General features: G+C 73.8%; 53 protein-coding genes (2 of these 53 cut by a window edge). 32 read left to right on the top strand and 21 right to left on the bottom strand.

The window, feature by feature from the left end:
- Window positions 1-725, top strand: the 3' portion of a protein-coding gene (locus tag AQJ11_RS52245; RefSeq protein ID WP_059266175.1) for a phage baseplate protein. Its footprint begins 343 nt before the window's first position; only the last 725 of its 1068 coding nucleotides appear in the window; its start codon lies beyond the left edge, outside the window; it ends in the stop codon at window positions 723-725.
- Window positions 726-744: 19 nt separating this feature from the next.
- Here AQJ11_RS52245 and AQJ11_RS36650 read toward each other — a convergent pair whose 3' ends face one another.
- Entirely contained in the window at window positions 745-1665 is a 921-nt protein-coding gene (locus AQJ11_RS36650) for an ABC transporter substrate-binding protein (protein ID WP_059266227.1), read from the bottom strand.
- A 463-nt stretch (window positions 1666-2128) separates the two neighbouring features.
- On the opposite strand from AQJ11_RS36650, the gene AQJ11_RS36655 reads away from it, so the two are divergent.
- From AQJ11_RS36655 to AQJ11_RS36695, 9 genes are all read left to right on the top strand, one after another.
- The gene (locus tag AQJ11_RS36655; RefSeq protein ID WP_014671801.1) at window positions 2129-2986 is read left to right on the top strand and encodes an amino acid ABC transporter permease; all 858 of its coding nucleotides are present in this window, start codon (window positions 2129-2131) and stop codon (window positions 2984-2986) included.
- On the top strand, window positions 2983-4743 hold the full coding sequence (locus AQJ11_RS36660; protein WP_059266176.1) for an FAD/NAD(P)-binding protein: 1761 nt from the start codon (window positions 2983-2985) through the stop codon (window positions 4741-4743). The genes AQJ11_RS36655 and AQJ11_RS36660 overlap by 4 nt, the downstream gene beginning before the upstream one ends.
- Window positions 4740-5501: an amino acid ABC transporter ATP-binding protein gene (locus AQJ11_RS36665; RefSeq protein ID WP_059266177.1), complete on the top strand. Its 762-nt coding sequence runs from the start codon at window positions 4740-4742 to the stop codon at window positions 5499-5501. The genes AQJ11_RS36660 and AQJ11_RS36665 overlap by 4 nt, the downstream gene beginning before the upstream one ends.
- Window positions 5502-5607: 106 nt before the next feature.
- Window positions 5608-6690 carry an LLM class flavin-dependent oxidoreductase gene (locus AQJ11_RS36670; protein WP_059266178.1) on the top strand — a complete coding sequence of 361 codons (1083 nt, stop codon included), beginning with the start codon at window positions 5608-5610 and terminating at the stop codon, window positions 6688-6690.
- A 547-nt stretch (window positions 6691-7237) separates the two neighbouring features.
- The gene (locus tag AQJ11_RS36675) at window positions 7238-8035 is read left to right on the top strand and encodes a DUF1684 domain-containing protein (RefSeq protein ID WP_014671797.1); all 798 of its coding nucleotides are present in this window, start codon (window positions 7238-7240) and stop codon (window positions 8033-8035) included.
- Window positions 8036-8226: 191 nt separating this feature from the next.
- On the top strand, window positions 8227-9129 hold the full coding sequence (locus AQJ11_RS36680) for a S1 family peptidase (protein ID WP_014671796.1): 903 nt from the start codon (window positions 8227-8229) through the stop codon (window positions 9127-9129).
- A 200-nt stretch (window positions 9130-9329) separates the two neighbouring features.
- On the top strand, window positions 9330-12854 hold the full coding sequence (locus AQJ11_RS36685; RefSeq protein WP_059266228.1) for a DNA polymerase III subunit alpha: 3525 nt from the start codon (window positions 9330-9332) through the stop codon (window positions 12852-12854).
- Window positions 12851-13870 (top strand): DNA polymerase Y family protein, encoded by a 1020-nt coding sequence (locus AQJ11_RS36690; protein ID WP_059266179.1) that lies wholly within the window; start codon window positions 12851-12853, stop codon window positions 13868-13870. Before AQJ11_RS36685 ends, AQJ11_RS36690 begins: the two co-directional genes overlap by 4 nt.
- Before the next feature lie 146 nt (window positions 13871-14016).
- A complete protein-coding gene (locus tag AQJ11_RS36695) occupies window positions 14017-14877 on the top strand; it encodes an esterase/lipase family protein (RefSeq protein ID WP_059266180.1) in 861 nt (286 codons plus the stop codon).
- Window positions 14878-15144: 267 nt separating this feature from the next.
- Here the strand turns inward: AQJ11_RS36695 and AQJ11_RS52250 are convergent, their stop codons facing one another.
- Window positions 15145-15279: a hypothetical protein gene (locus tag AQJ11_RS52250; RefSeq protein WP_014671792.1), complete on the bottom strand. Its 135-nt coding sequence runs from the start codon at window positions 15277-15279 to the stop codon at window positions 15145-15147.
- A gap of 138 nt (window positions 15280-15417) precedes the next feature.
- Here AQJ11_RS52250 and AQJ11_RS36700 point away from each other — a divergent pair, with 138 nt between their 5' ends.
- Window positions 15418-16038, top strand: coding sequence for a class I SAM-dependent methyltransferase (locus tag AQJ11_RS36700; RefSeq protein WP_059266181.1), 621 nt, complete (start codon window positions 15418-15420; stop codon window positions 16036-16038).
- Between the two features lie 22 nt (window positions 16039-16060).
- On the opposite strand, the gene AQJ11_RS36705 is transcribed toward AQJ11_RS36700, so the two are convergent.
- Window positions 16061-16561: a ribonuclease FAU-1 family protein gene (locus AQJ11_RS36705; RefSeq protein ID WP_014671790.1), complete on the bottom strand. Its 501-nt coding sequence runs from the start codon at window positions 16559-16561 to the stop codon at window positions 16061-16063.
- Window positions 16542-17471 carry a GNAT family N-acetyltransferase gene (locus tag AQJ11_RS36710; RefSeq protein WP_059266182.1) on the bottom strand — a complete coding sequence of 310 codons (930 nt, stop codon included), beginning with the start codon at window positions 17469-17471 and terminating at the stop codon, window positions 16542-16544. The genes AQJ11_RS36705 and AQJ11_RS36710 overlap by 20 nt, the downstream gene beginning before the upstream one ends.
- 71 nt (window positions 17472-17542) lie before the next feature.
- On the opposite strand from AQJ11_RS36710, the gene AQJ11_RS36715 reads away from it, so the two are divergent.
- On the top strand, window positions 17543-17914 hold the full coding sequence (locus tag AQJ11_RS36715) for a GntR family transcriptional regulator (protein ID WP_014671788.1): 372 nt from the start codon (window positions 17543-17545) through the stop codon (window positions 17912-17914).
- Window positions 17915-17936: 22 nt separating this feature from the next.
- Here the strand turns inward: AQJ11_RS36715 and AQJ11_RS36720 are convergent, their stop codons facing one another.
- Window positions 17937-18707: a DUF72 domain-containing protein gene (locus tag AQJ11_RS36720; protein WP_059266183.1), complete on the bottom strand. Its 771-nt coding sequence runs from the start codon at window positions 18705-18707 to the stop codon at window positions 17937-17939.
- A 15-nt stretch (window positions 18708-18722) separates the two neighbouring features.
- Window positions 18723-19817 (bottom strand): DUF5925 domain-containing protein, encoded by a 1095-nt coding sequence (locus AQJ11_RS36725; RefSeq protein WP_014671786.1) that lies wholly within the window; start codon window positions 19815-19817, stop codon window positions 18723-18725.
- A gap of 220 nt (window positions 19818-20037) precedes the next feature.
- On the opposite strand from AQJ11_RS36725, the gene AQJ11_RS36730 reads away from it, so the two are divergent.
- Window positions 20038-20844 (top strand): SGNH/GDSL hydrolase family protein, encoded by an 807-nt coding sequence (locus AQJ11_RS36730; RefSeq protein ID WP_041665068.1) that lies wholly within the window; start codon window positions 20038-20040, stop codon window positions 20842-20844.
- 179 nt (window positions 20845-21023) lie between these two features.
- Here AQJ11_RS36730 and AQJ11_RS36735 read toward each other — a convergent pair whose 3' ends face one another.
- The 3 genes from AQJ11_RS36735 to AQJ11_RS36745 all read right to left on the bottom strand — a co-directional run bounded on the left by AQJ11_RS36735 (window position 21024) and on the right by AQJ11_RS36745 (window position 25841).
- Window positions 21024-22571, bottom strand: coding sequence for a HoxN/HupN/NixA family nickel/cobalt transporter (locus tag AQJ11_RS36735; protein WP_059266184.1), 1548 nt, complete (start codon window positions 22569-22571; stop codon window positions 21024-21026).
- A 38-nt stretch (window positions 22572-22609) separates the two neighbouring features.
- Entirely contained in the window at window positions 22610-24187 is a 1578-nt protein-coding gene (locus AQJ11_RS36740) for a tetratricopeptide repeat protein (RefSeq protein ID WP_244218536.1), read from the bottom strand.
- 85 nt (window positions 24188-24272) lie between these two features.
- Complete coding sequence (locus tag AQJ11_RS36745; protein WP_059266186.1) at window positions 24273-25841, bottom strand: DUF4331 domain-containing protein; 1569 nt, start codon at window positions 25839-25841, stop codon at window positions 24273-24275.
- Between the two features lie 210 nt (window positions 25842-26051).
- Between AQJ11_RS36745 and AQJ11_RS36750 the strand changes: the two genes are divergently transcribed.
- The 3 genes from AQJ11_RS36750 (at window position 26052) to AQJ11_RS36760 (ending at window position 27832) form a co-directional block, all read left to right on the top strand.
- The gene (locus AQJ11_RS36750; protein ID WP_059266187.1) at window positions 26052-26594 is read left to right on the top strand and encodes a sigma-70 family RNA polymerase sigma factor; all 543 of its coding nucleotides are present in this window, start codon (window positions 26052-26054) and stop codon (window positions 26592-26594) included.
- Window positions 26591-27436: an anti-sigma factor gene (locus AQJ11_RS36755; RefSeq protein ID WP_059266188.1), complete on the top strand. Its 846-nt coding sequence runs from the start codon at window positions 26591-26593 to the stop codon at window positions 27434-27436. Before AQJ11_RS36750 ends, AQJ11_RS36755 begins: the two co-directional genes overlap by 4 nt.
- Before the next feature lie 126 nt (window positions 27437-27562).
- The gene (locus AQJ11_RS36760; protein ID WP_041665066.1) at window positions 27563-27832 is read left to right on the top strand and encodes a hypothetical protein; all 270 of its coding nucleotides are present in this window, start codon (window positions 27563-27565) and stop codon (window positions 27830-27832) included.
- A gap of 41 nt (window positions 27833-27873) precedes the next feature.
- On the opposite strand, the gene AQJ11_RS36765 is transcribed toward AQJ11_RS36760, so the two are convergent.
- The 3 genes from AQJ11_RS36765 to AQJ11_RS36775 are packed head-to-tail and all read right to left on the bottom strand — an operon-like array spanning window position 27874 to window position 30850.
- Window positions 27874-29070: a CaiB/BaiF CoA transferase family protein gene (locus tag AQJ11_RS36765; RefSeq protein ID WP_058079967.1), complete on the bottom strand. Its 1197-nt coding sequence runs from the start codon at window positions 29068-29070 to the stop codon at window positions 27874-27876.
- Between the two features lie 47 nt (window positions 29071-29117).
- Window positions 29118-29897 (bottom strand): ABC transporter permease, encoded by a 780-nt coding sequence (locus tag AQJ11_RS36770; protein WP_014671777.1) that lies wholly within the window; start codon window positions 29895-29897, stop codon window positions 29118-29120.
- Window positions 29894-30850, bottom strand: a complete 957-nt coding sequence (locus AQJ11_RS36775; RefSeq protein ID WP_079082573.1) for an ATP-binding cassette domain-containing protein — start codon at window positions 30848-30850, stop codon at window positions 29894-29896. The genes AQJ11_RS36770 and AQJ11_RS36775 overlap by 4 nt, the downstream gene beginning before the upstream one ends.
- A gap of 63 nt (window positions 30851-30913) precedes the next feature.
- Between AQJ11_RS36775 and AQJ11_RS36780 the strand changes: the two genes are divergently transcribed.
- The gene (locus AQJ11_RS36780) at window positions 30914-31624 is read left to right on the top strand and encodes a TetR/AcrR family transcriptional regulator (RefSeq protein ID WP_041665064.1); all 711 of its coding nucleotides are present in this window, start codon (window positions 30914-30916) and stop codon (window positions 31622-31624) included.
- Between the two features lie 58 nt (window positions 31625-31682).
- Here AQJ11_RS36780 and AQJ11_RS36785 read toward each other — a convergent pair whose 3' ends face one another.
- The 3 genes from AQJ11_RS36785 to hmgA all read right to left on the bottom strand — a co-directional run bounded on the left by AQJ11_RS36785 (window position 31683) and on the right by hmgA (window position 35578).
- Complete coding sequence (locus tag AQJ11_RS36785; RefSeq protein ID WP_041665063.1) at window positions 31683-32837, bottom strand: type ISP restriction/modification enzyme; 1155 nt, start codon at window positions 32835-32837, stop codon at window positions 31683-31685.
- 601 nt (window positions 32838-33438) lie between these two features.
- The gene (locus AQJ11_RS36790) at window positions 33439-34185 is read right to left on the bottom strand and encodes a GntR family transcriptional regulator (protein ID WP_014671772.1); all 747 of its coding nucleotides are present in this window, start codon (window positions 34183-34185) and stop codon (window positions 33439-33441) included.
- 46 nt (window positions 34186-34231) lie between these two features.
- The gene (hmgA, locus tag AQJ11_RS36795) at window positions 34232-35578 is read right to left on the bottom strand and encodes a homogentisate 1,2-dioxygenase (protein WP_059266189.1); all 1347 of its coding nucleotides are present in this window, start codon (window positions 35576-35578) and stop codon (window positions 34232-34234) included.
- Window positions 35579-35728: 150 nt separating this feature from the next.
- On the opposite strand from hmgA, the gene AQJ11_RS36800 reads away from it, so the two are divergent.
- The 9 genes from AQJ11_RS36800 to AQJ11_RS36840 all read left to right on the top strand — a co-directional run bounded on the left by AQJ11_RS36800 (window position 35729) and on the right by AQJ11_RS36840 (window position 46422).
- Window positions 35729-36250: a hypothetical protein gene (locus AQJ11_RS36800; protein ID WP_059266190.1), complete on the top strand. Its 522-nt coding sequence runs from the start codon at window positions 35729-35731 to the stop codon at window positions 36248-36250.
- Between the two features lie 99 nt (window positions 36251-36349).
- Complete coding sequence (locus AQJ11_RS36805; RefSeq protein ID WP_059266191.1) at window positions 36350-36967, top strand: TetR/AcrR family transcriptional regulator; 618 nt, start codon at window positions 36350-36352, stop codon at window positions 36965-36967.
- 318 nt (window positions 36968-37285) lie between these two features.
- Window positions 37286-39517 carry a molybdopterin oxidoreductase family protein gene (locus tag AQJ11_RS36810; RefSeq protein WP_059266192.1) on the top strand — a complete coding sequence of 744 codons (2232 nt, stop codon included), beginning with the start codon at window positions 37286-37288 and terminating at the stop codon, window positions 39515-39517.
- A 124-nt stretch (window positions 39518-39641) separates the two neighbouring features.
- Entirely contained in the window at window positions 39642-41060 is a 1419-nt protein-coding gene (locus tag AQJ11_RS36815; protein WP_059266193.1) for a CitMHS family transporter, read from the top strand.
- A gap of 17 nt (window positions 41061-41077) precedes the next feature.
- Window positions 41078-42316, top strand: a complete 1239-nt coding sequence (locus tag AQJ11_RS36820; protein WP_014671766.1) for an MFS transporter — start codon at window positions 41078-41080, stop codon at window positions 42314-42316.
- A 102-nt stretch (window positions 42317-42418) separates the two neighbouring features.
- Entirely contained in the window at window positions 42419-43120 is a 702-nt protein-coding gene (locus AQJ11_RS36825; protein ID WP_014671765.1) for a hypothetical protein, read from the top strand.
- On the top strand, window positions 43107-43778 hold the full coding sequence (locus AQJ11_RS36830; RefSeq protein ID WP_059266194.1) for a class F sortase: 672 nt from the start codon (window positions 43107-43109) through the stop codon (window positions 43776-43778). The genes AQJ11_RS36825 and AQJ11_RS36830 overlap by 14 nt, the downstream gene beginning before the upstream one ends.
- A 157-nt stretch (window positions 43779-43935) precedes the next feature.
- Window positions 43936-45324: an aldehyde dehydrogenase family protein gene (locus tag AQJ11_RS36835; RefSeq protein WP_059266195.1), complete on the top strand. Its 1389-nt coding sequence runs from the start codon at window positions 43936-43938 to the stop codon at window positions 45322-45324.
- Between the two features lie 15 nt (window positions 45325-45339).
- Window positions 45340-46422 carry a Zn-dependent alcohol dehydrogenase gene (locus tag AQJ11_RS36840; RefSeq protein WP_014671762.1) on the top strand — a complete coding sequence of 361 codons (1083 nt, stop codon included), beginning with the start codon at window positions 45340-45342 and terminating at the stop codon, window positions 46420-46422.
- 79 nt (window positions 46423-46501) lie between these two features.
- Here the strand turns inward: AQJ11_RS36840 and AQJ11_RS36845 are convergent, their stop codons facing one another.
- A complete protein-coding gene (locus AQJ11_RS36845; protein ID WP_059266196.1) occupies window positions 46502-47215 on the bottom strand; it encodes an ArsR/SmtB family transcription factor in 714 nt (237 codons plus the stop codon).
- A 61-nt stretch (window positions 47216-47276) separates the two neighbouring features.
- Window positions 47277-47912, bottom strand: coding sequence for a TetR/AcrR family transcriptional regulator (locus AQJ11_RS36850; protein ID WP_014671760.1), 636 nt, complete (start codon window positions 47910-47912; stop codon window positions 47277-47279).
- A gap of 91 nt (window positions 47913-48003) precedes the next feature.
- Between AQJ11_RS36850 and AQJ11_RS36855 the strand changes: the two genes are divergently transcribed.
- The 3 genes from AQJ11_RS36855 (at window position 48004) to AQJ11_RS36865 (ending at window position 50223) form a co-directional block, all read left to right on the top strand.
- Window positions 48004-49155 (top strand): acyl-CoA dehydrogenase family protein, encoded by a 1152-nt coding sequence (locus tag AQJ11_RS36855; RefSeq protein WP_059266197.1) that lies wholly within the window; start codon window positions 48004-48006, stop codon window positions 49153-49155.
- Window positions 49156-49226: 71 nt separating this feature from the next.
- Window positions 49227-49514 carry a YiaA/YiaB family inner membrane protein gene (locus AQJ11_RS36860; RefSeq protein WP_059266229.1) on the top strand — a complete coding sequence of 96 codons (288 nt, stop codon included), beginning with the start codon at window positions 49227-49229 and terminating at the stop codon, window positions 49512-49514.
- A gap of 73 nt (window positions 49515-49587) precedes the next feature.
- Window positions 49588-50223 carry a TetR/AcrR family transcriptional regulator gene (locus AQJ11_RS36865; protein ID WP_014671757.1) on the top strand — a complete coding sequence of 212 codons (636 nt, stop codon included), beginning with the start codon at window positions 49588-49590 and terminating at the stop codon, window positions 50221-50223.
- On the opposite strand, the gene AQJ11_RS36870 is transcribed toward AQJ11_RS36865, so the two are convergent.
- Window positions 50220-50681, bottom strand: coding sequence for a MaoC family dehydratase (locus tag AQJ11_RS36870; protein WP_014671756.1), 462 nt, complete (start codon window positions 50679-50681; stop codon window positions 50220-50222). The genes AQJ11_RS36865 and AQJ11_RS36870 overlap by 4 nt on opposite strands.
- A 104-nt stretch (window positions 50682-50785) precedes the next feature.
- Here AQJ11_RS36870 and soxR point away from each other — a divergent pair, with 104 nt between their 5' ends.
- On the top strand, window positions 50786-51244 hold the full coding sequence (gene soxR / locus AQJ11_RS36875; RefSeq protein ID WP_014671755.1) for a redox-sensitive transcriptional activator SoxR: 459 nt from the start codon (window positions 50786-50788) through the stop codon (window positions 51242-51244).
- A 48-nt stretch (window positions 51245-51292) separates the two neighbouring features.
- On the opposite strand, the gene AQJ11_RS36880 is transcribed toward soxR, so the two are convergent.
- Entirely contained in the window at window positions 51293-51979 is a 687-nt protein-coding gene (locus tag AQJ11_RS36880; RefSeq protein WP_014671754.1) for an alpha/beta fold hydrolase, read from the bottom strand.
- A gap of 116 nt (window positions 51980-52095) precedes the next feature.
- Here AQJ11_RS36880 and AQJ11_RS36885 point away from each other — a divergent pair, with 116 nt between their 5' ends.
- Window positions 52096-53058: a helix-turn-helix transcriptional regulator gene (locus AQJ11_RS36885; RefSeq protein WP_059266198.1), complete on the top strand. Its 963-nt coding sequence runs from the start codon at window positions 52096-52098 to the stop codon at window positions 53056-53058.
- A gap of 30 nt (window positions 53059-53088) precedes the next feature.
- Here AQJ11_RS36885 and AQJ11_RS36890 read toward each other — a convergent pair whose 3' ends face one another.
- Window positions 53089-53847, bottom strand: coding sequence for a 3-keto-5-aminohexanoate cleavage protein (locus tag AQJ11_RS36890; RefSeq protein WP_059266199.1), 759 nt, complete (start codon window positions 53845-53847; stop codon window positions 53089-53091).
- Window positions 53848-53932: 85 nt separating this feature from the next.
- On the bottom strand, window positions 53933-54535 hold the full coding sequence (locus AQJ11_RS36895) for a hypothetical protein (protein ID WP_014671751.1): 603 nt from the start codon (window positions 54533-54535) through the stop codon (window positions 53933-53935).
- 207 nt (window positions 54536-54742) lie between these two features.
- Between AQJ11_RS36895 and AQJ11_RS36900 the strand changes: the two genes are divergently transcribed.
- Window positions 54743-55310 carry the 5' portion of a penicillin acylase family protein gene (locus AQJ11_RS36900; protein WP_059266200.1) on the top strand. The gene runs 2222 nt beyond the window's last position, so 568 of the gene's 2790 nt are visible here — the first part of the coding sequence; it begins with the start codon at window positions 54743-54745; its stop codon lies off the right edge, out of view.

Here is a 55310-nt window from a genome sequence, read left to right on the forward strand (position 1 = left end):
GTCTCGACTGGCAGGGGTACATCATCGGCCGGATGTACCTGAAGGGCTTCGGACACGGCGTGTCGATCGGGGTCGAGCCCTCCGGCAACAGCGCGTACCTGTGGACCGAGTGCGACTCCGTGCCCGACAGCGAGAACAACGGCTACGGCACGAAGATCGCCCGGTTCAAGTTCGCCAACGGCACCGTCCTGCGGCCCGACTCCGCGCAGGTCACCCGCTTCACCCCGGTTCCGGGCTCGGACCACAACACCGTCGCCATCGACCCGGTCACCAACCGCATCGCCCACCGCCACCGCGTCGGCGGCACCTGGAAGTACGGCCTGTACGACCTGGCCACCTTCAAGGCCGGCACGTTCACCCCGCTGGCCACCCTCACCCAGCCCGCCGTGCTCACCGGCCCCACCTTCCAGGGCTACACCAGCATGGGCCAGTACCTGTACACCATCGACGGCACCGCCTACACCTACGACGCCGACGGCAACCGGACCAGCACCAGCAACACCTACGTCACGTCGATCGACTGGAACACCGGCACCGTCTACGAACGCCGGCTCAGCAAGGCGGGCGAGAGCCTGTTCTACCGGGAGCCGGAAGGACTGGCCGTCCAGATCCCCGACATGAGCACCCCGGCCGTCGCCCGCCTGCACCTCGGCTTCGGCTCCGAGGAATCCCTCACCCAGACCGACAAGAAGGCCAGCTTCTACTACAAGGACCTGCTCGTCTGACGCCCGGGAGGGGAACGCCTCAGCCCTTCAGCTCCGGCGGGTTGACGCGGGACTCCTCGATCGCGGAACCCGTCGTGCCCCACTTCTTGAGGATCCGGTCGTAGGTGCCGTCGGACAGCAGTCTGTTCACCGCCGCCTGGAACGCCGGCGCCAGTTTCGTGCCCTTCTTGAAGGCGAAACCGACGTCCAGGCGGTGGTACTCGTTGAGGAACTTCAGGCCCCGCTGGTGCGCCACGGCGTACCGCAGGCCGTTGATCGTGGACATCACGACGTCGCTGCGGCCCTGCTGGAGCGAGGACCAGATCGCGCTCGACTCGGCGTACGTCTGCACCTGGTACGCCTTCTTGCCCGCGTCGGCGCACACGTGCTTGCCGGCCTCCAGCGTGGCCTCGAACGTCGTGCCGGCGCCGGTCGCGACGTTCAGGCCGCACAGCTGCTTCAGGTCGGTGATCTTCGGGAGCTTGCTGTCCTCGCGGGTGGCGAAGCCCTGGCCGTCGTTGACGTAGGTGACGAAGTCGATGGTCTTGCGGCGCTCGTCCGTGACGCCGAAGTTGCTCGCGCCGAAGTCGTACTTGCCGCTGTCCAGGGCGGGCAGGATCGCCTCGAAGCTCGCCTGCTCGATCTTCAGTTTGATGCCGAGCACCCGGGCGACCGCCCGGGTGAAGTCGACGTCCTGGCCGGTCAGGGTCGTGCCGTCGGCGAGGTAGGTGGTGCCGGGCGGGGTGCCGCCGACGCTGACCGCGACGGTGAGGCTCGTGGTGCCGGCGGGCAGCAGCCTCGCCGCGGCGTCGTCCTTGCGCACGGCGGAGACGACGTCCGTGGTGGGCACCTCGTCGGCCTTGGCCGCCACCCCGGAGGCGTCCGTACCGCCCGGGCCACCGGACCCGGAGCCGCAGGCGGTGAGGAGCAGGGCGGCCGAGGTGATGGCGACAAAGGGCATGAAATGGCGATAAGCGGGCGTGCGCATCGGGTAGCGGTCTCCTGAGGCGGGAGGGGGTGCGGAAACGCGAGGGGAGGGGTGCGCGTGTGAAGGCGGAGAACAGGCCGGGAACCGGCGGGAGAACGCGAGCAGGCCCGCCCGGAGGGCAGGCGGGAGCAGGGGGTCAGCTCAACAGGACGAGGACCACACGCGACCGAAGTCGATGTGGGAGCGGGTGACCAGCCACTGCTGTGGATGCATGGGCCAAGTGGAACAGGCATCCGGTTCCGCGTCAACCGACTTGAGACGTACTGCTCACAGTCTGGACAACCTTGACAGCGGACGGAAACGGCACCGTACTCTCGAAGCACGGCCCTGCTGAGGGGCTCGGCCGTGTCCGCGCCGCGCGGCGCGCTCCCGTGTGAAGGCACCACCCGTTCTGACGACTCGGCGCGTCCTCGACGACGCGCGTCACGGAGCCTTCATGTCATCGGACACCCTCGCCGAAATCCCCACCGTCCCGGACACACCCGAGCCCGCGGACGCCCCGCGGATCGTCCCGCGGCGCCGCTACGGCCAGTGGGCGGCGGCCGTCGTCGTCCTCGCGCTGCTCGGGCTCGCCGTCAACTCCGTCCTGCGCAACAAGGCCTTCCAATGGGACGTGGTCGGCGACTACTTCACCTCGGACTCCGTCCTGCGCGGGCTGTGGCTCACGCTCTGGCTGACCGCGGTCGTGATGGTCCTCGGCTTCGCCCTCGGCACCCTGCTCGCCGCGTTCCGGCTCTCCGCCAACCCCGTGCTGCGGGCGGTGAGCTGGGGATACGTGTGGCTGTTCCGGTCCATCCCGATCCTGGTGCAGCTGCTGCTGTGGTTCAACATCGGGGCGCTGTACCCGCGGGTCCTCGGGGTGAAGACCGTCGACCTGCTCACCCCGGTCGCCGTCGCGATCATCGGCCTCACCCTGCACGAGGCCGCCTACGCCGCCGAGGTCGTGCGCGGCGGCATCCTCTCCGTCGACCGCGGGCAGATCGAGGCCGCCCAGGCGCTCGGTCTGAGCCGGTGGCGGCGCTGGCGGCGGATCGTGCTGCCGCAGGCGATGCGCGCCATCGTGCCGCCCGCCGGCAACATGCTGATCGGCACCCTCAAGGGCACCTCGATCGTCAGCGTCATCGCCGTCAACGACCTGCTGTTCTCCGCCCAGTTGATCTACCACCGCACCTATCAGGTGATCCCGCTGCTGATGGTCGCCACCCTCTGGTACGCCATCGTCACCACCCTGCTCGGCATCGCCCAGACGTTCGTCGAGAAGCACTACGCGCGCGGCACGGAGAACGCCCGATGAGGCAGCAACTGGTCATCGTCGGAGCCGGGCCGCGGGGGACCGGCCTCCTCGAACGCCTCGCCGCCAACGCGCCCGAGCTGTACGCCGGTCCGGGCCTCGACATCCATCTGGTCGACCCCCACCCGCCCGGCGGCGGGCGCATATGGCGGCAGGCGCAGTCGCCGCTGCTGTGGATGAACTCGCAGGCCGAGGACGTCACCATGTTCACCGACGACACGGTGGCCATGGCCGGCCCGGTGCGCGAGGGCCCCACGCTGCACGAGTGGGCCAAGCTGGACGGCCGCACCTTCCCCGACCGCCAGCTTCAGGGCCGCTACCTGCGCTGGGTGTACGAACAGGCCGTCGCCGACCTGCCCCCGAACGTCACCGTCCACCACCACCCCCACCGCGCCCTGCGGGTCGACGGCCCCCGCGAGGGCCGCCAGCGGGTGTGGCTGGAGGGCCGTCCGCACCCGCTCCCGGCCGACCTGGTGATCCTCACCCTGGGCCACCTGGACAGCGAACTCGACGCCGAGCAGAGCGAGCTGGCCGCCTACGCCCGCGAGCACGGCCTGGTGCACCTGCCGCCCGACTTCACCGCCGACAGCGACCTGAGCGCACTGGCGCCCGGCGAACCCGTCCTCGTCCGCGGCTTCGGGCTGGCCTTCGTCGACCTGATGGTGCTGCTCACCGAGGGGCGCGGCGGGCGGTACGAGGGGGAGACGTACCGTCCCTCGGGGCGGGAGCCGGTGCTGTACGTCGGCTCGCGGCGCGGAGTGCCGTACCACTCGAAGATCGGCTACGACTGGACCGGCGACCGGCCCCCGCTGCCCCGTTTCCTCGGCCCCGCCGAGGTGGCGGAGCTGCTGGCCCGGCCCGCGGGCTTCGACTTCCGGCGCGATGTGTGGCCCCTGGTCGAGAAGGAGCTGGGCTTCGCCCACTACCACCGGCTGTTCACCGCCCACCCCGGGCGCACGGCGATGGCCTGGGCCGACTTCGAGGAGAAGTACGCGGCGGCCGGCGGCCCCGACGAGACCCGGGCGCTCGTCGCCGCCGCCGTACCGGACCCGGCCGACCGGCTCGACCTCACCGCGCTCGACCACCCCCTGGACGGCGTGCGGTACGCCTCGCACGACGACTTCCAGGAAGGGCTCAGGGACTACATCGAGGACGACCTGCGACGCCGCCACGACCCCGCCCACAGCCCGGACCTCGGGGTGTTCCTCGGGCTGCTCTCCGTCTACGGGCAGCTGGTGCGGCTCGGGGACATCGGGTCCTGGTGGCACGGGTTCTTCAGCTACCTGGCGTCCGGGCCGCCCGGACCCCGGCTGCGGCAGATGCTCGCGCTGTCCCGGGCCGGACTGCTCCGGTTCGTCGGGGCCGGCATGGCCGTCACCGCCGAGGACGGGGTGTTCCGGGCCACCAGCCCCACCGTGCCGGGCTTCTCCGTGGAGGCCCGGGCGCTGGTGGAGGCCCGGCTGCCCGCGCCCACCGTCCGGCGCGCCCGCGACAGCCTGCTGCGCGAACTGCACGCCGAGGGCGCGGCCGAGACCCCCGACGGACTGCTCCGGGTCGACCCCGCCGACGGCCGCGTCCTCGACCGCGCCGGACGCCCGCACCCCCGGCGCTTCGCGCTCGGCCCGTACACCGACACCCGCGCCCCCGGCGCTTTCACCCGCCCCCGCACCGGCGGGCCCGCGTTCCGGCAGAACGACGCGACCGCCCGGGCGGTGCTGGCCTTCCTCAGCGGCTCACTCGTAAAGGAACTCGCGCGATGAGTGTCATGGTCGACATCAGGTCGGTGCACAAGAGCTTCGGCTCGCTCGACGTGCTCCGGGGCATCGACCTCCAGGTGCGCGCCGGTGAGGTCACCGTCGTGCTCGGCCCCTCCGGCTCCGGCAAGTCCACGCTGCTGCGGACCATCAACCACCTGGAGAAGGTGGACCGGGGCGAGATCAGCGTGGACGGCGCGCTGCTGGGGTACCGGCGGGCCGGGGACAGGCTGTACGAGCTGCCCGAGCGCGAGGTGCTCCGCCAGAGGACCCGGATCGGGTTCGTCTTCCAGAACTTCAACCTCTTCCCGCACCTCACCGTCCTGGACAACGTCGTCGAGGCGCCGGTGTCCGCGCTGAAGCGGCCCCGGAAGGCGGCGGTGGAGAGCGCGCACCGGCTGCTGGAGCGGGTCGGGCTCGGGGACAAGGCCGACGCCTATCCGCAGCAGCTGTCCGGCGGGCAGCAGCAGCGGGTGGCCATCGCGCGGGCGCTCGCGCTGGAGCCGAAGCTGCTGCTGTTCGACGAGCCGACGTCGGCGCTCGATCCCGAGCTGGTGGGGGAGGTGCTGGACGTCATCCGGGACCTGGCGGCACGGGGGACGACGATGATCGTCGTCACGCACGAGATCGCGTTCGCCCGGGAGGTCGCCGACACGGTGGTGTTCATGGCCGACGGGCGGATCGTGGAGCGGGGGACGCCGGACGAGGTGCTGGGCGCTCCGCGGGAGGAGCGGACCCGGGCGTTCCTGGCGAAGGTGCTGTGAGGGTGGGGGCCGTGGGCACGGGGTGCGGTGGGTCCGGCACCGCCGGTCCGCACCGCCGCGGTGACGCGCCGGTGCGGCGGGGACGGGGAGTGCGGAGGGGGTCGGCGTGAGCAGTCTGCCGCATCTCGCCGCCTCCCTCGACCTGTCCGGGATCCCCGACGCCGGGGCCTGCGTCGAGCTGGCCCGGCTCGCCGAGCGCGGGGGGCTGGACTTCGTGACGCTGGACGACTCCCTCGCGCGGCCGGGGCCCGACCCGCTCGGCGTCCTGTGCCGGCTGGCGCCCGCGACCCGGCGGATCGGGCTCGTGCCGACGGTCGTCACCACGCACACCGAGCCCTTCCAGGTGCAGGCCGCCGTGGCCACCCTGGACCGGGTCGGCCGGGGACGGGCCGGCTGGCGGATCGACGTGGCCACCACCGAGGGCGAGGCCCGGCTGTTCGGCCGCCGGCACACCGCACCGGCCGAGGCGGTCCGGCAGGAGGCCGGTGACGTCGCCGACGCGGCGGCCAGGTCGGGGGACGGCTGGGAGGCCGGCGCCGGGATCCGGGACGGGGCCGCCGGCCGCTTCCCCGACCGGGACCGGCTGCACCGCGTCGACTTCACCGGCACCGCCTTCCCAGTCCGGGGCCCGTCGACCGTGCCCCGGCCGCCGCAGGGCCACCCCGTCCGCGTGGTCGACGCCATCGACGGCCCCGCCCGCGCGGTCGCCGCCCGGTACGCGGACGTGGCCCTGGTGCGCGTCACCGCCCCCGCGCAGGCCGCCGGTGTCCGGGACGAACTGCGGGAGCGGGCACGGGCGTCGGGGCGGGACCCGGACGCGCTGCGGGTCCTGGTGAGCCTGCTGGTGGATCTCGGCGACGGCGAGCACGCGGCCGAGCCGGGACACGGGGGCGGCGGCCCGCGGCCCACCGGGCGGGGCCCGCTGTACCGGGGCGGCCCGGTCGACCTCGCGGAGCTGGTGGCCGGCTGGCACGCCGACGGGGTCACCGACGGCTTCCACTTCGTCCCGGTCGAACCGCGCCGCGATCTGGAGCGGCTGGTCAACGGCACGGTGACGCTGCTCCAGCACCGCGGTCTGTTCCGCACCTTCTACCCGGGCAGCACCCTGCGCGAGCACCTGGGCCTGACCCGCCCCGCCGACCGGTGCGCCGTGCCCGGGGCGACGGCCGTGACCGGGGGAGCGTCATGACCGTACGACGGCGGCTGTATCGGGCGGTCGCGCGTCCGGGGGCCGGGCACGCGGGGGCCGTGCCCACGGAGGCCGTGTCTGAGGAGGTTCTGCGTCCGGGGGGGGGGCGACGGCGCGTTCGTCACCTCGGGACGGCTCGCCCGCGCCGCCGGGCGCGGCCTGTTCGACTTCCCCCTGCTCGACGAGGAGCCGCCGCTGCCCGAGCACCGGGGACGGCTGGGCGAACCGGACGCGGTGGGCGGCCCGGAGCCGGTCGCCGTGCCGAACGCGCTCACCGGGGTCACCGCGCGGCTCGGACTCGCCGCCACCGTGAACGTGGTCTTCGGCGAGCCGAGCCGGCCGCCGCCTCGGCCGACGTACTGCTCGCCCGGCACTATCGCCGGCGACCTGGCTGGAGGAGTTCGTGGGCCGGATGGTGCCGCTGCTCCGGGAACGCGGCGCGTTCCGCACGGAATACCGGGGCGGCACACTCCGCTCCCCTCTCGGGCTGTCCTCGCCGGTAACCGCGGCAGGGGAACGCTGATCATCGATGAAAGGAACCGACGGCATGACGACGGACGCGTCCGACGCCTGGAAGCAGTGGCACGAGCAGCGCGTGGAGCGGGTCTCGGCGCCCTACGGACCGCTCGCGCTGACCGCGACGCACTGGATCGAGGACTATCCGGATGGTCGAATTCCGGACATTCCCGGGAACTGGGTGGCGGACGAGGGCGGGGTGGTGCTCACCGCCGCCGGGACCGACGGCCTGACCGTGGACGGCCGGCCCTTCGCGGGTGAGGTCAGGCTGGCCGCCGACCTCGGTCCGGAGGCGCGGGCGCGGGTCGCGCTCGGCGGGAAGCGGCTGGTCGTGCTGGTGCGCGAGGGCGTCTGGGGGGTGCGGGTGTACGACCCCGGCTCCGCTGCCCGGCGGGCCTTCCGGGGCATCGAGGCCGGGCCCCACGACCCCCGCTGGTCGGTGCCGGGGCGGTTCACGCCGTACGAGGCCACACGGACCGTCCGGCTCGGCAACGCGGACGGCCGCGAGCGTGGCTTCGACCTCGCCGGGGAGCTCACCTTCACCCTGGCCGGACAGGAACGCACGCTGAAGGTCGCGCGGCAGGGGGACGGGCTGCTGTGGGCGGTGTTCGCCGACGCCACCAGCGGCGACACGAGCTTCCGGTTCCGCTTCCTCTTCGCGCCGGCCCCGGACGCCGAGGGACGCACGACCGTCGACTTCAACCGCGCCCAGCTTCCGCCGTGCGCCTTCGCCGACCACTTCATCTGCCCCTTCCCGCCCCCCGGCAACACGCTGGACGTGGCGATCGAGGCGGGGGAGCGTCACCTGAGCGGCGCGCGGTCGGCGTAGCCGGCCTCAGCCGGACGCGGGGGGAGGGCCGACGGCCGAAAGGCACCCTTGTGCCGACCGGCCGTTCGGCCGAATACTCCCCCTCAGCGCTTGTCAGGGGCATGCATATTCGAATCCGGTCGAGCCCCTGGCTGCGCCTCACGGGCCCCGACCCCACGCGGGCCCCCGACTTCCCTTGGAGGGAACGACAAGTGAGGATCAAGCGCACCACTCCCCGTGGCGGAACGGCGAGACGGGTCCAGCTGACCGCCGTGGCCGCCGGCTTCCTGGCCGCCGCCGCGTTCGCCGCCCCCACCGCGAACGCCAGCGACGTGCACACGTTCAGCGCCACCCAGCTCACCAAGGCGAGCGACTCCGTCCGCCAGGCCGACGTCCCCGGCACCGCCTGGGCGGTGGACAGCAAGACCGGCCGCGTCGTCGTCACCGTCGACAGCACGGTGTCCCAGGCCGAGATCGCCAAGATCAAGAAGCAGGCCGGCGCCAACGCCGACGCCCTGGTCGTCAAGCACACACCGGGCAAGTTCAACAAGCTGATCTCCGGCGGCGACGCCATCTACGCGAGCAGCTGGCGCTGCTCGCTGGGCTTCAACGTCCAGGACTCCAGCGGCAACTACTACTTCCTGACCGCCGGGCACTGCACCGACGGCGCGGGCACCTGGTGGTCGAACTCCTCCCACACGACCACGCTCGGCACCACGGCCGGCTCCAGCTTCCCCGGCAACGACTACGGCATCGTGCGGTACACCAACAGCTCGGTGACCAAGTCCGGTGCCGTGGGCAGCCAGGACATCACCAGCGCCGCCACGCCCTCCGTGGGCACGACCGTCTACCGCCGCGGGTCCACGACCGGTACGCACAGCGGCCGCGTCACCGCGCTGAACGCCACGGTCAACTACGGCGGCGGCGACATCGTCTCCGGCCTGATCCAGACCACCGTCTGCGCCGAGCCCGGCGACTCCGGCGGCCCGCTGTACGGCGGCACCACGGCCTACGGTCTGACCTCGGGCGGCAGCGGTGACTGCACCTCCGGCGGTACGACGTTCTTCCAGCCGGTCACCGAGGCGCTGAGCGCCTACGGGGTGCACGTCTACTGACGGCCGGCTCCGCTGACGGACGACACCGGGAAGCCCCCGCGCGCGCACGGCGCACGGGGGCTTCCTGGCGCGTTTGCGCAGGTGGGGGACGCTCGAACGGGGGTCGTACACATGTTCGGGAATGGGGGTATGGTGGGGGTGGGGAAACTGGGAACTGATGTTCGAGAGCCGTTCGGGGCTCACGAGTGCGGGAGGTGTGCGTGCCGGGCTTCGCGCATCTGCGCACCGTCTCCGGGTTCTCCCTGCGGTACGGGGCGTCCCACCCGGAGCGGCTGGCCGAGCGTGCCTCCGAGCGGGGGATGGACGCCCTCGCCCTGACCGATCGCGACACCCTCGCCGGGGCGGTGCGCTTCGCCAAGGCCTGCGCCGGGGCGGGTGTCCGTCCGCTGTTCGGAGTGGACCTGGCGGTGGCGACGGCGGAGTCCGTACGCCGTGACCGGCGGCGGACGCCGGTGCGCGGAGGCGCCTTCGTGGACGAGTCGGCCCCCCGCGTGACCTTCCTCGCCCGGGACGGCGCCCGTGGGTGGGCCGGTCTGTGCCGGCTCGTCACGGCGGCGCACGCGGGCGGGGGCACTCCGCTGCTCCCCTGGGCCGGCCAGCACGGCGACGGCCTGGTGGTGCTGCTCGGGCCGGGGTCGGACGTGGGGCGCGCGCTCGCCGCCGGGCGGCCCGACCGGGCGGCCGAACTGCTCGTGCCGTGGCGCGAGATCCACGGCGACGCGCTGCGGCTGGAGGCCGTCTGGCACGGCCGTACCGGTACGGGGCCCGGTTCCCTGCGGCTGGCGGCCCGCACCGTCGGGTTCGCCGCCGAGCAGGGGGTGCGGCCGGTGCTCAGCAACGCCGTCCGCTATGCCGATCCCGGGACGGGGCCGGTCGCCGACGTGCTGGACGCCGCGCGCCGGCTGGTGCCGATCGACCCCCGCGGGGAACTGGACTCCGGCGAGGCGTGGCTGAAGGACGCGCAGGACATGCTCGGTGTCGCCGAGCGGGTCGTGGAGGCCGCCGGGTTCCGGCGGGACACCGCCCACCGGCTGCTGGAGCAGACCCTGGCGACGGCCGCCGAGTGCCGCGTCGACCCCGAGGACGACCTCGGCATCGGCACCGTCCACTTCCCCGAGGCGCACCTCGTCGGTGCCGGCCGGCGCACCGCGCAGCGGGCGCTCGCCTCACGGGCGGCGGAGGGGATGCTGCGGCTCGGGTACGGCGGGCGGCGCGCGTACTGGGAGCGGATGCACCAGGAGCTGGACATCATCGCCCACCACGGCTTCGCCTCCTACTTCCTGACGGTGGCCCAGGTGGTCGACGACGTCCGGGAGATGGGGATCCGGGTGGCCGCTCGCGGCTCCGGGGCCGGGTCGCTCGTCAACCACCTGCTCGGCATCGCGCACGCCGACCCGGTCGAGCACGGGCTGCTGATGGAGCGCTTCCTGTCCAAGGAGCGGGTGGTGCTGCCGGACATCGACATCGACGTGGAGTCCGCGCGCCGGCTGGAGGTCTACCGGGCGATCATCGGCCGGTTCGGCACCGAGCGGGTCGCCACCGTCTCCATGCCGGAGACCTACCGGGTCCGGCACGCGATCCGGGACGTGGGCGCCGCGCTGTCCATGGACCCGGCCGAGATCGACCGGATCGCCAAGTCCTTCCCGCACATCCGGGCGCGCGACGCCCGCGCGGCGCTGGAGGAACTGCCCGAGCTGAAGCGGCTGGCGGGGGAGCTCCAGCGGGGAGGGGAGAAGTACGGCAGGCTGTGGGAGCTGGTCGAGGCGCTCGACGCGCTGCCGCGCGGGGTCGCCATGCACCCGTGCGGGGTGCTGCTGTCGGACGCCTCCCTGCTCGCCCGGACGCCCGTGGTGCCGACCAGCGGTGAGGGCCTGCCCATGTCGCAGTTCGACAAGGAGGACGTGGAGGACCTCGGGCTGCTCAAGCTGGACGTGCTGGGCGTGCGGATGCAGTCGGCGATGGCGCACGCGGTCGCCGAGGTGGAGCGGGTGAGCGGGGAGCGGATCGACCTGGACGCGGTGGAGCCGGGGGACCCGGAGACGTACCGGCTGATCCGGTCCGCCGAGACCCTGGGGTGCTTCCAGATCGAGTCGCCGGGACAGCGGGACCTGGTGGGGCGGCTCCAGCCCGCCGGCTTCCACGACCTGGTCGTCGACATCTCGCTGTTCCGGCCCGGCCCGGTCGCCGCCGACATGGTGCGGCCGTTCATCGAGGCGCGGCACGGGCGGGCGCCGGTGCGCTACCCGCACCCGGACCTGGAGGAGCCGCTGAAGGGGACGTACGGGGTCGTCGTCTTCCACGAGCAGATCATCGACATCGTCTCCGTCATGACCGGCTGCGGGCGCGGCGAGGCCGACCGGGTGCGGCGCGGGCTGTCCGACGCGCAGTCGCAGGGGCGGATCAGGGTGTGGTTCGCCCAGCGGGCGGCGGCCAAGGGGTACGACGCGGAGACGATCCGGCGGACCTGGGAGATCGTGGAGGCCTTCGGGTCCTACGGCTTCTGCAAGGCGCACGCCGTCGCCTTCGCCGTACCCACCTACCAGTCGGCGTGGCTGAAGGCCCATCACCCCGCCGCCTTCTACGCCGGGCTGCTCACGCACGACCCCGGGATGTACCCGAAGCGGCTGCTGCTGGCCGACGCGCGGCGGCGGGGGGTGCCGATCCTGCCGCTGGACGTGAATGCCTCCGGGGTCGCACACAGGATCGAACTGGTGTCTGAATCACCGGCGGTGTGGGGGCTGCGGCTCGCGCTCTGCGACGTCCACGGCATCAGCGAGGCCGAGGCGCAGCGGATCGCGGACGGGCAGCCGTACTCCTCGCTGGTGGACTTCTGGGAGCGGGCCCGGCCCAGCCGGCCGCTCGCCGGGCGGCTCGCGCAGGTGGGCGCGCTGGACGCCTTCGGCGCCAACCGGCGCGATCTGCAACTGCACCTGACCGAGCTGCACCGTGGCGCCCGGGGCGGTGGCGGTGGCCAGCTCCCCCTGGCCGGCGGACGGAAGACCGCGCCGGCCGGGCTGCCGGACCTGACCTCGGCGGAGAGGCTCAGCGCCGAGCTGGGCGTGCTGTCCATGGACGCCTCGCGCAATCTGATGGACGACCACCGGGAGTTCCTGAAGGAGCTGGGCGTGGTCTCCGCGCGCCGGCTGCGCGAGGCCCGGCACGGCGAGACCGTGCTGGTCGCGGGCGCCAAGGCGGCCACCCAGACCCCGCCGATCCGCTCCGGCAAGCGGGTCATCTTCTCCACCCTGGACGACGGGACGGGACTGGTGGACCTGGCCTTCTTCGACGACTCGCACGACGCCTGCGCCCACACCGTCTTCCACTCCTGGCTGCTGCTGGTGCGCGGAGTGGTGCAGCGGCGCGGACCGCGCAGCCTGAGCGTGGTGGGCTCCGCCGCCTGGAACCTCGCCGAACTGGTGGAGGTGCGGCACACGGAGGGGCTCGGCGGGGTCGCGGCCCGGCTGGCCGGACCGTCCGGCGCGGACGGCTCCCCGGCCGGGGGCGACGGCGGTCCGCTGCGGGCCCGGCTCGCCGGTTCCGAGGGGCTGCCCGCGCCGGCCGGCTCGGCGGCCCCCGACCCGATGGCGGGCCGGACGATCCGCATGCCCACGGGGTACGAGATGCACCCCTGGGCCGACCTGCGGCCCGCCGGCCAGGACGCCGCCGCACAAGGGCCGGCGTCGATACGGAAGTTGTGGCACCAGAGTCCGGGGAGTGCGGGATGACCATTCTCTGCGTACGTTTCCAGCTGCCGCCGACGCACGAGGCGGCCCTGCCGGAACTGCTCGGGCTGCTGGAGGAGTTCACCCCGGTCGTGGAGGCGCTGCCGCCGGACGGGGTGCTGGCCGATCTGCGCGGCGCCGAGCGGTACTTCGGGCGCGGCGCGGTGGAGCTGGCCTCGGTGATCCGGGTGCGGGCCCTCGCGCGGTACGGCGTCGACTGCGCGATCGGCGCCGGGCCGGGCCCGATGCCGGCCCGCGTGGCGCTGCGTCACGCCCGGCCCGGTGTGACCTGCGCGGTGCCCGAGGACGCGGTCGCCGAGTTCCTCGCCGACAAGCCCGTCGCCGCGTTGCCCGGCGTCGGCGCGGCGACCGCCCGCACCCTCGACGACTACGGCCTGGACACCCTGGGCCGGGTCGCCGTCGCGCCGCTGTCCACGCTCCAGCGGCTGATCGGCGCCCGGGCGGGCCGCGAGCTGCGGGAGAAGGCGCGCGGCATCGACCGCGGCCGGGTCGTCCCGAACACCGTCTCGCGGTCGCTGGTGACGGAACGGGCCTTCGGCACCGATGAGTTGGACCCCGACCGGCACCGCCGGGCGCTGCTGTCGGCCGCCGAGGAGATCGGCTCCCGGCTGCGCGCGGTGGAGAAGGTCTGCCGCACCCTGACCCTCACCGTGCGCTGCGCCGACCTTCGCTCCACTGGGGGGACCCCCGCCTCGACCACCCGCAGCCGCACCCTGCGGGAGCCGACCGCGCACTCCGCGGACCTGACCAGGGCGGCCTACGGCATGTACGAGGCGCTCGGCCTGCAACGCGCCCGGGTCCGTGTGCTCGCCCTGCGCGCCGAGGGTCTGACCCCCGCCGACCAGGCCGCCCACCAGCTCACCTTCGATCCGGTGGACGAGAAGGTGCGCCGTGTCGAGGAGGTCGCGGACCGCGCGCGGGCGAAGTTCGGGCCACGGGCGGTGATGCCGGGGACGCTGGCCCCGGTGCGCGCGCCCGGCCGGCCCACGGCGGCGTGAGACACCGGTTGTCACCGGAAGTTTTTACTGACGCGTAACTTCACACGCGACCTACTCGCTCGTAACTTGACGAGTGAACAGCATCCCGTGATCCGGATCACAGGGCCAGGCCGTGCACCTCCCGTGAGCCGCAAGGAGATCACCCGATGCTGCCCTGGAAACGAGTGCTCAGACCCCTCGCCGCACTGCTCCTCACCGCCGCCGTCGCCGTCGTACCGGCCGCCACCGCCAGGGCCTCCGGCGCTTCCGGCTCCGGCTGGAACGACTACACCTGCAAGCCCTCCGCCGCCCACCCCCGCCCCGTCGTCCTCGTCCACGGCACCCTGGGCAACTCGGTCGACAACTGGCTCGGCCTCGCCCCCTATCTGGAGAGCCGCGGGTACTGCGTCTACTCCCTCGACTACGGCCAACTGCCCGGCGTCCCCCTGTTCCACGGCCTCGGCCCCATCGACAAGTCGGCCGGACAACTGGCCGTCTTCGTCGACAAGGTGCTCGCCGCCACCGGAGCCGCGCAGGCCGACCTGGTCGGCCACTCCCAGGGCGGCATGATGCCCCGCTACTACCTGAAGTTCCTCGGCGGAGCCGCCAAGGTGAACGCCCTCGTCGGCATCGCCCCCGACAACCACGGCACCGACCTGGACGGACTCACCCGCCTGCTGCCGTACTTCCCCGGCGCCGAGGACCTGCTCAAGGCCACCACCCCCGGCCTCGCCGACCAGATCACCGGCTCCGCCTTCCTCACCGCGCTCAACGCGGGCGGCGACACCGTCCCCGGGGTCCGCTACACGGTCATCGCCACCCGGTACGACGAGGTGGTCACCCCCTGGCGCACCCAGTACCTGAGCGGTTCCGGCGTCCGCAACGTCCTGCTCCAGGACCTGTGCCCGCTCGACCTCTCCGAGCACCTCGCGATCGGCCTGTCCGACCGGATCGCCTTCCACGAGGTGGCCAACGCGCTCGACCCGGCTCACGCCACCGCCACCACCTGCGCGTCGGCCCTGAGCTGACATGCCGCCGGGGCCTGTCCGGCCTGAGCCGCCGGCCAGGCCCCGGAACCCTCACCGGCCGCGGCGGGCATGCGGAGCTCCCCCGGACGATCGTGGGGTGGGCCTGGATCCCATGGGGTGATCCGACGCTAACCCCGAAAGACCGTGGAATCGCCTGCCGGGAGCGGACGGAGGAGATCCTTATGGTCCACTTAAGGAAGCGCTAAGACTGCGCTCAGACGAATACGTCGCCGCCGGGGTCGGCGGCCGCGCCGAGATGTCGCCGTGTCAGCCGTCGGGCCACCAGGTGCGGGCGATGTCCTTGCGCACCTCGGGGCGTCCCGCCGGGCGTTCCTCCGCCTCGTCGCGGATCCGGCGGCTGTCCGTCCTCTTCAGGGGCTTCTGCACGGTCGTACGGCGCATAGCTGCCTCCTTCAGTGCCCACCGGGTTCCGTGTTGTCACGGAGGTAGACGCTTTCGGCGAGAGTTCCTCATCGGTGCCGGTTTGTCTGTGGCGGCTGTCACGTCCGCACTGTCAGTGGCGTGTGTCACTCTCTGGGCATGAGGAGCGAGAACACGCACAGGCTTGCGGCTGCCCCGGAAACGGACTGGGATGCGCAGGCCGCCGCCTTCGACGACGAACCGGACCACGGCCTGCGCGACCCCGAAGTGCGCCTGGCCTGGGCGGACCGGCTCCGGACCTGGCTCCCCGGGCACCCCGCGGACGTCCTCGACCTCGGCTGCGGCACCGGCAGCCTGTCACTCCTCGCCGTCGAGCAGGGGCACCGGGTCACGGGCGTCGACCGGTCCCCGGCGATGGCCGAGCGGGCCCGGGCCAAGCTCGCCGGGCGCCCCGCGACGATCCTGTGCGGGGACGCCGTGGCCCCGCCGGTGGGGCAGCGCCGCTTCGACGTCGTCCTCGTACGGCATGTGCTGTGGGCGCTGCCGGACCCGGCCGCGGCTCTGCGGCACTGGCGGCAGCTACTGCGCCCCGGAGGCCGGTTCGTGCTGGTCGAGGGCGTGTGGGGGACGCTCGGCCCGGTCGGCATACCGGCTGCCCGGCTCACCGCCCTGCTGGAGCCGCTGAGCCGGGACGTGCGCGTGGAGCGACTGTCCGACGACTCCCTGCTGTGGGGCAAGGACGTCGACGACGAGCGGTACGCGGTGGTGGCCACCGTGTGACACCGCGGTACCGGGGCGCCGGTCAGGCCAGCAACTCCGCGAACCCGTCGGGGCGGATCGCCAGCGCCTCCAGCGCGTCGAGGGCGGCCACCGCGGCGGACGCGGCCTGCGGGTCCGTCTCCGTGAGGCCGCTCTCGGCGAACTCGTCCTCGTCCAGGCGCCGTACGTCCCGCCCGTCCGCGGAGCGCCACAGGTCCAGGTCGAGATCCTCCACGACCAGCTCGGCGCCGGAGCTGACCGCGGGACGCGTGATGTCGCAGTACCAGCCCTTGACCGAGCCGTCCGCCGCACGGACCTCCTTCACCGAGTACCACCGGTCGCGCCAGTAGTACTCGGTGAACACGTCACCGGGCTCGAACCGCACGAACCCGAAGTCCCGGACCCCCGAGCCCGCCCAGGGCGCGCGCACGGCGATCCGGTCGCCGTCGTCCCCGAGCAGTTCCGCCGGGTAACGGATCTTCGTACGGCCCGCCTTGACCAGGACGACCTCCAGCCGGGCCGGCTCAGCCGAGTTCGCGGACATAGCGCACCTCCGTCGCGCAGACCTCGTACCCGAGCCACGTGTTGATCGCGATCATGGGGGCGTTGCCGGTGTCGTTGCCCGTGAAGGCCTCGGTGACACCGGCCGCGCGGGCCCGGTGCAGAGAGTGGGTCTTGGCGAGCTTGGCCAGGCCGCGTCCGCGGTGGGCGCGGGCGGTGCCGGTCATCGCCGTGGAGTAGCGGCCGTCGCCGTCGGTGTAGGCCACGCTGAAGGCGACCGGACGGCCGTCGACACAGGCGGCCGTGGTCAGCTCCCGGTCCAGCAGCGGGTGGTGCCAGCTCTGCGCGAGCCAGGCGTCGTAGTCCGTGAACTCGTAGTCCACGTCGCTCGGTTCGTCGAGCACCGTCTCCGCGTCCAGCTCGAACAGCGGCCGGGGGTCGTCCGCGAAGTCGGCGGCCGTGCGCAGTTCGACGCCGGGCGGGACCTCGGGGAGCGGCGGCAGCGTGCCGTGCGCCAGGTCCAGGCGGAGGAAGTGCGCGGAGCGGCCCCGCCGGTAGCCGCGCCGCTCGGCGAAGGCCTGGTTGTCCGGCTCGTCCAGGGCCCAGGCGAACAGCTTGGTCGCGCCCACCTCCGCCAGGTACTCCTCGGCGGCCCGGACCAGCAGCCGCCCGGCGCCGCGGCGGGTCCGGTCGGGGCGGACGTAGACGTTGAGGGCGCCCTGGCCCGGGTCGGGGCTCTCGGGGATCAGATGCACCTGCGCCGTGCCGATGATCTCGCCGTCCTCCTCCGCGACGAGCGGCCGGAAGCGGGCGTCCGGGTGCGTACGGGCCACCGTGTGCCGGACCGATTCCGGCGTGAACAGGACGTACGGCAGCGCGAGGCGGCGGACACGGGCGAACCCCTCGGTGTCCGCGGGGACGTCGGGGCGCAGAGGACGCACGAGGACTGTCATGAGGAGGCACCGTACGGGCCGGGAGGGCCGGGTGCCTCTCATTTTCCGCCCGGTGCGGGACAATCGGCCGTGTGAGCCTGAAGATCCGCATCGATGACAGCGCGCCCCCGTACGAGCAGGTGCGGGCGCAGATCTCCGAGCAGGCGCGGTCCGGCGCGCTCCCGGTGGGGTACCGGCTGCCGACCGTACGGGGGCTGGCCGAGTCCCTGGGGCTCGCGGTGAACACGGTGGCGAAGGCGTACCGGGCCCTGGAGGGCGACGGGGTGATCGAGACGCGGGGGCGCAACGGCACGTTCGTGGCCGCCGCCGGCTCGGCCGCGGTGCGGGAGGCCTCCCTGGCCGCCCAGGCGTACGTCGAGCGTGTACGGCGGCTCGGCCTCGCCGAGGACGAGGCGCTGGGTGCCGTGCGGGACGCCCTGCGGGCGGCCTACGGGGAGGGCTGAGGCGGGTCAGGCACCGCCGCCGTCAGCTCAGTTCCGCCGGCTCCGGTGTCCTCGTCACCGTCAGGCCCGCCCGCCGCGCCGCCCGGGCGAACGTCACCGCGTCCCTCACCGCCGCGCCCCCGGGGTCGTTGTTGAAGTACGCGTACACGTCCTCCGCGTCGGACCAGGTCGTCGCGACACGGTCCACCCAGGTGTCCAGGGAGCGGCGGCCGTAGCGCGGCCAGGGCCGGGCGCGGCCCTGGTGGAAGCGGACGTAGCCCCAGTCGGCGGTGCGCCACAGCGGGGTGACCGGGCGGGCCAGGACGTCCGCCCAGCACAGGGCCGCGCCACGGGACGCCAGCACCTCGCGCACCTCGCCCGTCCACCAGGAGTCGTGCCGGGGTTCCACCGCGACCCTCCTGCCGGCCGGGAAGCAGGCCAGGCAGGCGTCCAGCAGCAGCGGGTCGGCGCGCAGGGTGGGCGGGAGCTGGAGGAGGACCGGGCCCAGGCGGTCGCCGAGGCCCGCCGCGTGGGCCATCAGGCGGTGCACCGGCTCCTCGGGGTCCCGGAGCCGCTTGATGTGGGTGAGGTACCGGCTGGCCTTGACCGTGACCACGAAGTCCGGCGGGACGCGTCCGCGCCAGGCGGCGAAGGTGTCGTACGACGGCAGCCGGTAGAACGCGTTGTTGATCTCCACGGTCGCGAACAGCCGGGTGTACTCCTCCAGCCACAGCCGCGCCGGCACCCCGGCCGGGTAGACGTGGTCCCGCCAGTCCTTGTACTGCCACCCCGACGTGCCGACGAACAGGGTCATACCCTCATGTAAGCACTACAGGTACAGGCCCGCGTCCGCGCCCTCCCGGGCCCCCGGCACCGAGGTCGGCGCGGTGCCCCGGCGCAGCGCGTACAGCTCGGCCAGGGTCGCGCCGTCCCGGCCGACGCCCTCCTCGGTGCCGAGCCACCGGACCGCCTCCGGGCGGGTCAGCGGGCCGACCTCGATCCGGGCCAGGCAGCGGCCGGGGCGGACCACGGCCGGGTGCAGCCGCTCCAGGTCCTCGTTGGTGGTGACGCCCACCAGGACGTTGCGGCCCTGGCCGAGCAGGCCGTCGGTGAGGTTCAGCAGCCGGGACAGGGCCTGGCCCGCCGTGTGCCGGGCCTCGCCCCGGATCAGCTCGTCGCAGTCCTCCAGCAGCAGCAGACGCCAACGGCCCTTGCCCGCGCCGTCGTCCTCCCCGATGGCGATGTCCATCAGATAGCCGACGTCGGAGAAGAGCCGCTCCGGGTCCAGGACGCAGTCGACCTGGCACCAGTCGCGCCAGGAACGGGCGAGGGTGCGCAGGGCTGAGGTCTTGCCGGTGCCCGGCGGGCCGTGGAGCAGCAGCAGCCGGCCCGCGATGTCCTGCGGGGTCGTCTTCATCAGCTGGTCCATCGCGTCCGCCACCGGCGCCGTGTAGTTGGGCCGGACCTCCTCCCAGGTCCCGGCGGAGATCTGCCGGGTGGTGCGGTGCGGGCCGCGCCTGGGGGAGACGTACCAGAACCCCATCGTCACGTTCTCCGGCTGCGGTTCCGGCTCGTCGGCCGCGCCGTCCGTGGCCTGGTCGAGGATGCGCTTGGCCAGTTCGGCGCTGGTCGCGGTGACCGTGACGTCCGCGCCCCGGTTCCAGCGGGAGACCAGCAGGGTCCAGCCGTCCCCTTCGGCGAGGGTCGCGCTGCGGTCGTCGTCGCGGGCCATCCGCAGCACGCGGGCGCCCTCCGGCAGCAGGGTCGCGCCCGAGCGCACCCGGTCGATGTTCGCGGCGTGCGAGTACGGCTGCTCGCCCGTCGCGAAGCGGCCGAGGAACAGCGCGTCGACGACGTCGGACGGCGAGTCGGAGTCGTCGACGTGGAGCCGGATCGGCAGAGCGTCGTGTGGGTTGGCAGACATGCCGCCATGATCCGGCACGGATGCACTCGGCGCACGGCATTTCCGTCCCTTGGCGCGCTGACGAGGCGTCAACCGAAGGGGCCTGCATAGGCAATAGATGAGCGGTGAACGTCTTGGGCCGATCCTGTCGAGATGACAAAACTTTTGGCATGGACACTTCCTGTCAACACGCGTAGCTGCTACCACAGTTGTGGCAGACATCCTGCTAAAGGGAGGTTCCATGAGACGTTCCCGACTTACCGGATTCGTGACCTCGCTCCTCCTCGCCGCCGGCCTCGGTCTCACCGGGGCCGCTTCGGCGCAGGCGTCCTCGACCGCCGCGACCGGCGGCTACGTCGCGCTCGGCGACTCCTACTCCTCAGGGGTGGGCGCCGGGAGTTACCTCAGCTCAAGCGGCGCCTGCGACCGCAGCACGAAGGCCTACCCCTACCTGTGGAACGCCGCCCACAGCCCCTCCTCGTTCGCCTTCAACGCCTGCTCCGGCGCGAAGACGGACGACGTGCTCGCCAACCAGCTCGGCTCGCTGAACTCCTCGACCTCACTGGTGTCCCTCACCATCGGCGGCAACGACGCCGGTTTCGCCGACGTGATGACCACCTGTGTGACCAGCTCGGACAGCACGTGCCTGTCCCGCATCAACACCGCCAGGGCGTACGTCGCCAACACGCTCCCCGGCAAGCTGGACACCGTCTACAACGCGATCAGCGCCAAAGCCCCGTCCGCCCGGGTGGTCGTCATCGGCTACCCCCGCTTCTACCTGCTCGGCCAGACCTGCCTCGGCCTCTCCGAGACCAAGCGGTCCGCCATCAACGACGCCGCCGACTACATGGACAACACCATCAAGGCCCGCGCCACCGCCCACAACTTCGTCTTCGGCGACGTCCGCACCACGTTCTCCGGCCACGAGATCTGCTCCGGCGACTCCTGGCTGCACAGCGTCAACTGGCTCGACATCGGCGAGTCGTACCACCCGACCGCGTCCGGCCAGTCCGGTGGCTACCTGCCGGTGCTGAACAACGCGGCATGACCCGCTCGGGCTCACCCGGCAGGGTGATGTTCTCAAGCCGGCGTCCTCAAGCAGGTGTTCCCAAGCCGGCGTTCCCAGGGTGAGGCCGAAGGCGAGGCGGAGGTCCCGGACGACGGGGTCTCCGCCGCCGTCGTACGCCCGCCGGGAACGACACCGTCCTCCCTTCCCGGAAAAGCAGCTCAGCCCAGCGCGGACGCGGCTCCCCTGAGCACCAGTGCCGTGCCCAGCGCCAGCACGACCAGGGCCGACCCGAGCGGCAGGGCCCGGCGCGCCAGGACGGCCACCGGATGGGCGCTCCAGCGCGGGCGCCGCTCCAGCACCCGCACCGCCCCCGCGCCCAGCCGTACGACGGCGAACCCGGCGGCGGTGAGCGTCAGCGCGAGACCGGCCCCGTACGCCACGACGAGCAGCAGCCCGAACCAGGCCTTGCCGAGCGCGGCGGCGCCGACCAGGACGACCACGGCGGACGGGCTGGGCACCAGCCCACCGGCGAACCCCAGCAGGATCGTGCCGCGGAGGGTGGGCGCGGTGGGGTGGCTGTGGGTGTGGCCACCGTGGGTGTGCGTGTGGGGGTGTGTGTGGTCCCCATGGGTGTGTTCCACACCGTCGTGGTGGTGATGGTGATGGGCGGCGCTGTGTCCGCCGCCCACCGTCGCCAACTCCCGCTGTGCCACCCCGTCCTGGGCCGCGACGGTCGCCCGCGCACGGCCGCGCCAGGCACGGCGGACGAGGGTGACGCCCGCCGCCAGCACGAGGACGCCACCGGCGAGGCCCAGCCAGGAGACCACCGCCGGTGTGGCCGCCGAACCGGCCGTGACCAGCAGGCCCAGGGCGACCACGCCGAGGGTGTGGGTCACGGTGACCGAGGCGGCCATCGGCAGCACGTCCCGTGGCCGGGCCCGGCCCCCGCGCGCCACCGCCGTCGCGGCCATCAGGGTCTTGCCGTGGCCCGGCGCGAGCGCGTGCAGCGCGCCCAGGGCGACGGCGATGAGCAGGGCCAGAGCGGCGAAGCCGACGGTGAGGTCGCGCCGGGCCACGAGGTCGTCCAGGGCCCGGGTCCAGCGGTCGGCACCCCGGGGGAGCACACCGGCACCCGGCGCCGCCTGCCGCCGCGCGTCCGCCGCGAGCGCCGGGCCACCGGGCCGCACCCGCAGCGAGGCCGTCCCGGTGTCGGCGGGGGAGGACAGCAGGTCCTGGGGGTAGGAGGTCAGTTCCCGGGACACCGACTCCTCCGGCACGTCGGTCGCGGTGAGCGTCATGCGGTCGCCCCGCGCCGTGATCTCCCGCCAGCCGGGCCCGCCGGCGGTGCCCGCGCCCCGGAAGCCGAGGGTGACGGTGCTCGCGCGGGGCAGCGGGGCGGTCAGCCGGCACTCCACGCGCAGGGTGTCGAGGCCGGCCTGGCCGGGACGTCTGCGCGCGCTGCCGCGGGCGGCCGTGAGGGCGGTCGTACGCCCGTCGACCCGGAGGGCGCTGTCGGCGGCGGCCCGCGCGCACCGCTGCCGGGCCCACGCGCTCAGCCCCAGCCGCTCGATGTCGGCCTCGGCCTGGGTCGCCGGGATCTCGGCGAGGTCCTCCACATGGTCGACGCGGAGCTGTCCGGGAGCGGCGACCAGGCCGTCGTAGCGGTTGACGGTGAAGTTGCCGAGGGGGTGGGCGCCGGCGGTGCCCGCCGGGAGCAGGGCCAGGGCGCACACGGCGATCAGGACGCACAGCAGACGCGGTGTCACTCGGCGTGGACGCGGTCGGGCCGGGCGTGGACGCGGTGTCACTCGGCTCCCTCCAGCGCCTCGCGGGCCCGCGCCGCACCCAGCGGGGAGAAGCCGGGGTTCAGTGCCAGGGCCGAGGCGAGCGAGGCGCGGCCGGCCGCCCGGTGGCCGGTGGCCAGCTCGATCACGCCCCGGTGGTAGCGGAAGACGGCGCTGCGGTAGCCGGTGGCGGTGGCCCGGCGGGCGTAGGGCAGGGCCTCGGCGTCGCGGCCGTTGACGTGCAGCGCCCAGGCGAGGGCGTCGGCGGTGTGCACGGTGTGCCGGCGGGCCCATTCGGCGCGGGCCGCGCGCAGGGCAGCCCGCTTGTCGCCGTGGTCGGCGGCGGCCAGCGCGGTGTCCAGATCGGCGTCGACGCCGTTGGCGCGGGCCAGCGCGGTCCAGGCGCCGACCAGCGCGTACTGCCGCCGGGCCCGCGCCCGGTCGCCGGCCGCGCCCCGCGCCTCGTACAGCTCGCCGAGTTCGACCAGCGGGCCGGGCAGCGGGGAGCGGGCGACCACCGTCTCCATGTCCGTGATAGCCCCGGCGCGGTCACCGCTCGCCGCCCGCGCGCGGGCCCGGCCCTCCAGCGCCGGCAGGTAGCCGTCGTTGGCGGCCAGGGCGCGCGCGTAGCAGCCGAGGGCCGTTTTGTGGTCCCCCTGGTTCCAGGCGAGTTGGCCGAGCTGCGTGGCCACGTACGCCGTGTCGCCCGGCGAACCGGCGGCGGACAGCGCCTGTTCCAGCACCCGGCGAGCGGTGGTCACGTCCCCGCGCAGCTCGCGCACGTACGCGTAGCGGGTGAAGACCGGTACGCCCGGCCTGCGCGCGTCGGCGGTCTTCGCGGCCTCGGCGGCGTCGGCGTACCGGCCGAGTTCGACCAGGGCGTCGATCCGGGAGGACAGCGCGCGTTCGCTGTACGGGTTCCGGCGCAGGGCCGCGTCCGCGAAGGCCAGGGCGTCCTCGAAGTCGTGCCGGGCGGCGGCGAGGGCGGCACGGCCGGCCAGGGCCTGGTCGCCGTCCGGCGCCAGCGACAGGGACCGCCGCAGCGCCTGCTCCGCCCGCGGGTACCGGGACGGGTCGCCCTTGGTCCGCGCCTGCTCGACGTAGGCCAGAGCGAGGGTGGCCCACGCGCCGGCGTCCTTCGGCTGGGACCTCAGGTGCGTCTGGAGCGCGGCGACGCTCGCGTCCAGGTCACCGCCGCCGAGGATCCCGGGGTCGGCGGCGCCGACCGAGACCGGCGCGGACGCCGGCACCCGGTCCGCACCGAGCGCGATCGCGCCGCCGGTCAGCGCGACCGCCAACAGGGACGCGCTCAACGTCAGTCGAGCCCGTCCCCGCCACAGCCGCCCGAGAGCACCGGCCCGCCGCACGGCGGCGACCCGCTCGTCGCCGCACGAGGAGACCGCCCCGGAAGGCGAGGGCGCCGCACCGGAAGGTGTCGCGCCGGGAGGCGAGGGCGCCGGTGCGGAGGGTGCCGGGGACGCGTCCGCGGCCGTACCCGTGCTCCGCCCGTCCTCCTCGTCACCCGCCGTCCTCCGCCCGTCCTCCCGCCGCGCCACTCGCTGCCCGTCCTGCTCGTCGTCCTGCCCGCGCGGGCCCATGCCTTCTCCTCCGTCGGTCGTGTGGGAGGCGCGGCCCGCCGTGGGGGAGAGGAACACGGGCCGCGCCGGTCTCGGTGGGTGCGGGTCAGTACGGGCGCCGCACACGCCGGCGCCACCAGGCGAAGGCGGTGCCGATCAGCAGCACCCCGGCCGCACCGCAGGCCGCCGACGCGGCGATCAGCACGGTGCCGCCGGAGCCGCCGGAGGCCCCGGCCGGCTGGAGCGCGTCGCCGAGCTGACTGCGCACGTCGGCCCCCGCCGTCGTGCCCTTGGCGAGCGGGCCGCGCGAACCGGACGTGGGCTGGGCGACGTACGGGAAGGAGCTCTCGAACTTCTGGTCGTTCCTGTCGACCGCGTCGCCCAGGTCGTTCTTGGAGCCGACCAGTTCGCCCTCCACCACCTGGAGGGCCGCGTCGATCACGTCGTCGGTGAGCCGGCGGCCGTTCGGGAAGCCCGCGTTGTCGCCGTCCAGCACCCCCAGCCGCTTCGGGTGCGTGCTCGGCTTGACGGAGGTGTTCAGCCGCAGCTCCTCCGAAGGCCGCACGTTCGGCGGCTGGTTGAGGCCCTTGACGCCCTTGAGGAAGACGTCGACCAGGTCGTCGCGCGGTTCGGCGGGCGCCTTGATCTTGTAGATCGACTCGATGAGCTTCGGCAGCTCCGGGTTGGTGACGTTCTTCAGGAACTGCGCGTCGTACGCGGGCTGGGAGGCGTTGAACCTGTCCTTGTCCTTCTGCGGGTTGACGACCTCGTTGACCAGCGGATTGCCGAGGCGCGAGACCTGGCTGTAGTAGCCCTGCGCGTTACGGCGCTGGGTGGTCGACCAGACGCCGACGACCGGCTGGTGGGCGGACTCGCGGATCAGCTCGTTCGGCACCTGGAGGGCGATGGTGTTGACGTTGTAGCCCTTGAGGGTGTCCCGGCCGACCTCGGTGAGGTTCCCGCCGTACAGCAGGTCGAAGACGCGCAGGTCCAGGAAGAACGGGTCGTCCGCCTGCCCGGCGAAGGTCGCGGCGCCGCCCGCAGTCCGGTACACCGCCTGCGCGCGCAGCCTGCCGTAGTCCGGCATGGACGCCTTGCCGACGTTCGACGGCGCCACCGGCACGTCGTCGGCCAGCTTGGTCCGCGACGTCTCGTGCCCGCCCCGGAGCTTGATGAGATCGATGTCGTAGGTCTGGGTGACGTTGAGGTCGGGGTCGTCCAGGCTGGTGACCGGACCGGTGTTGTACAGGAACGTGTTCCCGTTCTTCGTACGGGTCCGGAAGGTGTAGCGGAAGACCAGGTCGCCCTGCGCGTCACCGTTGTTGTCGATGTGGAGGTCGTACTGCGCGTCGTCGGCGAACGTGTAGAAGTTCGGTCCGCCGGCCGGCTCCTCGAAGGGGATCCAGTTCGCCACGATCGTCGTCGTGTCGGGCTTGTCCGGGCTGACGAACGCGTACAGGTCCGTGTTGTCGTACTGCGGGGTGCCCGAGATCAGCGGGGCCTCACGGTGGGAGGAGGCGGCGGCCGTACCGGGTTCCAGCGTGGCGACGCCGGCGGCCGTGAGCCCTCCGGCGGCCAGCGCCCCGCAGATGAGCGTGACCAGACCCGTGCGTCCGGTGCCGCGTCCGGAGGGCGCCCTCCCGGTGAGGGCGCCCCTGGAGAAGAGAGGTGTCATGCCGTCCGTCCTCAGTGCCGACTTGCCTTGTGACGGACGGGTATACGGAGCGGCCACGCCGATCGGATTGGTCGGCCGGGAAAAACCTTTCACCGCCTCCGGACCCGCGTTTTCGGCCCGCTGATCCGTACCCCCTCGGGGAGGTGTGTCACGGTGCGGATGCGCGGTGCGCGAGGAAGAGCCGGCTGCGGCCACGGCGAGGGGGCCGGCATGCGGGCGGACGAGCTGCTGGTGCTCGTGGCCGGCGGCGACCACAGGGCGTTCGAGGAGCTGTACGGCCTGGTCTCCGGGCCGGTGTTCGGCCTGGTGCGCCGGGTGGTGCGGGACCCCGCCCAGTCCGAGGAGGTCGCCCAGGAGGTGCTGCTCGAACTGTGGCGCTCCGCCGCCCGGTTCGACCCCGGCCGGGGCAGCGCCCTGTCCTGGGTCCTCACCCTCGCCCACCGCCGCGCCGTCGACCGGGTGCGCAGCGCCCGCGCGGCCGGCGAACGCGAGCAGCGCGAGGCCCTGCGCGCCGGGGAGCCCGCGTTCGACCAGGTCGCCGAGGAGGTCGAGGCCGGTCTGGAACGGGAGTGGGTGCGCCGCTGCCTGAACCGGCTCACGGCCCTGCAACGCCAGTCGGTGACCCTGGCCTACTACGACGGGTACACCTACCGTGAGGTGGCCGAGCGGCTGTCGCTGCCGCTCGGCACGGTCAAGACGCGGATGCGCGACGGACTCACCCGGCTGCGCCAGTGCCTGGGAGGCGCCGCATGAGCATCCTCGGCCGGCTGCTGCGCCGCGAGGACCCGCACTCCCTCGCCGCGCCCTACGCGCTCGACGCGCTGGAACCGGGCGAGCGGCGCCGCTTCGAGAAGCACCTCGCGGGCTGCGACCGCTGCGCCGCCGAGGTGCGGGAACTGGCCGAGGACGCGGTGCGCCTCGCCTGGTCGACGGCGGCCCCGCCGCCCCCCGCCCTGCGCGAGCGGGTCCTGGCCGCCGTCCGTACCACCCCGCAGGAGCCGGCGCGTGGCCGGGCGGGCGCACGGGACCGGACGCCGGCCCGGGAGCGCGCCCCCCAGCTTCCGCCGCACGTCTGGGGCGCCCAGCCCCCGCCGGGCCGCGCCCGTGCGTCCCGGGCCCGCCGCCCCCTCCTCGTCCCGTTCGCCACGGTCACGGCCGCCGCGGCGCTCGTCGTCGCCTCCCTCTTCGCGGTCCAGGCGCACCGCACCGAGGACCGGCTCGCCGCCGAGCGGACCCGGGCACGTGAGATCGCCCACGTTCTGGCCGCTCCGGACGCCCGCGCGGTGAGCAGCGAGGACGCGCGCGGCCGCAGTATCGGAGTAATCGCTTCCGCCTCCGAGCGGGAGGCCGTCGTCACCCTCAGCGGGTACGGCACCCCGTCCGGCGGGCGCGTGCACCAGCTCTGGCTCATGCGTCCCCGGGTGCGACCGCGCTCCCTGGGGCTCCTCGCGGGCGACACGCCCCTGGTCGCCAAGGGGCTCGACGCCTCCTCGACGTCACTCGCCGTGACCGTCGAGCCTGACGGCGGGTCAGCACAGCCGACTGGTCAGCCCCTTGTCCAACTCACCCTGAAATCGGTCGGATTCGGAGAGTAGTCAAAGGTGGATGATCAACCACCTTATGGGGAAGGTGAATCCTGTGGCCGAGATACACGCGTGCCCCACCGGGGCGATAGGGTTACCCTGCCCGGGCCGGGTGGACTCGTACGGGTGGGGAGTGACATGGAGCAGATAACAGTGCGCAGCAGGGCCAGGATCCCTGCGATCACCTGCGGGAGCAGCGCGACCAGTACGCGGCTCGACCGCCATCTGTCGGTGCTGGCGGGTCCCGCCATACCGCAGCGGGAGACGGTCGAGGCGACGTCGCTGATGCGCGAACTGACGGCGCGTGACTCCGTGCGGCAGCGCAGTGACCGGGGCACGCGGATCGGCCGCGTCTCCCTCTTCGCGCCGCTGCGCCGGCTGCGCCGTTCGCTGTTCGGCGGTCACTGACCGCACCGCAGGGCCCCTGACCCGAACAGGGGTGCCCGCGCTCAGGCCGCCACACCGTCCCGGCGCAGCGCTGCGATCTCGTCGTCCGTCATCCCCACGGCACGCAGCAGCGCTCCGGTGTGCTGTCCGAGTGCGGGCACGTCACCCATCCGTGCCTCGTCCCCGCCCGGCAGCGTGACGGGGGGCAGCAGCGCCTTCAACGGCCCGGCCGGCGACCCCACCTGGCGCCACCGCTCCCTGGCCGCCAGTTGTGGATGCTCCGCCAGCTCGCGCACGTCCCGCAGCCGGGCGCAGGCGATGCCCGCCTTCTCCAGCCGGGCCAGCGCCTCCTCGGCGTCCAGCACCGCCAGCGCCCCCGCGACCAGGGCGTCGGTCCGCTCCCGGTGCGCCACCCGCGCGGCATTGGTCGCGAACGCCGGATCGGTGCCCAGCTCCGGGCGGCCCACGACCTGTTCGGCGAGCCGCCGCCACTCCCGGTCGTTCTGCACCGACAGCAGCACCCGCCCGCCGTCCGCCGTCGGATAGGCGTCGTACGGCGCGATCACGGCGTGCGCCAGCCCGGTGCGGGCCGGCGGCTCCCCGCCGTGCAGCGCGTGGTGCAGCGGATGGCCCATCCACTCGGCGAGCGCCTCCAGCATGGACACCTCCACCGGTCCGCCCCGCCCGGTCGTCCCGCGCCGTACGAGCGCGGCCAGCACCCCGGAGAACGCGTACATGGCCGCCGCGATGTCCGCCGCCGGGATGCCCGCTTTCACCGGCTGCTCGGGCGTCCCGGTCACCGACACCAGCCCCGCCTCGCACTGCACCAGCATGTCGTACGCCCGCTTGTCCGCGTACGGCCCCGAACCGCCGTAGCCCGAGATGTCCACGGCGATCAGCCGCGGGTGCGCGGCGCACAGCGTGGCCGCGTCCAGGCCGAGCCGGGCCGCCGCGCCGTGCGCGAGGTTCTGCACGAACACGTCCGCGTCCGCGACCAGCCGCCGTACGACGTCCAGGCCGCGCGGGTCCTTGAGGTCCAGCGCGATGGACTCCTTGCCGCGGTTGCACCACACGAAGTGCGAGGCGAGACCGCGGGCCGCGGTGTCGTAGCCGCGCGCGAAGTCGCCGCCGTCGACCCGCTCCACCTTGATGACCCTGGCCCCCAGGTCGGCGAGCTGCCGGGTGGCGAAGGGCGCGGACACGGCCTGTTCGACGGCGACGACGGTGATGCCGTCCAGGGGCAGCGGGAGACGATCCATGGGGTGGATGATCTCCCCTGACCGGCGCCCCTGTCAGCAGTGCGGACTCATTCGGTCCGGGCGTACCTGCGCACGGCCAGCGGCAGGAACAGCGCGGTCAGGGCGAGGCTCCAGGCCAGCGACCCCGCGACCGGGTGCGCCACCGGCCAGGCGGCGCCCGCCGGGACGGGCGCGTTGCCGAAGAGGTCCCGCAGGGCGGTGGTCACCGCGCTGATCGGGTTCCACTCGGCGAGCACGCGCAGCCAGTGCGGCAGGTTGCCGGTCGGGATGTACGCGTTCGACAGCAGCGGCAGCACGAAGGAGGCGGCGCCGAGCTGCCCGGCGGCCTCCTCGCTGCGGGACAGCAGCCCCAGGAGGATCCCGGCGCAGGTGCAGGCGAACCGGAAGAGCAGCAGCAGCCCCACGGCACCGGCCGCCCCGGCCGCGGACCCCTCGATCCGCCAGCCCACCGCGAGCCCGGTCAGCAGCAGCGGCACCGTCCCGACGGCCGTGACGAGGAGGTCGGCGACGGCTTGCCCGAGCGGTACGGCGGCCCGGCTCACCGGCATCGTGCGGAACCGGTCCATCACCCCCCGGTGGGTGTCCTGGGCGGCCTGGAACATGCCGGTCATCAGCCCGCCGGCGGCCGTGGCGGCGAGCAGCCCGGGCACCAGGAAGGACCGGTACTCGCGGCCGGGCACCGCCAGGGCGCTGCCGAACACGTAGCCGAAGAACAGCAGCATGTTGACCGGCATCAGCTGGGTCAGGATCGCCAGGCCCGGGGTGTTGCGGACCCGGCGGAGCTGCCGGCCCGCCATCGCCAGTCCGTCGTACGCCAACGCGCTCACGCGGCACGCTCCTCACTGCCGGCGGACTCACCGGTGAGCCGCAGGAAGACGTCGTCGAGGGTGGGCGGCCGGATGCCGGCGTCCAGCAGCGGCACACCGGCCGCGTCGAGTTCGCGCACCAGGCGGGGCAGGGTGAGTGTCGGATCGGTGGTGACCGCGCCGACGGCGCAGCGCTCGCGGTCGAACACGGGCTCCCTGCCGGTCAGCCGGTCGAGCACGGCCGCCGCCCGGGTCAGCGCGCCGGGGTCCGCGACCACCGCCTCCACATGGGACCCGATGAGCGCCTTCAGCGCGGCGGGCGAGCCGGTGTGGGCGACCTGGCCCCGGTCCACCAGGGCGATGTCGTCGGCGAGCCGGTCGGCCTCCTCCAGGTACTGGGTGGTCAGCAGCACGGTCGTGCCGTCCGCCTTCAGTTCGCGCACCGCCTGCCAGATGCGGGCGCGGCTGGCCGGGTCGAGCCCGGTGGTCGGCTCGTCCAGGAAGAGCACGTCGGGACGGCGCAGCAGGCTCGCGGCGAGGTCCAGCCGGCGCCGCATGCCGCCCGAGTACGCCGCCGCCTTCCGGTCCGCCGCCTCGGTCAGCCCGAAGCGCTCCAGCAGCTCGTCGGCGCGGGCGGCCGGCCCGCGCACCCGGTGCAGCCGGGCGAACAGCCGCAGGTTCTCCCGGCCGGTGAGGTCCCCGTCGACCGAGGCGTACTGCCCGGTGACCGCGATCCGGCGGCGCACCGCCGCCGCCTCCCGCACCACGTCGTGCCCGGCGATCCGCGCCGAGCCCCCGTCCGGGCGCAGCAGCGTGGTCAGCAGCCGCACCGCCGTCGTCTTCCCCGCCCCGTTGGGCCCCAGCAGCCCGCAGACCGTGCCCTCGGCCACGGCCAGATCGAGCCCGCGCACGGCCCGCACGGCGCCGAAGCGCTTCTCCAGACCTGCACTAAGTACAGCGTACGTAGTAGTCATGCCGGGACTATACCGCACTACGTACGGCGTACGTAACTACGATGGTGGCCGAGGTGATGAGCGATGGCAGTCCGAGGGGCCGTCCCCGAGGTGATCTGGGCGCGCCCCGAGCGCACCGGCCGAGGTCCAAAACCGGCGTACACGCGCGACGACATCGCCGCCGCCGCCGTCCGGATCGCCGACGCGCGGGGGCTCGACGCGGTGTCGATGCGGCACGTGGCGGCCGAGCTGGGCTGCGGCACCATGTCGCTGTACAACTACGTCCCCCGCAAGGAGGACCTGTACGAGCTCATGGTGGACGCGGCGGGCGCGGAGCACGAGCTGTGGGAGCCCAGCGGCGACTGGCGCGGCGACATGCGCCGGGTGGCCCGGCAGACCCGTGAGCTGATGCTCCGGCACCCGTGGCTGCCGCGCCTGATGTCCCCCGTCTACGGCTTCAGCCCGCACGCCCTGCGCTACCTGGAGCACTGCCTGGCCTGCCTGGACCCGCTGGAGGCGGCGTACGGCACCAAGGTGGAGTTCATCGCGATGCTGAACGGCATGGTCACGACCTACGTCCGCAACGAACTCGACACCGCCGAGCGGGTGCGGGCCCTGCCGTGGTCGGAGGACGAGGAGAACGCGGTCCGCATCGCCCACCTGGGCCGCCAGATCGCCTCCGGCGCGTATCCGCGCATGGCGGCGGCGTTCGCGGAGGACGCGGGGCCGATCGATCTGGAGGCGGTGTTCGAGCGGATGGTGGAGAGGGTCCTCGACGCGTTCGCGCCGCGCTAGCCGGGCGGGCGCGGCGGGTACGGACCGTGGGCGGCCGGTCGCGCCGGCCGGCGGGCGGCTAGAGCAACGGGACCTGCCCGTCCGGGCCCTCCTCGTGGTGGTCGAGGACCGAGGCGGGACGGCGGGAGGACTCCGGCACCGGCAGGACGCCCGCCTCCCGCAGCTCTGCCGCCGTCACCGGTGACGTCACCTTCAACTCCTCGCGCGCCGAGCGCACTTCCGCCAGCAGGGCGAGGACCGTGATCAGCTCCAGCAGCTCCGACGTCCAGGTCTGCGGCCAGCCGGCGGGACGGATCGCGGCGAGCGTGCCCGGCTCCGCCGGCGCGGTGCGCGCCGCGAACCAGCTCTCCAGGACCCGCACCCCGGCCACCTCGTAGTCCCAGGCCTCGGGCGGGACGGGCGAGATTCGGCCCTCGTCCAGGTGCAGGGTCTCCTCGTCGCGGTCGTAGTGCAGGGCGAGCGGACGGTTCGGCAGGGGCGCGCGGACGTACGGGCGCCGTCCGCCCGGCAGCTTCGGGCGCTCGCCGTCCCGGCGCATCAGCCACAGCGCCCGGCGGCCCGTCTCCACGCCGGACGCCCACAGCCCGGGGTCGTCGGTGAGCGGGACGGTGAGGCCGGGGCCGGCCGTCATCAGGATCCAGGCCAGCACGTCCGGTGCCGAGGGGCGCGTGCCCAGGCGGGCCGCCAGATGGTCCAGCAGGCCGGGGGCGAGGTTCGGTTCCGTGCCGCCGGGGCGGCGGTAGAGCGGGCGGACGCGGCCCGGGCGCAGGGTGGGCAGCAGCGAGGTCGCCAGCAGCGGGGCGTCGGCGTCGCCCGTCTCGACCGTGAACACCTGCCGCGCGTCCGCCACCCGCCACAGCTCCGGGCGGGCCGTGTCGAGCAGCCGGTGGTCCGGGATCAGCCACTGCTCGTCGAAGGGAGCGGCCAGCACCCGCACCGGTTCCGGGCAGGGCCCCTCGGCACGCGCGAGCCGCTCGGTACCGGCGGGCGAACCGGGCAACTGACCCACCGCCGACTGGAGCGTACGGGCGCGGGTGGGCTCGAACAGGGCCTCGCGATCCGGGCCCCCGGCCTTCAGCAGCGCGTCCCAGCGGGCCCGCAGCGAGGCCGGATCCGGTGCCGTCGGCCAGGCGCGGCCCGGCCGCAGCGGTGCGACGGACCACGGCATGAGGTCCGCCAGCAGCGGAGCGTCGTCGTGCGTCACGCACGGCATGCTACGACAGCGGCTGCCACCCCCGAGGGGGTGTTGGGACCCGTGCGTCCGCCATGACGGACTCGCGGGCGCCGGACGACTTCCCGGCTGGGCTGCGGCAGCGGGTGGGGTCCCCGAGGGGGGTGTGCAGGACCCGTGCGTCCGGCCGCGACGGGCTCGCAGGTGACGGAGGGCTTCCTGGCTGGGGTGGTGGAGCGTCGTGGTGCGTCTTGCGCGGCGCGCTTCGGTAGCGGGTGGGGCCCTCCGTAGGGGTGTGCAGGACCCGTGCGTCCGGCCACGACGGGCTCGCAGGTGACGGAGGGCTTCCTGGCTGGGGTGGTGGAGCGTCGTGGTGCGTCTTGCGCGGCGCGCTTCGGTAGCGGGTGGGGCCTCCGTAGGGGCGCGAGGAACCGCGCGTCCGGCCGCGACGGCCCCGCAGGCGACGGAGGGCCTCCTGGCTGGGGTGGCGAAACCGCGCGCCCCGCCGCGACGGGCCCGCAGGCGACGGACGACCCCCCGGCTGAGGCAGCGGGTGGGGCCCCGAAGGGGCGCGAGGAACTGCGCGCCCCGCCACGACGGGCCCGTGGGCGACGGACGACCCCCGGCTAAGGCAGCGGAGCGTTCACGCGTCGAGGGTGACCGTGAACGAGAACCGGTCGCCCCGGTAGTGGATGACCGCCACGTCCAGCACCCGGCCCTCGCTGTCGTACGTCACCCCGGTGTAGTGCAGGATCGGGCTCAGCAGCGGGACTTCGAGCAGCCGGGCCGTGTCCGGGTCGGCGAGCCGGGCCTCCACCGTGTCCGTGATCCGGCTGATGTCCGCCTTCACCACATCCCGCAGCACCTTGGTCATCGGCCAGCGGACCAGGTCCTCCGGGTCGATGCCCTCGGCCAGCTCCGGGCGGACGTGGTTGACGGCGTGGTTGGTCGGCTCGCCGGTCTTCTCGTCGCTGCGCAGCCGGTGGTACGCCGCCACCTCCGTGAGATCCGGGAAGTACTCGGCGAGTCCGCCCGGCACCGGCACGCGACCGTGGCCGAGCAGCTCGGTCGTCATCCCGGACTGCTGGGCCACGATCGCGTCCACCGAGCCCAGCAGCCGGACCGGGGCCCCGCGCCGCGCCCCGGGCTCGATGAACGTGCCGCGCCGCCGGTGCCGGCTGATCAGGCCCTCGTCCTCCAGCTCCTTCAGCGCCTGCCGCATGGTCAGCACGCTCACCCCGTAGTGCTCCGCCAGCCGCTCCTCGGTGGGCAGGCGCAGCGGGTCGTCGGGGGAGCGGCCCAGTATCGAGGCGCGCAGCGACTGCGACACCTGGTACCACAGCGGCAGCTTGCGGTTCAGGACGATCGAATCCGGGGCGAAGGAGGTCACGCGGCTATCCGTACCTGGCGAAGAACGTCCGGCGCAACGGCGGCGGTCACCCGCGGAAGTGCCGTTGCAGTCCCTGCCACACGTCGTCGTAGCGCCGCTGGAGGTGGTCGGCGTCCGCCGCCTGCGGGGTGAGGGTCACCGGCCAGCGGGTCTCGAACATGAACGCCAGCCCGTCGTCGAGCTTCTGCGGCTTCAGCTCGGCCGCGCTCGCCCGGTCGAACGTCTCCCGGTCCGGGCCGTGCGCCGACATCATGTTGTGCAGCGAGCCGCCGCCGGGCACGAAGCCCTCCGCCTTGGCGTCGTAGGCGCCCTCGATCAGGCCCATGTACTCGCTCATCACGTTCCGGTGGAAGTACGGCGGCCGGAAGGTGTCCTCGCCCACCAGCCAGCGCGGCGCGAAGACCACGAAGTCCACGCCGGCCAGGCCCGGGGTGTCCGACGGCGAGGTCAGCACCGTGAAGACGGACGGATCCGGGTGGTCGTAGGAGATGGTGCCGATCACATTGAAGCGGCGCAGGTCGTAGGTGTACGGCACATGGTTGCCGTGCCAGGCGACCACGTCCAGGGGGCTGTGGTCGTAGGTCGCCGTCCACAGGTTGCCGCAGAACTTGTTCACCACCTCCACCGGCCCCTCGACGTCCTCGTACGCCGCCACCGGAGCCCGGAAGTCCCGGGGGTTGGCGAGCCCGTTGGCGCCGATCGGGCCGAGGTCGGGCAGCCGGAACGGCGCCCCATAGTTCTCGCACACATAGCCTCGGGCCGACTCATCGAGCAGCTCCACACGGAAGCGCACTCCACGGGGGATCAGCGCCACATGGCCCGGCTCCACATGAAGCCGGCCGAACTCGGTGTGCAGCAGCAGCCCGCCGCGCTCCGGCACGATCAGCAGCTCGCCGTCGGCGTCAGAGAAGACCCGCTCCATCGAGGCGTTGGCGTGGTACAGGTGCACGGCCATGCCCGTGCGCTGGGTGGCGTCGCCGTTGCCGCCCAGCGTCCACAGGCCGGCGAGGAAGTCGGTGCCGGCCGGAGGCTCGGGCAGCGGGTTCCAGCGCAGCCGGTTGGGGTCGGGCACCGCCTCGGCGAAGGGCGCCGTGCGGATCGCGCCGTTGCCGGTGCGGGTGAACGCCGGATGCGCGGCCGAGGGGCGGATGCGGTACAGCCAGGAGCGCCGGTTGTGCGCCCGCGGCTCGGTGAACGCCGTACCGCTCAACTGCTCGGCGTACAGGCCCAGCGGCGCGCGCTGCGGCGAGTTGCGACCCTCGGGCAGGGCGCCCGGCACCGCCTCGGAGGCGTGTTCGTTGCCGAATCCGGTCAGATACGACAGCCCCTCGGCGGTCTTCCGTCCTCCCCCACGCTCGAACACGCTCGCGCGGGAGGTGCCCCCATCGCTCATGATCGCTCCTTGTGCTCCCGATTCCTATGCATCACCGTAGGAATGAGTGGGGGTCCGCGCAAGAGGGGCGTGGTCCTCCCCGCGGGGTACGGCCGGAACCAGACTTCAGGGGGATCCGGAGTGCCGCGGTGCTGTTCTACGCTCCCGGTCATGTCGTGGACGAAGTGGACGCGTGGACTCCTCGCCGCGCTCGCGGTGGGCGTCCTGCTGCCGCTCGGGGCGGCGGCCTGCACCGGCGGCGCGGCGCACGGCGGGACGGCCGTCTCGCCGTCGCCCGTGGGGAAGGTGCTGGACGACACCGACGAGACCGGCCGGAACCTGCGCGAGGTGGCCCAGCGGAACGCCCCCGAGGTCGCGATCGAGGTCGCCCCGGACTCGGCCGGTGGCTGGGACGTCCGGCTGACCCTGCGTCACTTCCGGCTCTCCCCGTCCGGCACCCGTCCGGCGGCGGCCATCGGCCGCGGGCTCGCCCACCTGTTCGTCGACGGCCACCGGGTCGCCCGGCTGCGCACCCCCGCGTACCACCTGGCCGCCGGTCTCGTCCCGCACGGCACCCACCAGGTCACCGTCCGCCTGTACGCCGACGACGGCACGGTGTGGGCCGTCCGCGGCAAGCCGGTCCAGAGCACCGCCGACATCACGGTGTCCGACGCGGAGACGGGCACGGGGTGAGCGCCGGCCGGAACATCGCCCCCGCCGGCGAATGAGTGCAAGGGCCACCTGTCTCCGTACTGTGGGGGGAGGTTCACCGGACCCCGGCGGAAAGGCATCATGAAGCCCGTGCCCCACGCGACATCGCTCCGCCGCGCGCCCGTCCAGCGGCGCAGCGCCGAACGGCTGACCAGGATCCTGGACGCCTGCGCCGAACTCCTCGACGAGGTCGGCTACGACGCCCTGAGCACGCGCGCGGTCGCCCAGCGCGCCGGCGTGCCCATCGGCTCGGTCTACCGGTTCTTCGGCAACAAGCGGCAGATGGCCGACGCCCTCGCCCAGCGCAACCTGGAGCGGTACGTCGAGCGTGTCACCGAGCGGCTGAAGAAGGCCGGCAAGGGGGACTGGCGGGCCGCCATGGACGCCGTCCTGGACGAGTACCTGGGCATGAAGCGCACGGCTCCCGGCTTCTCCCTGGTGGACTTCGGCAACCAGATCCCGGTCGGCTCCCGCCACGGCGAGCCCAACACCCGGGTCGCCGACCGGCTCACCGACCTGCTCGCCGGCTATGTCGGCCGCATCCCGGACGCGGACCTGCGGCGGGCCTTCCTGGTCGCCGTGGAGAGCGCCGACACCCTCGTCCAACTCGCCTTCCGGATCGACCCGCAGGGCGACGAGGCGATCATCACGGAGACCCGGGAACTGCTCCGGGCGTACCTGGGACGCGTGCTGGACTGAGACACGGGCGGACGGGGCGTCGTCGGACGGCCTGCGCGGGCCGACCGGAGTGTCACCCGACGACTGGCGCGGGTCGCCCGGAGTCACCCCCAAGACCGGCGCGGGCCGGCCACGTGTCACCCGTCTGCCGCCGGTGCCCGGTGCCCGGTGCCCGATGCTCGGTGACCGTCGCCCGATGCCGGCGGCCCCAGGGTGTGCCGGAACGGAACGGTCACGTGCGGGGCCTCCCCTCCGTGCATACCGGTCGGTATGCTCGCCCCAGCCGGTCCGCCCGCTCGTGCGCGGGCGACCCCGTCGCCGACCCCTCCGGGAGGACCCGTGTCCCGCACCGCCCTGCGAATCTGCCCCCTGTGCGAGGCCACCTGCGGGCTGGTCCTCACCGTCGAGGGCACCCGCGTCACCGGCGCCCGCGGTGACCGGGACGACGTCTTCAGCAAGGGGTTCATCTGCCCCAAGGGCGCCGCCTTCGGCGCCGTCGACGGCGACCCCGACCGGCTGCGCACCCCGCTCGTCCGGGAGAACGGCACCCTGCGCGAGGCCACCTGGGAGGAGGCGTTCGACGCGGTCGCCGCGGGTCTGCGCCCGGTGGTGGAGCGGTACGGCCCCGACGCCGTGGGCGTGGTCCTCGGCAACCCCAACGTGCACACCATGGCCGGCGCCCTCTACCCGCCGGTCCTGCTCGGCGCCCTGCGCACCCGCAGCCTGTTCACCGCCTCCACGGTCGACCAGATGCCCAAGCACGTCTCCAGCGGGCTGCTGTTCGGCGACGCGGGCGCCATCCCGGTGCCGGACCTCGACCACACCGACCACCTGCTGCTCATCGGCGCCAACCCCCTTGAGTCCAACGGCAGTCTGTGCACCGCCCCCGACTTCCCCGGCAGGCTCAAGGCCCTCAAGGCGCGCGGCGGCCGGCTCACCGTCGTGGACCCGCGCCGCACCCGCACCGCGAAGCTCGCCGACCGCCACCTGGCGATACGCCCCGGCGCCGACGCCCTGCTGCTCGCCGCGATGGCCCACACCCTCTTCACCGAGGACCTGGTCGACCTCCGGCACCTGGCCCCGCACGTCGAGGGGCTCGACGAACTCCGGGACGCACTCGCCGACTTCACCCCCGAGGCCGTGGCGCCCGCCTGCGACCTGGACACCGGTGTCATCCGCACCCTCGCCCGCGAACTGGCCGCCGCCCCGACCGCCGCCGTCTACGCCCGCATCGGCAGCTGCACCGTCCCGCACGGCACCCTGGCCAGCTGGCTAGTCGACGTCCTGAACATCCTCACCGGCAACCTGGACCGGCCCGGCGGCGCGCTCTTCCCGCAGGCCGCCACCGGCAAGCCGCCCCGCCCGGCGGGCCCCGGCCGCGGCTTCGCGCTCGGCCGCTGGCACTCCCGGGTGAGCGGACACCCCGAGGCGAAGGGGGAGTTGCCGCTCGCCGCGCTCGCCGAGGAGATCGACACCGCGACCGACGAGGGGACACCGGTGCGCGCGCTGATCGCCGTCGCCGCCAACCCCGTGCTCTCCGCACCCGACGGCGACCGGCTCGACAAGGCCCTGGACTCCCTGGACTTCATGGTCAGCGTCGACCCGTACCTCAACGAGACCTCGCGCCACGCCCACGTCGTCCTGCCCCCGCCGCCGCCCTCCCAGAGCCCGCACCACGACTTCGCCTTCAACGCCCTGGCCGTGCGCAACCAGGTCCGCTACACCCGCCCCGCCGTCCCGCTGGAGCCCGGCCGCATGGCGGAGACCGAGATCCTCGCCCGGCTGGTCCTGGCCGCCACAGGCATGCACGGTGCCGACCCGGCCGCCGTCGACGCGATGGTCGTCGACCAGACCCTCGGCAAGGCCGTCCAGGACGCGCACGGGCCGGTGCACGGACGCGACCCGCACGAGCTCGCCACGCTGCTGACCGGTGACAACGGCCCCGAGCGACGGCTCGACATGATGCTGCGCCTCGGCCCGTACGGCGACGGCTTCGGCGCCCGCCCCGACGGGCTGACCCTGGAGAAGCTGCTCGCCCACCCGCACGGCATCGACCTCGGCCCGCTGCGCCCGCGCCTGCCGCAGCCGCTGAAGACCCGCAGCGGCAGGGTCGAGCTGCTGCCCGGGCCCCTCGCCGACGACCTGCCCCGGCTCCGCGCGGCCCTGCGCGAGCGGCCCGCGGGCCTCGTCCTGGTCGGCCGCCGTCATCTGCGCTCCAACAACAGCTGGATGCACAACGTGCCCGCGCTCACCGGCGGCAGCAACCGCTGCACGGTGCACATCCACCCCGAGGACGCGGCCCGCCTCGGCGTCCGGGACGGCGCGGACGTCCGCGTCAAGGGCGCCGGGGGAGAGGTGGTGGCCCCCGCGGAGGTCACCGACGGCGTCCGGCCCGGCGTGGTGAGCCTGCCGCACGGCTGGGGCCACGACCGGCCCGGCACCCGGCTGGGCCACGCCTCCACCGACCCCGGTGTCAACGTCAACCAGTTGCTCGACGGCAGCCTGCTCGACCCGCTGTCGGGCAACGCGGTCCTCAACGGCGTACCCGTCGAACTCGTAGCACTGCCGTGACCTGGACTTTCGCGCTTATTGCTCGCGCGTCAACATCTTGTTAACGCCGTTTGAACGGACCTAACGTCATCGCACCGCCGACCCCCAGGTGGGATGTTCAAGGGCGAACGTTAGGTATCCATTCATGCTGACCATCCTCGGCTTCGCCATGATCGCGACCTTCCTGGTCCTGATCATGCTGAAGAAGATGTCGCCGATCGCGGCGCTCGTGCTCATACCCGCGCTCTTCTGCGTGTTCGTGGGCAAGGGCGCGAAGCTCGGCGACTACGTCATCGACGGCGTCACCGGCCTCGCCCCCACCGCGGCGATGCTCATGTTCGCGATCGTCTACTTCGGTGTGATGATCGACGTCGGCCTCTTCGACCCGGTCGTGCGGGGCATCCTCAGGTTCTGCAAGGCCGATCCGCTGCGGATCGTGGTCGGCACGGCGGTCCTCGCCGCGATCGTCTCCCTGGACGGCGACGGCTCCACCACCTTCATGATCACCGTCTCGGCGATGTACCCGCTGTACAAGCGCCTGAAGATGTCCCTGGTCGTGATGACCGGCATCGCCGCCATGGCCAACGGCGTGATGAACACGCTGCCGTGGGGCGGCCCCACCGCCCGCGCCGCCACCGCGCTGAAGCTCGACGCCAGTGACATCTTCGTGCCGATGATCCCGGCCCTCGCCATGGGCCTGCTGTTCGTCCTCGCCCTCGCCTACGTCCTCGGCCGCCGCGAGCGCAAGCGGCTCGGTGTGCTGACGCTGGACGAGGTGCTGGTGGAGGAGACCGAGACGGTGCTGGTCGGCGCCGGCGCCGGCAAGGACGTGGCGAAGGCCGGCGGTTCCGGCAAGGACGTGACGAGGGCCGGCGGTTCCGGTCCGGGCGTGGACCTGCCCGACGAGCCCGGGGACGAGAGCTTCCAGGGCCTGGACCCGGACCGCCCCACCCTGCGCCCCGGGCTCTACTGGTTCAACGCGCTGCTCACGGTCGCCCTGCTCACCGCCATGATCATGGAGTGGCTGCCGATCCCGGTGCTGTTCCTGCTCGGCGCCGCCCTCGCCCTGACCGTCAACTTCCCGCACATGCCGGACCAGAAGGCCCGGATCGCCGCCCACGCCGAGAACGTCCTCAACGTCTCCGGCATGGTCTTCGCCGCCGCCGTCTTCACCGGCGTCCTCCAGGGCACCGGCATGGTCGACCACATGGCGAAGTGGCTGGTGGACAACGTCCCCGACGGCATGGGCCCGCACATGGCCCTCGTCACCGGCGTGCTGAGCATCCCGCTCACCTACTTCATGTCCAACGACGGCTTCTACTTCGGCGTCCTGCCGGTGCTCGCCGAGGCGGGCCAGGCGCACGGCGTGTCCGCGGTGGAGATCGCCCGCGCCTCGATCGTCGGCCAGCCCCTGCACATGTCCAGCCCGCTCGTCCCGGCCGTGTACGTCCTGGTCGGCATGGCCAAGGTGGAGTTCGGCGACCACACCCGGTTCGTGGTCAAGTGGGCCGCGCTCACCTCGCTCGTGGTCCTCGGCGCGGGCGTCCTGTTCGGCATCATCTGATCCCCCTGGAGGACGTCATGGGGCCCGGTGGGAACCGCGGCTGGCTGCTCCGCCTCGTCATCGCCTTCGGCTGCGCGCAGGGGGCGGTGTCGATGGCCCGGCCCGCCGTCTCCTACCGGGCCCTCGCGCTGGGTGCCGACGAACGGGCGGTCGGTGTCATCGCCGGTGTCTACGCGCTGCTGCCGCTGTTCGCCGCCGTACCGCTCGGCCGCCGTACCGACCACGGCCGCTGCGCGCCCCTGCTGCCGGCCGGTGTCGTCCTCATCGCGGCCGGCTGCGCGCTCAGCGGGCTCGCCGGCTCCCTGTGGGCGATGGCCCTGTGGAGCGGGGTGATGGGACTCGGCCACCTGTGCTTCGTGATCGGCGCCCAGTCGCTGGTGGCCCGTCAGTCCGCGCCGCACGAACAGGACCGCAACTTCGGCCACTTCACCATCGGCGCCTCCCTCGGCCAGCTCATCGGACCCGTCGCCGCGGGCGCGCTCATCGGCGGCCCCGACATGGCCCGCAGCAGCGCGCTCGCCCTCGTCGTGGCGGGTGCGGGCGCGGCGGTCGCGTTCACCTCGCTGTGGCGCGTCGAGGACCGCACGGCCGTCGACTCCCGCGCCTCCAGCGGCGGCCGGGTGCCGGTCGGCGGCATCCTGCGCGCCCGGGGCGTGCCCGCGGGCATGCTGATCAGCCTGTCGGTGCTGTCCGCGACCGACATCCTCACCGCCTACCTGCCGGTGGTCGGCGAACACCGGGGGATCGCGCCCTCGGTGATCGGCGTCCTGCTCAGCCTCCGGGCGGGCGCCACCATAGCCTGCCGGCTCGTCCTCACCCCGCTGCTGCGGCTGCTCGGCCGGCCCGCGCTGCTCACCGTGACCTGCCTGCTGGCGGCCCTGCTGTGCGCGGGGGTGGCGCTGCCGGTGCCGGTGTGGGCGCTCGGCGTGATGCTCACGGTCCTCGGCTTCTGCCTGGGCGTGGGCCAGCCGCTGTCGATGACGACGGTGGTGCAGGCCGCGCCGGCCGAGGCACGCTCCACCGCGCTCGCCCTGCGGCTGACCGGCAACCGGCTGGGCCAGGTCGCCGCCCCGGCCGCCGCCGGTCTGGTCGCCGGCCTGGCGGGCGTGGCCGCGCCGTTCGTGATGCTGGGGGCACTGCTGCTGGTGTCGTCGGCAGTGGCGCTGCGCTCGCCGGGCCGGGCCGAGGGGGCGTCCGGGCGGGTGGCCGGGAAGCGGCCGAAGCGCCCGGGATTGCGCCGCACGAGCGATCTGTGACGGCGCGTCGGGCGTCAGTGCCATGGGCCGCGCGGCCCATGAAGGAGAGTCCAGGCGAACGAGCGATTTGTATGAAAATCGTCTGAACTTGGAGGAGCGCGCATGCCCACCATGACCCCACGTGCCGTCGGCCCCCGCGCGGGCGCCACAGTCGTCCTCACCGCCCTCGCCGCGGCGGGCGCGTCATGGGTGGCGGCGCCGAGCGCGGTGGCCCAGGGCGAGAACGGCGACATCAGGATCCACGACGAGCGCCACCTGCACGGGACGCCGCTCGTGGGGTCGGCCAAGGACGATCCCGTGGTGTGCCGGTTCTATCTGGAGGCCGTCAACTTCGACACGCTCACCAGCATCGCCTACACCATCACTCCGCAGCCCCCGCTGCCCACCGCCGCCACCGTCGCCGGCACCTTCCAGCTCGCCGGGGGCGCCGGGCACACCGACCCGCTCGGCCTCGCGGACGGCCAGTACAAGATCAGCTGGCTCGTGGGCACCCCCGCCGCCCTGAAGGAGAAGGTCTTCCGCGTCAACTGCAAGGACGGGCGCCACGAGGGTGAGCACGGGCCGGGCGGGCAGATCTCCGACGGCCGGCACGACGACTCCGACGGCCGGCACGACAGCGACGCGTCCTGGGGCAAGGGCGACCAGAACGGCCCCAGGGGAGGGGTGCACGCGGGCGGCGGCGGTCTCATCGACACGGCCGCGGCCTACTCCCCGGTGGCCGCCGCGGGCGCCGTGGGTCTGATCGCCGTCTGCGGCGCCGTGTACATCCGGCTGGTCCGCCGGCGGCCCCATGGCGCCGCGTAGGTACCGGCGCAGGCCCTGGTACCGCACCCGCGCCTACCGCCTCGCCAGGACGGCCCTGCTGGTGTTCGTCCTGGTGACGGTGGGGTCGCGCTGCGGGCCGGGCGGCGGGGCGGCAGGGCCCGGACCGCACGCCGTGGCGGCCGGTACGGACGCCGCCCGCGGCGGGCCGGCCGCTCCTCCGGCGCCGCCGCCCCGCCCGCTGCCCCGGTCCCGGCCGACGTCCTTCCGCGTCCCCTCCCTGGGCATCGACGCCCCCATCGCCCCGCTCCGCCTCGACCGGAACGGGGCACTGGAGACACCGCCCGTCGACAGACCGCGGCTGGTCGGCTGGTACCAGGGCGGCCCCACGCCCGGCGAGGCCGGCACCGCCGTCGCCGTCGGCCACCGCGACACCCGCACCGGACCCGCCGTCTTCGCCGGCCTCGCCCAGGTCAAGCCCGGCAAGCCCGTCGAGGTCCGGCGGGCGGACGGCCGCGTCGCCGTCTACTCCGTCGACCGGGTGAAGGTCTACGACAAGGCCGGCTTCCCCGACAAGGAGGTCTACGGCCCGACCGGGCGCCCGGAACTGCGGGTGCTCACCTGCGGCGGCCTGTTCAGCCGGCGGACCGGCTACACCAGCAACGTGGTGGTCTTCGCCCATCTGACCGCGACCAGGTGACCGGCGGACCGGCCGGTGCGGACACCGTGCCCGCACCGGCCGGTCCCCTCGGCATGATGTCCCCGAGCGTCCGCGGGCCGGCAATGTCTGGCGCGGGAAAACTATCACCGCTAGTTTGTGTGTCGGACGACGCGGACCCCGCCGGGAGGACAGAGCAATGAAGGCACACGACGGCCTCTACATCGACGGCGCCTGGCGCCCCGCCGGCAGCGCGGACGCGATCGAGGTCGTGAACCCCGCCGACGAGCAGGTCATCGCCCGGGTCCCGGCCGGTTCGGCCTCGGACGTCGACAGCGCCGTACGCGCCGCGCGGGCCGCGCTCCCCGCCTGGGCCGCCACGCCGCCGGCCGAACGCGCCGCGCGCCTGGCCGCCCTCCGGGACGTCCTCGCGGCCCGCAAGGACGAGATCGCCGAGACGGTCACCGCGGAACTCGGCTCGCCCCTGCCGTTCTCGCAGGCCGTGCACGCGGCCGTGCCGATCGCGGTCGCGGGCTCCTACGCCGACCTGGCCGCCGTCCACCCCTTCGAGGAGAAGGTCGGCAACTCCACGGTCCTGCACGAGCCGATCGGCGTGGTCGGCGCCATCACCCCCTGGAACTACCCCCTCCACCAGATCGTCGCCAAGGTCGCCCCGGCCCTCGCCGCCGGCTGCGCGATCGTCCTCAAGCCCGCCGAGGACACCCCGCTCACCGCCCAGCTCTTCGCCGAGGCGGTGCACGAAGCGGGCGTGCCGGCGGGCGTGTTCAACCTGGTCACCGGCCTCGGCCCGGTCGCCGGACAGGCACTCGCCGAGCACCCCGGCGTCGACCTCGTCTCCTTCACCGGTTCCACGGCGGTCGGCCGGCGGATCGGCGCGGTGGCCGGCGCGGCCGTGAAGAAGGTCGCCCTGGAACTCGGCGGCAAGTCCGCCAACGTCATCCTGCCGAGCGCCGACCTCGCCAGGGCCGTGAACGTCGGTGTCGCCAACGTGATGTCCAACTCCGGTCAGACGTGCAGCGCCTGGACCCGGATGCTCGTCCACCGCGACCGGTACGCCGAGGCCGTCGACCTCGCCGCGACCGCCGCCGCCAAGTACGGCGACCGCATCGGACCGCTGGTCAGCGCCAGGCAGCGGGACCGGGTGCGCGGTTACATCGAGAAGGGCGTCGCCGAGGGCGCCCGCCTCGTCGCGGGCGGCCCCGAAGCCCCGCGCGAGCGCGGCTGGTTCGTGAGCCCGACGGTCTTCGCGGACGTCACCCCCGACATGACCATCGCCCAGGAGGAGATCTTCGGCCCGGTCCTGTCGATCCTGCGGTACGAGGACGAGGACGACGCCCTGCGCATCGCCAACGGCACGGTGTACGGCCTCGCGGGCGCCGTCTGGGCCGCCGAGGAGGCCGAGGCGGTGGCCTTCGCGCGCCGCATGGACACCGGCCAGGTCGACATCAACGGCGGCCGGTTCAACCCGCTGGCGCCGTTCGGCGGTTACAAGCAGTCCGGCGTCGGCCGGGAACTCGGCGCGCACGGACTCGCCGAGTACCTCCAGACCAAGTCCCTCCAGTTCTGAGGAGTTCCGTCACCCATGGCCGTACGAGCCGCCGTCCTGCCCGCCATCGGCGCCCCGCTGGAGATCACCGGCATCGAGCTGCCCGACCCGGGCCCCGGACAGGTCCGGGTCCGCCTCGCCGCCGCCGGCGTCTGCCACTCCGACCTCTCCCTGTCCGACGGCACCATGCGGGTGCCGGTCCCGGCCGTCCTCGGCCACGAGGGGGCGGGTACGGTCGTCGCGGTCGGGGAGGGCGTCACCCATGTCTCGCCCGGGTCCCCGGTCGTCCTCAACTGGGCCCCGTCCTGCGGAAGTTGCCACGCCTGCGCGCTGGGCGAGGTCTGGCTGTGCGCCAACGCGCTGAACGGCGCGGCCGACGTCCACGCCCGCACGACCGACGGCACCGACCTGCACCCCGGGCTGAACGTGGCCGCGTTCGCCGAGGAGACCGTGGTCGCCGCGTCCTGCGCGCTGCCGCTGCCGGACGGGGTGCCGCTGGTGGACGCCGCCCTGCTGGGCTGCGCCGTCCTCACCGGCTACGGCGCGGTGCACCACGCGGCGCGGGTCAGGTCCGGCGAGACGGTCGCCGTGTTCGGCGTCGGCGGAGTCGGCCTGGCCACGCTGCAAGCGGCCCGTATCGCGGGGGCGTCCCGGATCATCGCCGTCGACGTCTCCCCCGGGAAGGAGGAACTGGCCCGCGCCGCCGGGGCCACGGACTACGTCCTCGCCTCCGGCAACACCCCGCGCGAGATCCGCGGCCTCACCGGCAGGCAGGGCGTCGACGTCTCCGTGGAGTGCGTGGGCCGCGCGGTCTCCATCCGCGCGGCCTGGGAGTCCACGCGCCGGGGCGGCCGTACGACGGTCGTCGGCATCGGCGGCAAGGACCAGCAGGTCACCTTCAACGCCCTGGAGCTCTTCCACTGGGGCCGCACCCTCTCCGGCTGCGTCTACGGCAACAGCGACCCGTCCCGCGACGTGCCGCTCCTCGCCGAGCACGTGCGGGAGGGCCGCCTGGACCTCTCCACCCTGGTCACCGACCGGATCACCCTGGAGGACATCCCGGCGGCCTTCGAGAACATGCTGGCGGGCAAGGGGGGACGGGCGGTGGTCGTCTTCTGAGGGCGAGCGTCGCGGACGGGCGCGGGGAACCGCGCGACCGCGGTCGGCACCGCGCCGTCGCCTCCCCGGTCGCCGCGGTTCAGCGCAGGTCGTCCCGCGAGACGCCGAGCAGGTCGGAGAAGACCTGCTCCCCGGACGGAGTCACCGCGACCGCCCGCCCCGATCCGACCCGCACGCACCAGCCCGCCTCCAGGGCCCGCCGGCACAACGCCGCACCCGCCGCCCCGGCGAGGTGCGGCCGCCGTTCCGTCCAGTCGAGGCACGCGCGGGCCAGTGGGCGCCGCCCGCCGAGGTCCAGGGGCACACCCGCCGCACCGAACCACTCCACCCCGGCGTCCGTCAGCGCGAACCCGGTGTCCTGCCGCAGCAGCCCCCGCCGGGTCAGCGCGTCGGTGAGCACGATCCCGAGCCGCCCGGCGAGATGGTCGTAACAGGTCCGCCCCCGGGCCATGGCGGCCCCGGCGCTCGCCTCGCGCAGGCTGCGCGGAGGGCGCCGTACCACCGCCGCGGGCACCTGCGCGGCGAGGTCCTCGACCACCTGCGCCACCCGCGCGTCGGCCAGCCGCACATACCGGTGCCGCCCCTGGCGTTCCTCCGTGAGCAGTCCGCCGGCCACCAGCTTGCCGAGGTGCTCGCTCAGCGTGGAGGCCGCGACCCCGGCATGCCGGGCCAGCTCACCGGCCGTCCACGCCCGCCCGTCCAGCAGTGCCAGCAGGCACGCGGCGCGGGTCCGGTCGGCGATCAGCCCGGCCAGCGCCGCCAGCCCGGCGGCCTGGGGATCCTCGGTGTTCATGCCCCCAGGATGCGGCAGGGACGCTTCGGCGCCGGCCGAAGCGTCACCGGCCGCCGCGTCCTCACACCCGTACCTGCCGGTACTGCTGCGCCAGCCCGTCCAGCAGCGCGGCGAGCCCCGCCTCGAAGGCGCGCTCGTCGATCTTCTCCTGCTGCTCGGCGAGCAGGTGGGCCTGGCCGAGGTGGGGGTAGTCGGCGGGGTCGTAGGCGCTCGCGTCGTCCACGAAGCCGCCGGCGAAGGAACCGAGCGCCGAGCCCATGATGAAGTACCGCATCAGCGCGCCGATGGAGGTCGCCTGCGCCGGCGGCCAGCCCGCGTCGACCATCGCGCCGTAGACCGCGTCGGCCAGCCGCAGCGCGGCCGGGCGGCGGCCGGGGCCCCGGGCGAGGACGGGCACGATGTTCGGGTGGTCGCGCAGGGCGGCCCGGTAGGAGACGGCCCAGTCGTGCAGCGCGGTCCGCCAGTCCCGGCCGTCCTCGAACATCGACAGGTCGACCTGGGCGCTCACCGAGTCCGCCACCGCCTCCAGGATCTCGTCCTTGGTGCGGAAGTGGTTGTAGAGCGAGGGCCCGCTCACTCCGAGCTCGGCGGCGAGCCGGCGCGTGGAGACGGCCGCCAGACCCTCCCGGTCCACGAGGTCCCGGGCCGTCTCGACGATCCGGTCGGTGCTGAGGAGGGGCTTGCGCGGTCGGGCCATGGCGCACATAGTAGGGCTGCGACCGGAAACTAGCAGTGCTAATTTAAATGTCCGGCTTTCAAGATCCATCGGCGGTAGGGGTGATCTCGTGGTGAACCTGGGGCTCAGCGAGGAGCAGAGGGCCGTACGGCAGCTCGCCCGGGACTTCGTGGAACGCGAGATCGCCCCGCACGTGGTCGCCTGGGACCGCGCCGAGGAGGTCGACCGGGGCATCGTGAAGAAGCTCGGCGAGGTCGGCTTCCTCGGCCTGACCGTGCCCGAGGAGTACGGCGGCTCCGGCGGCGATCACCTCTCCTACTGCCTGGTCACCGAGGAGCTGGGGCGCGGCGACTCCTCGGTCCGCGGGATCGTCTCCGTCTCCCTGGGGCTCGTCGCCAAGACGATCGCCGCCTGGGGGAGCGAGGAGCAGAAGCGGCGCTGGCTCCCGGGGCTCACCGCGGGCGAGTACGTCGGCTGCTTCGGCCTCACCGAGCCCGGCACCGGCTCCGACGCGGGCAACCTCACCACCCGGGCGGTGCGCGACGGCGACGACTACGTCGTGAACGGCACCAAGATGTTCATCACCAACGGCACCTGGGCCGACGTCGTCCTGCTCTTCGCCCGCTCCACCGACGCCCCCGGCCACAAGGGCGTGTCCGCGTTCCTCGTGCCCGCCGACACCCCCGGCCTGACCCGCCGTACCGTCCACGGCAAGCTCGGCCTGCGCGGCCAGGCCACCGCCGAGCTCGTCCTGGAGGACGTGCGCGTGCCCGCCTCCGCGATGCTCGGCGCGGAGGGCAAGGGCTTCTCCGTCGCCATGTCCGCGCTCGCCAAGGGGCGGATGTCGGTGGCCGCGGGCTGTGTCGGGATAGCCCAGGCCGCGCTGGACGCGGCCGTGCGGTACGCCGGTGAGCGGGAGCAGTTCGGCAAGCCGATCGCCCGGCACCAGCTGGTGCAGGAGCTGATCAGCGACATCGCCGTCGACGTGGACGCGGCCCGGCTGCTGACCTGGCGGGTCGCCGACCTCATCGACCGCGGTGAGCCGTTCGCCGTCGAGTCCTCCAAGGCCAAGCTGTTCGCCTCCGAGGCCGCGGTGCGCGCCGCCAACAACGCCCTCCAGGTCTTCGGCGGCTACGGCTACATCGACGAGTACCCGGCCGGCAAGCTCCTGCGCGACGCGCGCGTGATGACCCTCTACGAGGGCACCAGCCAGATCCAGAAGCTGCTCATCGGCCGCTTCCTGACCGGAGTCTCGGCCTTCTGAGTACCCGGCGCACCCGGCCCTGAGTATCCCGGCGGATGTGGCGCGGGCCACGTCCGCCGATGCTGGCTGCCATGAGTGACACACCGGTCAAACAGCAGAGCACGGCGGCGTTCTACGGGCAGGCCGTCGCCTCCTTCGCGGTCGCCATGGCGGCCACCGCCATCGGCATCGCCCGGCTCGACGCCGGCGCCTGGGTCCGCGGCTTCCTGACGATCGCCGTCCTGTACCTCGTCACCTCCGCCTTCACCCTCGCCAAGGTGATCCGGGACCGGCAGGAGGCCGGGCAGATCGTCAGCCGTGTCGACCAGGCCCGGCTGGAGAAGCTGCTCGCCGAGCACGACCCCTTCGAGAAGCTCTGAGCGGCTCGGCTAAGCGCCCGCTCACCGACGGCGGTATGGTGGTGCTCCTGTCACCGAGAGGGGCGAGCGAGCGATGAGTACGGCGCAGGAGACGACCGGCGGCGAAGTGGAGCCGTGGGAAGAGGTCACCCCTGACGCGGCCCGGCGGCTGCTCGTCGCGGCCGTGGAGGCCTTCGCCGAGCGTGGCTACCACGCGACGACGACCCGGGACATCGCGGGCCGCGCCGGCATGAGCCCGGCCGCGCTCTACATCCACTACAAGACCAAGGAAGAGCTGCTCCACCGGATCAGCCGCATCGGCCACGACAAGGCCCTCGACATCCTGCGCACCGCGGCACGGCGGGAGGGCACCGCGGCCGAGCGGCTGGCCGACGCGGTCGGCTCCTTCGTCCGCTGGCACGCGGGCCGGCGCACCACCGCGCGGGTCGTGCAGTACGAACTCGACGCCCTCGGCCCCGAGGCCCGCGCGGAGATCGTCGCGCTGCGCCGCCAGGTGGACGCGGAGGTGCGCGGGATCATCGAGGACGGCGTGGCCTCGGGCGAGTTCGACGTGCTGGACGTCCAGGGCACCACGCTCGCCGTGCTGTCGCTGTGCATCGACGTGGCCCGCTGGTTCAACGTGAACGGCCCGCGCACCCCCGAGGAGGTCGGCGCGCTCTACGCCGACCTCGTGCTGCGGATGGTCGGGGCCGGTGGCCGCGGGGCCTAGAGGTAGTAGCGCGACACCGACTCCGCGACGCACACCGGCTTGTCGCCGCCCTCGCGCTCCACGGTGAACGCGACCGTCACCTGCACCCCACCGGTGACGTCCTCGACCCCGGTGATCCTCCCGGTGGCGCGCAGCCGGGAGCCGACGGGGACCGGGGCGGGGAAGCGGACCTTGTTCGTCCCGTAGTTGACGCCCATCTTCACGCCCTCGACCTGGATGAGCCGCGGCCCGAACAGCGGGAGCAGGGACAGGGTGAGGTAGCCGTGGGCGATGGTGGTCCCGAACGGTCCGGCGGCGGCCTTCTCCGGGTCCACGTGGATCCACTGGTGGTCCCCGGTCGCCTCGGCGAACAGGTCGATCCGCTTCTGGTCGATCTCCACCCAGTCGGTGGGGCCCAGTTCCTCGCCCACGGCCGCCCGCAGTTCGTCGGGGGAGGTGAAGGTCCTCGGTTCTGCCATGTTCCCGGCCTCTCGCTCGCGTCTCTAAGCAACTGCTTAGCATGGTCGGGTGGGGGGTCGATGTCAACGGACCGAGGACCGGCCGGGTGGGTAGTCTCTGGGGAGTGCCCCAGATTCCCGAGAAGATCCACGAGCTGACCGTCGGCCAGTTGTCCGCCCGCAGCGGAGCCGCGGTGTCCGCCCTGCACTTCTACGAGTCCAAGGGACTGATCACCAGCCGGCGGACCCCCGGCAACCAGCGCCGGTACAGCCGCGACACGCTGCGCCGGGTCGCCTTCGTCCGGGCGGCCCAGCGGGTGGGCATCCCGCTCGCCACGATCCGGGAGGCCCTGGCCGAACTGCCGGAGGAACGGACACCGACCCGGGAGGACTGGGCGCGCCTGTCCGAGAAGTGGCGCTCGGAACTGGACGAGCGCATCAAGCAGCTCAACCGCCTGCGCGACCACCTCACCGACTGCATCGGATGCGGCTGCCTGTCGATGGAGACGTGTGTGCTGTCCAACCCGGACGACGTGTTCGGCGCCCGGCGGACCGGATCGCGGCTGATGGCGGAGCGGCGCTGAGGGGGAGAGGGCCGGCCGGTGACCTGCGCGTGCCCGGCGGTGCGCCCGTCAGGCCGCCTCGGCCGCCGCGGCCAGGATCCGGGCCAGCTCTTCGGGCCGGGACACCATGGGCCAGTGGCCCGCGTCGATGTCGGCGAAGTCGACGCGCCCGGCCCGGGCGAGCTCCGGGACGTCGCCGCCGTCGATCCACTTCCGTGCCTGTGCGGGCGTGAACTCCGGGCACACGACCACGACCGGGACGTCGAAGCGCCGTTCGTCCGCCAGCCGCACCACGCCCTGGGCCACGGCGGCGGGTACCGGGATCGCGGCTGCCGCCAGCCGGCGTCTGGCCCCCTCGTCGAGGTCGGCGATCTCCGGCCCCTCGAAGGGTCCCCAGCCCGGGAAGGGCACGACGCCGTCGCGCACCTCGAAGAAGTCGGCGTACGCATGGCCGTCGGAGAACGGGAAGCCGCCGATCAGGACGACCCCGGCCAGCCGCTCCGGCCGCCGGTCGGCGGCCAGCCAGGCCAGTGTGCAGGCGGCGGAATGCCCCACCACCACGGGCTTGCCCGGCGCCGCGTCCACCGCGGCCAGCACCGCCGCCACCTGGTCCTCCAGCGTGGCCGACGCGGAGCCGTCGCCCTGGCCCGGCAGGGTCAGCGGCACCGGGCGATGGCCGAGCGACTCCAGCGTGGACGCCACGCGGTCCCACACCGATCCGTCCAGCCACAGGCCGCCGATGAGCAGGATGTCCATGGTCGGTTCCCCTTCCTCCAGGTCGTGGTGATCACCGTAGGAGGGGTTCCGGACGATCCACTGCCGGTTTGTCGCGCGACCACCGTGACTCGGGCGGAGCGGACTAGCCTGCACGGGTGCCGAACGATCTCAGCCCCACCGCGCGGGCACTGCGCGCCCTGGAGGTCCTCCAGGCCCGCCCCGGTACGACGGCCGGCGAACTCGCCGCGCGGCTGGGCGTCACGGAGCGCGCGGCGCGCCGGTACGTCGGCATCCTCCGCGAGGCCGGCATCCCCGTGGAGTCGGCCCGGGGGCCGTACGGCGGGTACCGGCTGGGGCGCGGGACGCGGCTGCCGCCCGTGCACTTCACGCAGTCCGAGGCCCTCGGACTGGTGATGGCGGTCCTCGCCGGCCGGCCGGCCGCGGACGGCGCCGACGACCTGGTCGGCACCGCCCTGGGCAAGGTCGTCAAGGCGCTGCCGGAGAGCGTCGGCCGGCAGGCGGCCCTGCTGCGGGAGTACGCGGCGGCCGCACCGGACCCGTACGCGGTCCGCCCGGACCCGGCCGTCACCGGCGAACTCGTCGCCGCCGTCGCGGCCCGGCGCCGGGTGTCGGTCACCTACCGCGGCGAGAGCGGTGACGAGTGGGAGGCGGAGGTGGACCCCTGGTCCGTCGTGGTCCGCCACGGACGCTGGTACCTGCTGTGCCACTCGCACCGCGCGGGGGCGATCCGCACCTACCGGGTCGACCGGGTCCGCGCGGTCCGGCCGACCGCCCACGCGTTCGCACCGCCCGAGGACCTCGACCCGGTGGCGGTGCTGGCGGAGAACCTGGGCCTGGGCTGGGCGTTCCCCACCCGCGTGGTGTTCGCCGCCCCCCTCACCGAGGTGGCCCCCTGGATCCAGCCGCCCATGGGACGGCTGGAGCCGTCGGGGGACGGTTGCGTGCTGGTCGGCAGCACGCGCAACCCGGCCATGTACGCACAGGAGTGGCTGGCGCGCGTGCCGTTCGCCTTCCGCGTCGAGGGCGGGCAGGAGTTGCGCGCCGCGGTCGCGGAGCTGGGGGCGCGCTTCACCGCGGCGGCCACGGACCAGCCCTGACCAGGCCGGGGCGGCGCCCCGCGCCGGGGCCTAACTCCCCTGCTCCGCACCGCTGTTGCCGCCGCCCGCACAGGCGTCGGCGCCGTACCCGGCCCGCGCCTCCGCTACCAACCGGGCGTTGGACACGGCCCGTCGGCCGTCCGGGAGGAGCAGGGTGTCCTCCAGGCCGATCCGGGTGGCGAGGCCCAGCCGGCCCGCCAGGCGGAGCACCGGCCAGGTGCCGCCCTCCTCGCCGTGCAGCAGCACCGGGCGGCCGTGTGCCGAACCCAGCTCGGCCAGCAGCTCCCGCGCCGACGCCTCGGCCGTCGCCGGGTCCGGGTCGGTCACCTCGGCCAGCACCCGCAGCACCCTCGGCCCGAGCGGCGAGGCCGCGAAGCGGCGCGCGCCCCCGGTGCCGGACCAGATGCCCGCCTCCACGTCCACGCCCACCGACAGGAGGTGTCCGGCGACCTCCTCGGCGCCCGGCTCGTGCCAGTTGACCGAGGCGAAGTCGGGCAGCACCGACCAGGAGCGCACCCGGGCGAGCCGCGCGGACGGATCCGGCTCCGCCCAGGCGCCGGTGGTCACCCCGACCGGCACCGGCACCCGCGCCCGGATCGCCTCCAGGGCCGGGGCCAGGACGCGCGGGGAGAGACTGTCGTGGCCGCACGGCGTCTTCGGGTGGACGTGGACCGAGGTGGCGCCGGCCGCCACCGCCTCGGCGGCGGAACGCGCCAGATCCCGGGGGGACATCGGCACGGCGGCACCGTCGGCGGCCGTACGGCGCCCGTTGAGACACACCTGCACCATGACTCGATGGTGCCGCACACCCACGGCAGAGGGCGCGGCATCCCCTACGCGCCCCCCGTCACCACGCCCCGGGAACGCCACCGGCTCAGGCCGACATCAGCACCCGTCCCCGACGGGCGTACTCAAGGGCCCGCGGGCTGAGGACCGGGCGCGGCACCAGGATGCCGCAGTCCGCGCAGACCGGGCCGGACGACGGCTCGTGGTCCAGGCCGTACTTCCACACCAGGCGCTCGCCGCCGCACACCGGGCACGACGAGCCCGGTTCCCGCTCCAGCGCGGCGATCAGCCGGCGCAGCACCACCGCCAGCGGCTCATCGGGGTGCACCCGCGGGTCGTCGCACCAGGCGACCCCGAAGCCGCCCCAGGTCAGCCGGTGCCAGTCGTCCACGCTGCCCGGCCGGCGCAGCCCGTCGTGCTTCTCCTTCCTGCGTCGTTCGGTGAAGTCGGTCTCGTAGGCGAGCCAGACGTCCCGGGCCTCCTCCAGCTCCTCCAGCGCGGCCACGAGCCGCGCCGGATCGGGGGAGCGGTCCTCGGGGCCGAACCCCGCCCGGGAGCACAGATGGTCCCAGGTCGCCCGATGCCCGTAAGGGGCGAACTTCTCCAGGCACTTGCGCAGCGAGTACCGCCGCAGCGCCAGATCACAGCCCGGATCGCGTACCTGTCTCGCCAGACTCCGGAAACCTGCCATCGCCCTGCACCTCCGTCACACCTGCACCTGTACTCCGGTCACTTCGGCGTCGTCGCACGGACGTCGTCGAATAGACGTATCGACAGGCGATTCGGCTCCATCTCTTCTAGGGATCTGTCTCCAGACTCCAGAAAGTGACGCATGTTCATCTTTAAAGCTGGGGATACCGGCGGTAACGTTCGGCCACCTCTGTCGCTAGGAGCTGCCATGCCACGGCGAACCCCACGTACCGCCCTTGACAGACTGAGAACGTCCCGCCGACTTCCCGGGTTCCTGAAGACCGCGTCCGTATGCGTCCTCGTCGCCGGTCTTCTCTCCCCCCTCACCCAGGCGACGGTGGCCGCGGCCGACGCCACCGCCGCCAACGACTACTGCGGCGGCCGGTGTTCGGACATCCTGCCGCCCGGCGAGAACGGCAACGCGACGCTCGCCCAGATCCTGCTCAACCAGGCCTTCGGCACCCAGCCCGCGCACGCCGAGGACCAGCTCGGCCCGTACGCCAACCTGGCCACCGGTTACCAGGCCCTGACCGACACCACGGTCAACACCTTCTTCAACGACGCCTCGTTCGGCGTCCCCGCCGACCAGGTCGCCTCCACCGAGAAGCCGGCCGGCCGCGGCGACGTGACGATCGTCCGCGACAAGAAGACCGGTGTGCCGCACATCACGGGCACCACCCGCTACGGCACCGAGTTCGGCGCCGGATACGCGGCGGCTCAGGACCGGCTGTGGCTCATGGACGTCTTCCGGCACGTGGGCCGCGGCCAGCTGACCT

Origin of the sequence: Streptomyces corchorusii (assembly GCF_001514055.1) — a bacterium.
Classification (GTDB): domain Bacteria; phylum Actinomycetota; class Actinomycetes; order Streptomycetales; family Streptomycetaceae; genus Streptomyces; species Streptomyces olivaceoviridis.

Excerpts from the sequence above, each read along its gene's own strand:
- AQJ11_RS36650 (WP_059266227.1), bottom strand. The coding sequence starts at position 1,665 with ATGCCCTTTGTCGCCATCACCTCGGCCGCCCTGCTCCTCACCGCCTGC.
- AQJ11_RS36655 (WP_014671801.1), top strand. The coding sequence starts at position 2,129 with ATGTCATCGGACACCCTCGCCGAAATCCCCACCGTCCCGGACACACCC.
- AQJ11_RS36660 (WP_059266176.1), top strand. The coding sequence starts at position 2,983 with ATGAGGCAGCAACTGGTCATCGTCGGAGCCGGGCCGCGGGGGACCGGC.
- AQJ11_RS36665 (WP_059266177.1), top strand. The coding sequence starts at position 4,740 with ATGAGTGTCATGGTCGACATCAGGTCGGTGCACAAGAGCTTCGGCTCG.
- AQJ11_RS36675 (WP_014671797.1), top strand. The coding sequence starts at position 7,238 with ATGACGACGGACGCGTCCGACGCCTGGAAGCAGTGGCACGAGCAGCGC.
- AQJ11_RS36690 (WP_059266179.1), top strand. The coding sequence starts at position 12,851 with ATGACCATTCTCTGCGTACGTTTCCAGCTGCCGCCGACGCACGAGGCG.
- AQJ11_RS36695 (WP_059266180.1), top strand. The coding sequence starts at position 14,017 with ATGCTGCCCTGGAAACGAGTGCTCAGACCCCTCGCCGCACTGCTCCTC.
- AQJ11_RS52250 (WP_014671792.1), bottom strand. The coding sequence starts at position 15,279 with ATGCGCCGTACGACCGTGCAGAAGCCCCTGAAGAGGACGGACAGCCGC.
- AQJ11_RS36700 (WP_059266181.1), top strand. The coding sequence starts at position 15,418 with ATGAGGAGCGAGAACACGCACAGGCTTGCGGCTGCCCCGGAAACGGAC.
- AQJ11_RS36705 (WP_014671790.1), bottom strand. The coding sequence starts at position 16,561 with ATGTCCGCGAACTCGGCTGAGCCGGCCCGGCTGGAGGTCGTCCTGGTC.
- AQJ11_RS36710 (WP_059266182.1), bottom strand. The coding sequence starts at position 17,471 with ATGACAGTCCTCGTGCGTCCTCTGCGCCCCGACGTCCCCGCGGACACC.
- AQJ11_RS36720 (WP_059266183.1), bottom strand. The coding sequence starts at position 18,707 with ATGACCCTGTTCGTCGGCACGTCGGGGTGGCAGTACAAGGACTGGCGG.
- AQJ11_RS36725 (WP_014671786.1), bottom strand. The coding sequence starts at position 19,817 with ATGTCTGCCAACCCACACGACGCTCTGCCGATCCGGCTCCACGTCGAC.
- AQJ11_RS36730 (WP_041665068.1), top strand. The coding sequence starts at position 20,038 with ATGAGACGTTCCCGACTTACCGGATTCGTGACCTCGCTCCTCCTCGCC.
- AQJ11_RS36740 (WP_244218536.1), bottom strand. The coding sequence starts at position 24,187 with ATGGGCCCGCGCGGGCAGGACGACGAGCAGGACGGGCAGCGAGTGGCG.
- AQJ11_RS36745 (WP_059266186.1), bottom strand. The coding sequence starts at position 25,841 with ATGACACCTCTCTTCTCCAGGGGCGCCCTCACCGGGAGGGCGCCCTCC.
- AQJ11_RS36750 (WP_059266187.1), top strand. The coding sequence starts at position 26,052 with ATGCGGGCGGACGAGCTGCTGGTGCTCGTGGCCGGCGGCGACCACAGG.
- AQJ11_RS36755 (WP_059266188.1), top strand. The coding sequence starts at position 26,591 with ATGAGCATCCTCGGCCGGCTGCTGCGCCGCGAGGACCCGCACTCCCTC.
- AQJ11_RS36760 (WP_041665066.1), top strand. The coding sequence starts at position 27,563 with ATGGAGCAGATAACAGTGCGCAGCAGGGCCAGGATCCCTGCGATCACC.
- AQJ11_RS36765 (WP_058079967.1), bottom strand. The coding sequence starts at position 29,070 with ATGGATCGTCTCCCGCTGCCCCTGGACGGCATCACCGTCGTCGCCGTC.
- AQJ11_RS36775 (WP_079082573.1), bottom strand. The coding sequence starts at position 30,850 with ATGACTACTACGTACGCTGTACTTAGTGCAGGTCTGGAGAAGCGCTTC.
- AQJ11_RS36780 (WP_041665064.1), top strand. The coding sequence starts at position 30,914 with ATGGCAGTCCGAGGGGCCGTCCCCGAGGTGATCTGGGCGCGCCCCGAG.
- AQJ11_RS36785 (WP_041665063.1), bottom strand. The coding sequence starts at position 32,837 with ATGCCGTGCGTGACGCACGACGACGCTCCGCTGCTGGCGGACCTCATG.
- hmgA (WP_059266189.1), bottom strand. The coding sequence starts at position 35,578 with ATGAGCGATGGGGGCACCTCCCGCGCGAGCGTGTTCGAGCGTGGGGGA.
- AQJ11_RS36800 (WP_059266190.1), top strand. The coding sequence starts at position 35,729 with ATGTCGTGGACGAAGTGGACGCGTGGACTCCTCGCCGCGCTCGCGGTG.
- AQJ11_RS36805 (WP_059266191.1), top strand. The coding sequence starts at position 36,350 with ATGAAGCCCGTGCCCCACGCGACATCGCTCCGCCGCGCGCCCGTCCAG.
- AQJ11_RS36815 (WP_059266193.1), top strand. The coding sequence starts at position 39,642 with ATGCTGACCATCCTCGGCTTCGCCATGATCGCGACCTTCCTGGTCCTG.
- AQJ11_RS36820 (WP_014671766.1), top strand. The coding sequence starts at position 41,078 with ATGGGGCCCGGTGGGAACCGCGGCTGGCTGCTCCGCCTCGTCATCGCC.
- AQJ11_RS36825 (WP_014671765.1), top strand. The coding sequence starts at position 42,419 with ATGCCCACCATGACCCCACGTGCCGTCGGCCCCCGCGCGGGCGCCACA.
- AQJ11_RS36830 (WP_059266194.1), top strand. The coding sequence starts at position 43,107 with ATGGCGCCGCGTAGGTACCGGCGCAGGCCCTGGTACCGCACCCGCGCC.
- AQJ11_RS36835 (WP_059266195.1), top strand. The coding sequence starts at position 43,936 with ATGAAGGCACACGACGGCCTCTACATCGACGGCGCCTGGCGCCCCGCC.
- AQJ11_RS36840 (WP_014671762.1), top strand. The coding sequence starts at position 45,340 with ATGGCCGTACGAGCCGCCGTCCTGCCCGCCATCGGCGCCCCGCTGGAG.
- AQJ11_RS36845 (WP_059266196.1), bottom strand. The coding sequence starts at position 47,215 with ATGAACACCGAGGATCCCCAGGCCGCCGGGCTGGCGGCGCTGGCCGGG.
- AQJ11_RS36850 (WP_014671760.1), bottom strand. The coding sequence starts at position 47,912 with ATGGCCCGACCGCGCAAGCCCCTCCTCAGCACCGACCGGATCGTCGAG.
- AQJ11_RS36860 (WP_059266229.1), top strand. The coding sequence starts at position 49,227 with ATGAGTGACACACCGGTCAAACAGCAGAGCACGGCGGCGTTCTACGGG.
- AQJ11_RS36865 (WP_014671757.1), top strand. The coding sequence starts at position 49,588 with ATGAGTACGGCGCAGGAGACGACCGGCGGCGAAGTGGAGCCGTGGGAA.
- AQJ11_RS36870 (WP_014671756.1), bottom strand. The coding sequence starts at position 50,681 with ATGGCAGAACCGAGGACCTTCACCTCCCCCGACGAACTGCGGGCGGCC.
- AQJ11_RS36880 (WP_014671754.1), bottom strand. The coding sequence starts at position 51,979 with ATGGACATCCTGCTCATCGGCGGCCTGTGGCTGGACGGATCGGTGTGG.
- AQJ11_RS36890 (WP_059266199.1), bottom strand. The coding sequence starts at position 53,847 with ATGGTGCAGGTGTGTCTCAACGGGCGCCGTACGGCCGCCGACGGTGCC.
- AQJ11_RS36895 (WP_014671751.1), bottom strand. The coding sequence starts at position 54,535 with ATGGCAGGTTTCCGGAGTCTGGCGAGACAGGTACGCGATCCGGGCTGT.